Here is a 54,044-nt window from a genome sequence, read left to right as displayed (position 1 = left end):
CCGCGAGCAAGCCTGCCAAGTCCGACTCGACCTCGACCTCGTCCTCGGGCGGGGATTCCGGGTCGTCGTCCTCCGGGTCGTCCTCGTCGTCCGGCTCCTCGCCGTCGGGGTCGTCCTCGTCGTCGTCCGGCGGATCGAGCGGCGGCAAGGCGCAGACGGCCAGCTCGACCTCCTGACCCTCCGGCGCACGCCTCCGGAGGTCCGGCGGCGTGCCGCATGATCGACACCGGGTCGACGACATGGCGGTGTCCGTTCGAACGGATGCCGTCCTGTCGGCGATCCGCCGCCGGTCGTCGCGTGCGGTCCCCGCCCGAGCTCAGTCCCAGTGCGGGGGGCGTTGGGCGAGGAGCCAGTCGTCATTGCCGTCGCTGCGCTCGCCCCAGCCGTGGTCCGTGTCGTCCGAGGTCTGCTCGGGCAGCACCACGAAGTCGTCGCTCAGGTCGACGGTGCGGTCGTCATCGCCGCGTACGCTCGCCACGCCGGGGTCCTCGATGCTCACGAGCGGCAAGACTAGCGCAGGCCACACCCGCCCGGGACGCTCGCCGACGGATGGGCACACCGGTCAGAAGCGACCCGACCGCCGGCTCCGTTGGTAGCGTCGGACGGCGTGACGACCCCCAGCGCCGGCAGCAGCCCGGACGACCACTGGCGCCGACCCGAGAGCGGCGACGGCCCGGCGGCGAATCAACCCCCACCCGCCACACCACCCACCAGCGGGTACACCGGACCACCACCGAGCGTGCCGCCCCCGGCCGGGTGGCGTCCCCCCGTCCACCTGGAGCCGGCGCCGCCGCGACGGTTGCCGCCGCAGGACACGGCCGCCCTGGACGCGGCCGAACAGCGCTCGCAGCGGGTCACCTACGGCTTCGGGGCCGCCGCCGGCGTGGTGCTGGTGGCTCTCGTCTGCCTGCTGTGCTCGCGGCTCATCTTCTGACCCCGATCCGCGTTGTCGATCCCGCACCGCTCAGAGGGTGGTGCCCCAGACCGCCTCGGCACCCGAGTGCCCGGTCAGAAGGACGTAGACCAGGGCGGCGACGGACAGCACGACGAGCGCCACCGCGAGGATCGGCGTCACCAGTGCCGGCAGCCGTGGCACCCGCCGGTGTCCGCTGGTCACCACGAGAAGCGCGATGGCCACGATCCCCAGGGGCACCACGATCCGGAACAGGATGTCGCCGTAACGCGAGTGCTCGAAGATCTGGTCGAGGATCTGCCCCTGGTAGCCGCGGGCGACCAGGGCATCGGTGAACGCCTCCCCAGACTCGACGGCCACGAAGGCGGTCACCGGCGTCACCACGGCGAGGATCCCCAGCGCCCAGTCCAGTCGGTGCCGCCAGCGCGGCAGCCCCGCGTACGCGATGGCCAGCCCCGCCAGCAGTGGGACGAAGACGACCATCGCGTGCACGACGAAGACGTGTACCGGTAGACCCAGGATCTCCTCGAACATCGACACCTCCAGGCGGATCACGGTCACGGGATCGACAGCGTACGTACGGCCACCGGTCGTCCCTGGCTCTCGCCCTAGAGACACGCGGGCGGTGGTGCTCAGGTTCAGCGCCGCTGCGACGAGATCGACCGGGCGGTCGTCCGTCCGCGCCGGCCGGCACCAACGCGGTGGCCGTGGCACGCTTGGTCGGTGGACTCCGATGACCTCGGCCTCTTCGGTCCAGGTTCGGTCACGTGGAAGGTGCACGAGGAGCCGATCCTGATCGTCGCCGGCCTGCGCTCGCTCTATCTCCAGGCGTTGCACCCCCGCGCCATGGCCGGCGTCGCGCAGAACAGCAACTACCGCACCGACGCGTGGGGACGACTGGTCCGCACCGCCACCTACGTGGCGACCACCGTCTACGGCACCACCCTCGACGCGGAGCAGGCCGGAGCGCGGCTGCGTCGGCTGCACGCCCGGCTGCGGGCCGTCGACCAGGCCACCGGCGAGGAATTCCGGATCGACGACCCCGCACTGCTGCGCTGGGTGCACGTCACCGAGGTCGAATCGTTCCTCAGCACCGCCCGTCGGGCGGGTCTGCCGCTCACCGATGACGAGGTCGACGGCTACTACACCGAGCAGCGTCGGTCGGCCGCCCTCGCCGGGCTGGATCCGGCCACGGTGCCGGGCACCGCCGCCGAGGTGCGGGAGTACTACCGTGTCGTCCGGCCCGAGCTGCGGATGACCCGCGAAGCCGCCGAGACGGCGATCTTCCTCACCGCCCCGCCGCTGCCGTGGAAGCTCGGCCTGCCGGCCCGGCTGGGCCTCAACCTGGGCCCGCCGCGCTGGGCGTACCTCGGGATCGCCGGCACCGCGTTCGCGCTGCTGCCCCCGTGGGCACGGCGGATGTACGGCGGGTTGGGGCTGCCCACCACCGAGTTGTCGGCCGACCTCACCGTACGCGCGCTGCGCCTGGCACTCGGCGCGGTGCCACGCCGCTACCTGGAGGGGCCGCTCGTGCAGGCTGCCAAGGAGCGGGCCGCGCGCCGCGCCGCGACCGCGCTGGCCGGCTGACCGACCGGCGGCGTTCCGGCACCGGCGCTCCTGCTTCGGGCACCGGCCGACGGCACGAATCAGCCCTCGGCGGACCTCTCCACGGCCGCCCACGGCTCCTTGCCCGGCGTCTGCGCCCCGGTGGGGCAGTGCCGGCGATAGTCGCACCAGCCGCAGCGCGGCCCGGGCGCCACGGGGAACGCCTCGTCGGGATCACCGCCGTCGGCGACGGCCCGCTCGGCGGCCATGATGTCGCGAGCCGTGTCCTCGGCGCGGGCCAACTGGCGGGCCAGCGACTCGACGGTGTGGTCGTGCCCGGCGACCGTACCGGTCGGCAGGTGGTGCAACTCGACCCGACGACACGGCCGGCGGAACACCCGCTCGGCCGCGTACGCGTAGAGGGCCAGGGCCTGCGAGCCGCGGGCGTCGTCGGCGTCCAGCCCGGTGCGGCCCGTCTTGTAGTCGACGATGACCACCTCCGGACCCTCCGGCCCGGGGCGGGAGTCGATGCGGTCAGCGCGGCCGTTGAAGGCCAGTACGGCGGTCTTGACCGCCACCACCCGCTCGACGCCGAGCGGGTCGGCCTCCGGTTCCAACGTCTCGACGTACGCCTCGAGCCAGCTCAGCGCACGCCGGTAGGCGGCACGCTCCTGCTCGTCGTCGCGGTAGCCCTCCCGGACCCAGGTGCCCTTGAGCAGGGTGGCCAGCGCCTCGGGGCGGCGTCGGTCGACGGGCAACGCATACCAGTTCTTCAGGGCGGTGTGCACGCTCGCGCCGAGCGAGTTGTGCGCCCAGGGCGGCCCCTTCGGCGGCGCGGGCCGGTCGACGTAGGAGTAGCGGTAGCGGCGGGGGCAGTCCGCGTACGCGCCGAGCTTGCTCGGGGTGCAGACGAACAGTCGTTCCGGCATCCCCTCGAAGCCGAGCTGCTCGGCGCCACCGGGACGCTGCTGAGGGGTCCGACCGCCCGCGGCGGGTCGTCCGGCTGAAGAGGCTCGTCGCACGCCTGCGATCCTGCCATCCGCCTGCGACATTCGGCGTGTGCCGGTCAGGTCATGTTCACGTAGTGCGTGACGAAGGCGGCCACCGCGTCGGCGATGAGCTGGACGGCGATCGCGGCCAGGAGCAGGCCGGCGATCCGGGTCAGCACCTCGATCCCGCCGGGGCGCAGGATCTTGACGATGCCGCCGGAGAAACGCAGCACGATCCACACCGCGACCATGACGGCGAGGATCGCGGCGGCGATGGCGGTGAAGTCGCCGAACCCGTCGGCCTGCTGGACGAAGAGCATCGTCGCCACGATGGCGCCCGGTCCGGCCAGCAACGGGGTGCCCAGCGGCACCAGGGCGATGTTCGAGGTGACCTGCTGGCTGGGGTCGTCGGCCTTGCCGGTCAGCAGTTCCAGTGCGACAAGTACGAGCAGCAACCCACCGGCGGCCTGCAGGGCGGGCAGGTCCACGTGCAGGTAGTCGAGCAGGGTCTGCCCGGCCACCGCGAAGATCACGATGACGCCGAGGGCCAGCGCGACGGCCTGCCAGGCTGCCCGGTTGCGGTCGCGCGCGGGCAGCGGCCCGGTCAGTGCCAGGAAGATCGGCATCATGCCCGGCGGGTCGGTGATCACCAGCAGGGTCACGAAGACCTCGCCGAACAGCTTCAGATCCACGTGAGCAACCTAGCCGCGCCGTGGTGGGCGAAATACGCGGATCAGGCCGAAGCGACCTCGGTCACGCCGGCGGCGACGATCCGCTCGTACGCCTCGACGCCGGTGGTGAACGCGCCGAGCTGGACGGTCTTGTGGGTGCCGTGGAAGTCGGAGGAGCCGGTGACCAGCAGGTCCAGCTCCGCGGCGAGCGAGCGTACGTGCGCACGCTCGGCCGGGCTGTGGTCCTCGTGGTCGGCTTCCAGCCCGGCCAGCCCGGCGGCGGCCAACTCGGCGATCAACTCGTCGGGGACGACCCGGCCGCGTCGGGTGGCACGGGGATGGGCGAAGACCGGTACGCCTCCGGCCGCCCGGACCAGCCGGACCGCGCGGAAGACGTCGATGTCCTCCTTCGGCAGCCGGTACCGCTCACCGAGCCAGTCCGGGCCGAACGCCGCACGGGTGTCGGCGACCAGGCCGGCGCGGATCAGCGCCTGCGCGATGTGCGGGCGACCCACCGTCCCGCCAGCCGCGCCGGTCAGGATGTCCGGCCAGCTCACGTCGATGCCGTCGGCGCGCAGCAGGTCCACGATGCGCTCGCCGCGCTCCTCTCGGGCGGCCCGCACCCGGGCCAGCTCGGCGACCAGCTCCGGATGTTCCGGGTCGAACAGGTACGCCAGCAGGTGCAGCGGCGTCGCCGGCTGCGTGCCCGCCCAGCGGCAGGACAGTTCGGCGCCCCGGACCAGGAGCAGTCCGGGCGGCAGCGCCCGTACGGCCGGCGCCCAGCCCGCGGTGGTGTCGTGGTCGGTGATGGCGAGCACGTCCAGGCCCGCCTCGGCGCCGGCGCGGACCAGTTCGGCCGGGGTCAGCGTGCCGTCGCTGGCGGTCGAGTGGGTGTGCAGGTCGATCCGGGGCGCGGAGCCGGTACGCGAGGTCACGTCCCGACGCTACCGAGCGGACCCGAAGATGACTCGCGTAGGGCGAAGAGGTCCCGAACCGTCCGGCGGACCGGTCGGCCCGGGGAAGCGGGCCCGCGACGGGTCAGGAGCCGCTGACCAGGACCGGACGGTCACCGGGCTGGAGGCCGGCCACGGGCACCGGCTCGGCCTGTTCGCCGGCACGTACCCGCTCGACGTCGACCCGGACCAGCCGACCGGAGCTGTCGACGTAGGAGGCGTCCGAACCACTCGTCCAGGCGATGCCGCCACTCAGCGCCGGGCCGGCCGGTACGGCGTTCAGCGTCGTCCCGAGCTGCTGCAGGTCGACCAGGAAAGACCGGTCGGCCATCCCGACCTTTCCGTTGACCAGCAGCCACCGTCCGTCGTCGGACATCCCGCCCGCGCCGTCCGGGCTCAACTGGGCGCCGCAGGCGCGTACCGCTTTCCGAGCCCGCTTCGGATCGAGCAACGCCAGGCAGGTTCCGTCCGAGGAGTTCCCTGCCACCTGGCCCACCAGCCGCCCGTCGGGCAGCGCGCCGTACACGTCCAGGGTGTCCTGCTCGGGCACCGCCGTCAGCTTCTCCGCGCCGGGCCGCCACATGGCGTGACCCGGTCGGGTCGGGTCGAGCCGGACCAGCACGTTGTTGCCGACGAACCGGACGGGCTGCGCGTCCTCCGGGACCGCGATGCGCACCGTGCCGATGAGCTGGGTGCCGACGACTCCCGCCACGAACAGGTCACCGCCATCCCGCCAGGCGACCTGGGTCGCGTCCGGCGCGAGGACGATCTGGGCGGCGCCGGCCAGCAGCACCTGCACCAGGCCGTCGTCCTGGGCGACCCAGAGGGAACGCCCGGCCGTGGTGGGCGCACCGACCACCAGGAGACCGCCACCATTGGGCAACCGGTGGGCGCGTTCGGCGGAGCCGACGCCGGGCAGCGGCAGCCGTTTGCCGTCGGCGTCGATCAGGGTGCCGGCGAGGATCAGGTCGGCGGGCGCTCCCTGCGACGGTGGGGGCGGGGCGATGCTGACCGAGGGGAGCGGTCGAGCCGACAGATCCGGGTCGCCGATCACGACGATGGGCGGCCCCTCGCCGCCGGAGTTGTCGGCGAGGTGTGACATGCCGGCGCCGATCAGCACGGTGGTGACCACCCCGAGCGCGACGCCGGCTCCGGCACGCCGCCGACGGATCCGGTTGGCGCGGCGGATGGCCTGACCCGCCGGGTCGGCGGTCAGTGGACGGGTGACGGCGACCTGGTGCGAGAGGGTCTCCCGCACCGCACCTTCGAGCTGGTCACGTCGCACCTGGTTGAGACGCTGCGGACCGCCCGTCAGGTTGTCGGGTCGCCGCGGAAATGCGCTCACTGCTGATCTCCGGCGCCGGTGCCGACAGGCACGGCCGCCGAAGCGGTGGGCAGCTCGACCGCCGGGGCGATCGGACGGGGCGGGCGGGGTGCGACGGACGTGGGCTCGGCCCGACCTGTGCTGGGACGCGGCACCGCCGCGGAAAGGGACCCCGACACACCTCCGGCCGCGCCGGACCGGGCACCACCGGGCCCTCGGCCGGACCGGGCTGCATCGACACCCGGGCGGGGCCGGAGAACAGCAGCGTCCCGCCCGGGCCGGGTGCTGGCGGCGTTCCCGACAGACCGGGGCGCTGGGGCGAGATCGGGGGTGTCGGTGCCCATGCGTCGACGCAGCGTGGCCAGCGCACGGGATGCCTGGCTCTTCACCGTTCCGGGGGAAATGTCCAACAGTGCGGCTGTCTGTGCTTCCGACATGTCCTCGTAGTAGCGCAGGACGAGCACCGCCCGCTGCCGGCTGGGCAGCTCCTTGAGGTGCCGCCAGAGCAGGTCACGGTCGAGCTGCCGCTCGATCTCGTCGACGCCGGGGCGTTCGGGCAGCACTTCGGTGGGGCGCTCGCCGTGCCAGCGCCGCCGCCACCAGCTCGTCGAGGTGTTGACCATCACACGCCGGGCGTACGGCTCGACCGCCTCGATCCCGCCGAGCCGCTTCCAGGCGAGGTAGGTCTTCGTCAGCGCCGTCTGGAGCAGGTCCTCGGCCGTCGCCCAGTCCCCGGCAAGGAGATAGGCGGTGCGGAGCAGGGCGGCGGAGCGAGCCGCGACGAACTCGCGAAACTCCTCCTCCAACGGGTCCCTGCTCGCCACCACACACCTCCGCACCCAAACCGTCCTGGCAGAGTGCCACGTCAGAGGCGGTCTGGTCCATGACGAAAGGTGCGCACTTGCTCCGATGTTCGGACGAAAACTTTCACGCCCCGTCGTCGGCCTTGGCCTCGTCGGCCTCCTTGCCCAACCGCGCCTCGACGGCCTGCGGCTCGTACATCTCTTCGACGACGCGTAGATAGAGTTCGTTGGGGTTGGGCAGATTCTTGATCTCCCGCAGCGCCTGCTCCTGGCCGGCGGACTCCAGCACGAAGGTGCCGTAGTTGAGGGCCCGGCCCGTCGGGGTCTGCTCGTACTTCATGTCGGTGACCCGGACCAGCGGCATCATGGCGACCTTGCGGGTGACGATGCCGTTGACCACCATGACCCGCTTGTTGGTCAGGATGAACCGGTCATACCACCAGTCCGCGACCTTCCACGCCACCCAGCCCATGACGGCGAACCAGAGCAGCACTGCGATGGTCGTCAGCGCGCCGACGTTGTTGCCGGCGAGGAAGCCCGACAGGTAGCCGAGCACGAAGGTCGCCGCGACGCCGATCAGGAGCGGGTTGGTGAGGTGGATCCAGTGCCGCTTCCACTCGCCCCGGTAGCGCTCGGTGGGGAAGAGGTAGCGGGCGACCAGCGAGCTGGGCTCGTCCTCCAACGGAAGAACCCGTCGGGGTGTCGACCCCATGGCGTCGGCGCGCAGCCCCGCCAGCTCTTCCTCGGAGATCTGGGGCGGCTGGTTGGCCGCGTCGGGATCACGGAGCCAGGCTCGCCCGGACCGCCCTTCGCCGGCATAGCCGGGCCCGTCGCCGTAGCCGACATCGTCCGAAAGGGATGGCCCGTCGGACAGGCCGGCGCCGGCTCCGTAGCCCGGGCCGTCATCGGGCCCGATTCGCGGGATCGGCTCGGTGTCGCGCTCGCGACGCTCCCGGTCGGGGTCGTCCGGGTCGAAGGGTGGACCGGAGGGGCTTCCCATCGACGGCTAGGCGACGAGGCTTGTGAAGAAGTCGCCGAATCCCTGGGCAATGTCCATGATCCCGCCGCCCAACGACTTGAACACATCGGCCGCAGAGTTTGGCCGATAGGCGACGAAGAAGATCAAGAATGCGATTCCGGCCCAGGTGAGGACCTTCTTGACCATGGCGGGCCATCCTCTCGCGCGGCGCCGGGTCCCATTACCGCAGCGGCACCCAGAGTATCAGTGTGGTGTCGTACAGTGAATATCTGCGTCCGTTCTCCGTCAACCCGGAAGAGAAGTCAAGCTCTCCCGGACAGGTACGGGGACGGTGCGCCGTACACGAGTTCGGGCGGAGTCCACTCGGTCAGGTCGTGCAAGACGACGTCTTCCGCGAGGAGGTGACCCGCACTCGCCGGCCAGGCTATCGCATGTAGCCACATTCCCCGAGCCTCGCCGGCGTACGCGCTTCGATCCGTCGAAGAATTCACCAACCACAGTGGAGTCGGTCACCGCGACACTCACATCCCCACCGTCACCCGGCATCGCCGGCACGTCGAGCCGGAACGCCGATCGCGCCGGGGGCGACGGTCAGTCCGGGGGTGGACCGGCGTGCGTACGAATCCACGCGTGCATGGCGATGCCGCTGGCCACACCCGCGTTGATGGACCTGGTGGAGCCGTACTGGGCGATGGAGTGGAGGCGGGTGCAGGCCGCACGAGCGGGGGCGGACAGGCCCGGCCCCTCCTGACCGAACAGCAGCACGCACTCGCGCGGCAGGACGGCGGTCTCGATCGGCCGGGAGCCCGGCAGGTTGTCGATGCCGAGCACGGGCAGCCGCCGCCCGGCCGCCCAGTCGACGAACTCCTCGATCGTCTCGTGGTGCCGGACGTGCTGGTAGCGGTCGGTCACCATCGCGCCGCGTCGGTTCCACCGACGCCGACCGACGATGTGCACCTCGGCGGCGTTGAACGCGTTGGCGTTGCGGACCACCGTGCCGATGTTGAAGTCGTGCTGCCAGTTCTCGATGGCGACGTGGAAGCCGTGCCGATGCCGGTCCAGGTCGGCGACGATCGCCTCGTGCCGCCAGTAGCGGTAGCGGTCGACGACATTGCGTCGGTCGCCCTCGGCCAGCAGCTGCGGGTCGTAGCGCGGGTCCTCGGGCAGGTCCCCCGGCCAGGGGCCCACACCCACCTCAAGCTGGTCGTCGGTCACGGTCATCAGAGAGTACGGGCACCCGGACGCCCGGCGATCTCAGCCCAGGCCGAGCGCGTCACCGAGCCGGTCCAGGAAGCGCCGGTCCGCAGGGCCGACCGGACCTCCGTCGAGGCCGGGCGCCGCCCGGCAGACGCGGGCCGCAACCGACTGCACCCACTGGCGGTACGCGGCCGAGTCGGCCGGATCGGCGCGCCGACGCAGCACCCGGGCCGCCGCCCGACAGGCGGCCAGCAGGTCCACCAGGTCGGTGAGGCGCGCGGTCGGAGCGGGCGCGCCGTCGTGGCGGGCGTAGATCGCGGCGACCACGGCCCGGACCAGGTCACTGTCGAAGCCGCGGCCGGCGGCCACCGCGTCCAGGCCGGCCAAACCAGCCATCACCCCGCGCTCCGGGCGGCCGGTGCCAGGCGCGGCAGCGGCCACGAGCACCCGAGCGGGCAGGCTGGTGAGCAGGTCCCACTCGGCGGCGGAGTAGACGGCGGTGGTCAAGGGTGCGGCGCGGCGGCCGGCAGAGGGCGGCTCTCCAGCGACGGAGTGGCTCATCGGAACCTCCGGCGTCAGCATAAGCCCCGAAAACGGGACCAGGGCCGCCACCGGCGGAACCTGCTGTCCGATGGTGCCCTGCTCCGGCGTGCGGCCCGGCGGGCGCGTTCAGCGCGGCGTGGGGAAGCTGGGCCGCTCCGGGTCCACCCCGTCGGGCACCGCGCTGGCCGCGTACTCCTTCTTGGGGACCATGACCCGGCGGCGGAAGACGCAGACCATGGTCCCGTCCTGGTTGTAACCCCGGGTCTCCACCGAGACCACGCCCCGGTCGGGCTTGGAGCCGGACTCGCGCTTGTCCAGCACCGTCGTCTCGCCGTAGATGGTGTCGCCGTGGAAGGTGGGCGCCACGTGCCGCAGCGACTCGACCTCCAGGTTGGCGATGGCCTTGCCGCTGACGTCGGGCACCGACATGCCGAGCAGCAGGGAGTAGATGTAGTTGCCGACCACCACATTGCGCTTGAACTGGCTGGACGTCGCGGCGTAGTGCGCGTCCATGTGCAGCGGGTGGTGGTTCATCGTGAGCAGGCAGAAGAGGTGGTCGTCGTACTCGGTGACGGTCTTGCCCGGCCAGTGCCGGTAGACCGCGCCGACCTCGAACTCCTCGTAGTAGCGGCCGAACTGCATCCTGGTCCCCTTCGACGGGCGGCGATGGAGTTCGGCACAGCATGCCTTACCGGTGGTTAAGGCGACGGTCCGGGCGAGACCTCGGCGGAAATGTCACACCGGTCACTCACCAGGGGGGAGACGCAATGAGCGGCGGGGCCCTCCCCGGCACCCGCCGCCCACGCTCTGATGTGAGGAATTCTGCCCTACGGTGCCGTAGCTTCAACAGAGATCGCGGTCACATTTATCTTTTTGTAACAATACTCTCCGTGACGGACGCGGGGTTGATCAGCGATCTCCGCAGGCCGGATAGCTCCTCGTCAGGGCTCAAGTTACCGATTCGTAGCGCTCGACCGGGTGGATCTCCCTGGAAACGCTCCCATTACCGCAGGTCACGCAAGTGCGTCGTGCACTTGCGTTCCGCAGGACGAGATGAACTGACACAGTTCGATGGTCTGCGCGGCCTCCGAGCAGCCCCGGCCACGTTTCGTGCGCAGCCGCCCGGGAATTCGATACGGTCAGCCCTGGTTCTACGGGACGCAGACAACCCGCAGGTGATCGGAGAGTGCAATGGCAACCGTTGAGCTGACCTCGACGAACTTCGACGAGGTGACCGGCAACGACGGCATCGTCCTGGTCGACTTCTGGGCCGACTGGTGTGGTCCGTGCAAGCGGTTCGCCCCGGTCTACGAGCGCTCCTCGGAGAAGCACCAGAACATCGTCTTCGGCAAGGTCGACACCGAGGCCCAGCAGGAGCTCGGCGCGAAGTTCGACATCCGGTCGATCCCGACGATCATGGCGATCCGCGACGGCGTCATCGTCTTCGCCCAGCCGGGCGCCCTGCCCGAGTCCGCCCTCGAGAACCTGATCGAGCAGGTCGAGGCGCTGGACATGGACGACGTCCGCAAGCAGCTGGCCGAGCACAAGCACTGAGCCGTCCGCGTGACGGCACGCGAAGGCCGGGCCCGGTTCGGGTCCGGCCTTTCGTCATGCCATGCCCGGGCACTGGCCCATGATCACCGACCTGGCCAGGCGGAACTGACCGTCGGTGGGACGCGAGACGGTCGGTACATCCCGTATCGTCACGACCCGATGGAGACCCTGACCACCCGCGGGCGCGTGACCCGGCTGGGCGCGACCGCCCTCGGTCTCGTCCTGCTGCTGCTCGGCACCTTCTGGGGCAGCGACGACGACTTCCCGTTCGGCCCGTTCCGGATGTACGCCACCTCGAACCCGCCGAACGCCCCCGCCCCGGACACCCGGGTGGAAGGGGTGAGCAGCACCGGAGCCGTGGTCGACCTCGACCAGGACGCGACCGGCATCCGCCGCGCCGAGATCGAGGGCCAGCAGGCCCGCTACGCCGCCGACCCGGCGCTTCTCGCCGAGGTCGCCGACGCGTACGCCGAACGCCACCCGGACGCCGCCGCGCTGGTCGAGGTGCGCATCGTCATCCGGTGGCACGGCATCCGCGCGGGCCGGCCCACCGGGCAGCACACCGACGAGACCGTGGTCCGCTGGCAGGTCTCCGGATGACCGGCTGGCTGACCGAGGCGGTGCCACGCGGTCGGATTGCCGCGTTCCGGACCGTGATCTACCTCTTCGTCGCCGCCGACCTGGTGGTCTTCACCCCGTGGGTACGCACCAGAGCCAGCGTGCCCGGCGAGCTGTACCAGCCCCTGCTGATCGGCCGGCTGCTCCCGCTGCCGACGCCGACGCCGACAGTGGTGGCGGTGATCTTCTGGGTGCTCCTGCTCGCCGCCCTGCTCGCCGCGACCGGCCGGGCGCCCCGGCTGCTCGGCTGGACGGTCTGCACCCTGTACCTCGAGTGGATGATCATCGCGATGAGCTACGGGAAGGTCGACCACGACCGGATCGGCCTGCTCGTCGCGCTGGCCGTGCTGCCCACCGCCGGCCGGGCCCGCCACGGCGACACCACCCGCACCGAGGCCGGCGGCTGGGCCCTGCGGGTCACCCAGATCGCGGTGATCTGCACGTACTTCCTGGCCGCCTTCGCCAAGCTGCGCTTCGGCGGCCTGGACTGGCTGACCGGCTCGGTGCTGGCCCGGGCAATCATCCGACGCGGCACCGACCTGGCCGATCTCGTCGCCCAGGTGCCGTACCTGCTGATCGTCGCCCAGTTCGGCATAGTCGCCTTCGAACTGCTCAGCCCCGTGGTGTTCCTGCTGCCGGCCCGCTGGCGACTGGCGATGGTCGGCTTCTTCTACTCGTTCCACGCGGTGACCATCGCGACCATCACGATCTCGTTCGCACCACACCTGGCCGCGATGACCAGCTTCCTGCCCCTGGAACGCGTACGCCCACTGGTGTGGGCAGGCCGGCTCGCCGGCCGCGGCCCGGTGGACGTCGACACGACGTCGGCGCCGCCCGATCAGACTCCGCCCGATGATCGGGCCCGGCTCGGCGATCAGGCTCCGGCAGTCGGGCGCCCGGTCGGGCCGTAGAGCCGCTCCCTGGCCTCCTGCGGCAGGGAACACGCCGCCGTACCGCCCGGGAGGCGGTGCCTGTTCCGGGCCACCCAGCGGTACACCGGCCAGGCCACGAGGCGCACCGGTGGAAACCTCAGGCCAGCCCCGGCGACCCGCCAGAGCGGGCCACTGGCGGCGAGCAGCTTCGCGATGGCGTCCGGGCCGGCTGCGCGGGTGGCGTCCGCGCCGACCCACTGCACGGCCTCCTCGCACTCGGCCACGCTGAGGCCGAGCGCGTCCAGGTCGGCGAACTGCCAGGGCACCACCCGTGCGCTGGTGGGGATCCGGCGTTCGATGAACTCCGCGCAGGTCGTGCAGAACGCGCAGTCACCGTCGTAGACGAAGGTCGACGTCTCCATGGCGCCCATCCTCCCCCGTCGCGACGCCGATCACTCACGGGTGTCCGGCGCGTCACTTGCGTAAGCCTCGTACACGTGTTCGAATAGTGGCCATGCGCTGGGACAACCTCACCGCTCCCCCGGTCGAGGGAGACCCCGAGCGGGCAGCGCCAGCGACGCCACCCCTGCCGCTGGCGCTGCCCGGCGCCGTCGTCCGCACCTTCGACACTCCTGAGTTCGCCGGGATGACGTTCCACGAGGTGCAGGCCAAGTCGATCCTCAACCGGGTGCCCGGCGAGTCCCGCGTCCCCTTCGAGTGGACCATCAACCCGTACCGGGGATGCAGTCATGCTTGTGTCTACTGCATGGCCGGTGACACTCCGATCCTGATGGCGGACGGTCGCACGAAGCCGATCAGTGAGCTCGAGCCCGGCGACCGCATCTACGGCACCGAGCGACGCGGTGCTTACCGCCGATACGTCGTCACCACCGTTCTTGACAAGTGGTCCACCGTGAAACCCGCATACCGGGTCACCCTGACTGACGGCACCACGCTCATCGCCAGCGGAGACCACCGGTTCCTCTCCGATCGTGGCTGGAAGTACGTCACCGGGGCTATGCGGGGCACCGGCCAGCGCCCCTACCTGACCACCAACAATCGCCTCATCGGCACAGGCCGTTTCGCATCCGGGCCGAAGGAGTCACCTGACTACCGCCGGGGCTACCTCTGCGGGATGGTCCGGGGCGACGCTCACCTCGCCACCTACTCGTACCCACAGGGGGTCGTGCATCGGTTCCGTCTGGCGCTGATCGACGACGAGGCGTTGAGTCGGAGCGAGCGCTACCTCGCCCAGGAGGGCATCGAGACACAACGCTTCTCGTTCGCACCGGCCAGCGCCACCCGGCAAGCCCTGTCGGCCATCCGCACCTCGAAACAGCGGGACATCGATACGATCACCGGTCTGATCCAGTGGCCGGCTGCCCCCACCGACGAATGGCGCCTCGGCTTCCTGGCCGGCATCTTCGACGCCGAGGGCAGCTGCAGTAGAGGCGCCCTGCGCATCAGCAACAGCGACGACACGATCCTCGACCAGACGACGGCGGCGCTGCGCCGGTTCGGCTTCGCCTGCGTGCTTGAGGACCCCGGCAGACCCAACCGGGTGCGGCAGATCAGATTGACCGGAGGTCTTCCCGCTCGGCTCCGGTTCTTCCACCTCACGGACCCGGCCATCACCAGGAAGCGCTCGATCGAGGGCGCCGGGCTGAAGTGCAGGGCGGACCTCAGGGTCGTCGACGTTCAGGCTCTCGGGCTGGAGTTGCCGCTGTGGGACATCACCACCGGCACCGGCGACTTCATCGCCGACGGTGTGGTGAGCCACAACTGCTTCGCCCGAAATACCCACACCTACCTCGATCTCGACGCTGGTACGGACTTCGACCGGCAGGTGATCGTCAAGGTCAACGCCGGTGAGCTGGTGCGACGCGAGCTGGCCGCGCCGAAGTGGCGGGGCGCGCACGTGGCGATGGGCACCAACGTCGACTGCTACCAGCGGGCCGAGGGTCGCTACCGGCTGATGCCGCAGATCATCGCGGCCCTGCGGGACTTCGCCAACCCATTCTCGATCCTCACCAAGGGCACGCTGATCCTGCGCGACCTGCCCCTGCTGCGTCAGGCCGCCGACGTGACCACGGTTGGCATCTCCTTCTCGGTGGGCTTCGTCGATGACGGGCTCTGGCGTGGCGTCGAGCCGGGCACACCGCACCCGAGCCGCCGGCTCGACGCGGTCCGCCGGCTCACCGACGCCGGCTTCTCCGTCGGGGTGCTGATGGCGCCGATCCTGCCCGGCCTCAGCGACGGCGAGGAGTCGATCGACGCCACGGTCTCGGCGATCGCCGCCGCCGGTGCGACGAACGTGACCCCGCTGGCGCTGCACCTGCGACCGGGCGCCCGCGAGTGGTACGCCCAGTGGCTCGCCCGAGAGCACCCGCACCTCGTCCCCCGCTACCGCGAGCTGTACCGCTCCGGCGCGTACGCCCCGCAGGCCTACCAGCGGGAGTTGACCGCGCGAGTGCGGATCGCCGCCCGCCGCCACGGACTGCTTCGGGGCGAGGTGGGCGACAATCGCCGCCTACCCGAGCCGTCGCCTACCGCGACCGCCGAGCAGCTGACCCTGCTCTAGTCTCCGTACCGGCAGGCAAGCCCCTGACCTGCCCGAACGTTCAACAGCACAACCTCTTTCCGCACCCCTGCGACGGTGACGGACAGCCGATGGCATCACACACGCAGTGCTTGCGACGGTGCTGGGCCGGAGAGGCGGGAACCTGGCGGCGGCGGCAGACAAGAACAGGGCATGAACGCACCGTCGAACCAGGGGGCCATCGGGACATGACTGTGACCGAGCGCTCCGACGCGCTGTTGGTAACGGGAGCGCCTGAATTGTTCGGAGAGCTGTTCGAGCGGTACGGCGGGTGGCTGTACAACTTCAGCGCCCGCCGGGTCGGGCGGCAGCTCGCCGAGGATCTGGTTGCCGAGACGTTCCTGGTCGCGTTCTCGCGACGGGACCGTTACGACACGTCGATGCCCAATGCACGTCCGTGGCTTTTCGGCATCCTGAGCAACCTGCTGCGCAACTACCACCGCGCCGAGGTGCGATGGCTGCGGGCACTGGAGCAGTCAGGCATGGACCCACTCGGTGGTTCCGGTCAGCACAACTTCGCCGACCGGGCCGACGAACGACTCGACGCCGAGGCTGCCACGCGGGCACTCGCCGGCGCACTCGCCACGATGCCGCACGACCAGCGCGATCTGCTCCTGCTGCACACCTGGGCCGGCTTGGACTATCCGGAGCTGGCCGCCGCACTCGGCCTGGCACCGGGCACCGTCCGGTCCCGCCTCCATCGGGCCAAGGCACGCCTGCGCCTCGCGATGCCCGCCCACTACGCACCGTCCGCTGCTGCGAACGAAGGAAACGCATGAACGACAACGTGGAATCTGACAACGCAGACGTCGAGCTGCTGGTCGCCTTTCGCGAGGACCTGACCGGCGCCCCGACGGACGCGACCGATCGGATGCGGCACGCGATCCTCAACGGGACCGTGTACCGGCGCCCGACCCCGAAGCGCTGGTATCTGCGTCGTCCGGCGATCGCGACCGCGACCGCCTTCGCCCTGGCCGGTCTCGCCGCCGGCAGTGTCGCGCTGGGCACGGCCGACCAGCGGACCGGGCAGACGGGCGGGGCCTCCGCCAGCTCGACCGACGCCTCGCGCCCGTCGCAGTTACGCGACGTCGCCTACGTCAGCATGCAGACCCAGGCCGCGCTGGGTGCGGCGGAGGACTACGTCGTGAAGGTGCACGACGCCTACAAGGGCGGCTCGATCGACTCATGGGAGGACAAGCAGACCGGACGCCGCCGGGTCGACATCTACCGGGGCGACGGCAGCCCGGACTCCACGCTGGTGACGGTCGTCGCCGACGGGAAATCCCGTGGCACCCAGATCAGCCACCTCGAACGGACGTACTTCCAGTTCGTCGACTCGGCGGACAAGGCGACCGGCACGGTCTTCGTGCCGAACGACGCGGCGGGCATCCGGGACTGGCTCGCCCGGGGAAGCCTGGAGATCGTGGGCCAGGAGAAGGTGGACGGGCACGACACCGTGCACCTGCGGTTGAAGGCGGGGAAAGCGGCCTACACCGCGGACCTGTGGGTGGACTCGACCTCGTTCCTGCCGTACAAGACGGTCGCCGACAAGAGCGGCAAGGTGACCGACAGGGCAGAGGTCAGCACCTTCGAGTGGCTGCCCCGCTCGGAGCAGAACCTGAGCCACTTCGATCTGACGCCGCCCGCCGGCTACGAGAAGGCCGGGAGCAAGTCCACCAAGGGCGGCTCGCCGTTCACCCTTCCCGCTGGCCCCGAACGACCCGGGTCGACGACTGACTGACAGCCGTGGATGGCCGGCCTCGGATTCCGGGGCCGGCCATCCACGCCGTGTCCGGCCACCTCGCGTTCTGCGTGACCCGCCGACCGGGGCGGTCTCGGGCGGGCGGCGCTACAGTCGGCGGGTGCGTACCGCTCAGCAGATCCTCGCCGACTCCGCCGTGATCGCCGTCGTTGGCGCGTCCCGCGACCCGTTGAAGGCCGCACACCGCGTTCCGTTGCAGATGCAGCGGTATGGCTGGCGCATCATCCCGGTCAACCCGACCGTCGACGAACTCTTCGGCGAGCGGGCGTACGCGACGCTGGCGGACATCCCGCACCCGGTCGACCTGGTGGACGTGTTCCGGCCGGCCGCTGACGCCGTGCAGGTGGTCCGGGACGCGGCGGCGATCGGAGCGCCGGCGGTCTGGCTGCAACTGGGCATCGTCTCGGCCGAGGCGCGGCGAATCGCCGAGGAGGCCGGCATGGAGTACGTCGAGGACCGCTGCCTCATCGTCGAACGCGCCGCCGGAGACCTGACCCGCCTCCGCTGACCCACTCTCCCCCGCGATCTTGCACTTTCGGTCGACGTTCTGCCCCGCTATGCACTCTGTGTCGCCACAGCAACTGCAAGATCGCGGGGATTCAGCTGGGGTCAGAGCTTGTACTCCTTGAGCAGGCCTCGGCTGATGATGGTCTTCTGGATCTCCGAGGTGCCCTCGCCGATCAGCAGGAACGGGGCCTCGCGCATCAGCCGCTCGATCTCGTACTCCTTGGAGTAGCCGTAGCCGCCGTGGATGCGGAACGCCTCCTGGACGACCTCGGCGCAGTATTCCGAGGCGAGCAGCTTGGCCATCCCGGCCTCGACGTCGTTGCGCTGGCCGGCGTCCTTGAGACGCGCGGCGTTGACCATGAGGGCGTGCGCGGCCTCGATCTTCGTACCCATCTCGGCGAGCTTGAAGGCGATCACCTGGTGCTTGGCGAGCGGCTGGCCGAACGTCTTGCGCTGCTGGGCGTAGCTGACCGCCAGCTCGAAGGCGCGGATGGAGATGCCGCAGGCGCGGGCGGCCACGTTGACCCGGCCCACCTCGATGCCGTCCATCATCTGGTAGAAGCCGCGGCCGACCTGGTCGGCGCCGCCGAGGATCGCGGTGTCGGGCACGGCCACGCCGTCGAGCACCATCTCGGTGGTCTCGACGCCCTTGTAGCCCATCTTCTCGATCCGGCCGGGGATGGTGAGGCCCGGGGCGGTCTCGCCGAAGCCCGGCTCCTTCTCCAGCAGGAACGTGCTCATGTTGCCGTAGACGGACTCGGCGCCGGTGTCGGTCTTGACCAGGGTGGCGACCACCGATGAGTAGGCCCCGTTGGTCAGCCACATCTTCTGCCCGTTGAGGACATAGGTGTCGCCGTCGCGGACCGCCCTGGACTTGATGGCCGAGACGTCGGAGCCGGTCTCCGGTTCGGACATCGAGAACGCGCCGCGCACCTCGCCGGTGGCCATCTTCGGCAGCAGGCGGGCCTTCTGCTCGGCGGAGCCGTGCTGGGAGATCAGGTACGCCACGATGAAGTGGGTGTTGACGATCCCGGAGATCGACATCCAGCCTCGGGACAACTGCTCCACCACGAGGGCGTAGGTGAGCAGCGATTCGCCGAGGCCGCCGTACTCCTCGTCGATGGTGAGACCGAACAGCCCCATCTCGCGCATGCCGTCGAGGATGTCGGTGGGGTACTCGTCGGCGTGCTCGAGCCGCTGGGCGTGCGGGATGATCTCCTTGTCGGCGAACTCCCGGACGGTCTCCAGGATCGACCGCTGCACATCGGTGAGGCCGGGCGTCTGGGCGAGTCGGGCCATCTCAGCCTCCGGGGATCAGCGCACTACTCGTGGGTAACTGAACGCTCGGTCAGTATCGGCCGCCCGGCCGACCAGGCCAAGGTGACCAGTCCACACAACCGCTGTGAAAAGGTTCACCGCTGCGGGTAGCGTCCGGCAAGAGGGACTTTTCCGGCACGGCAGGAGGAGGACATTCGTGAGCCACCCGCCGCCGTCGGGCCCGCCGGGGGACGAACCGCCGCCGTCGCCGTACGAGCCGCCCCGGGACCAGTCGCCGTACGCGCCGCCGCCAGCCGGCCAGTCACCGTACGCGCCGCCGCCGGACCAGTCGTCCTTCGGACCGCCGGAACGCTCGCCGTACGGGCCGCCCGCCGACGACCCGTCACCCTACGAGCAGCAGGGACCGCACCAGCCGGCGCACTGGAGCCAGCAGCCGCCGTACCCTCCGCAGGGCCCCTACGGTCAGTACGGCCCGCCGCAGCGCGGGCCCGGCCGGCCCACCAACATCCTGGCGATCCTCTCGCTGGTGTTCGCCTTCGTGTTCCCCCCGGCCGGCGCCGTCCTCGGCCACCTGGCCAAGCGGCAGATCCGCACCAGCGGCGAGGACGGTGACCAGCTCGCCACCTGGGGCCTGATCCTCGGTTACGTGTTCACCGCGCTGACCCTGCTGGCCTGCTGCGGCTGGCTGGCGCTCGTCGTCCTCGGTAACAGCGACAGTCGCGGCTACTGATCAGCGGAACCGGGCCTCACGGACGCTGTTGCCGCCGTCCACCACGAGCATCTGACCGGTGATGTACGACGCCGCCGGCGAGCAGAGGAAGCTGATGGCGGCGGCGACCTCGTCCGGGGTGCCCGGTCGACCGACCGGCGTACCCAGACCCTGCTTGATCTCGGCCATCGTGGACGCCGCCGTGTAGATGGTGCCCGGCGCGACCGCGTTCACGGTCACGCCGTCGGCGATCATCTCCATGGCCAGCGCGCGGGTCAACCCGACGACACCGGCCTTCGCCGCGGCGTACGCGGCCTCGGTGGGCAGGGCGTTGACCGGTCCGGCGGTGGCAGCCAGGTTGACGATCCGCCCCCAGCCCCGCTCGGCCATCCCGCCGATGAACGCACGGCTGCACAGGAACGCGGTGGACAGGTTGCGGTCGATCTCGCCGCGCCACTCTTCGTAGGTCAACTGCGCGACCGGGCGCAGGACCCCCTGACTGGCTCGACTCGCCAGACCGGCGTTGTTGACCAGCACCTCGACGTCGCCCAACTGCTCGGCCACCGCGTCGGCAAGCGCACCGACCTCGGACTCGTCCGTCAGGTCCGCGACGAACCCGGTCACGCCCAGCTCACCGGCCCGCTCGTGGATGCGCCGGGTGGTCGACACGATGGCCACCCGCGCGCCCAGGTCGGCGAGCCGACGGGCGGTCGCGTACCCGATGCCGTCCACGCTGCCCGCCCCCGTCACCAGGGCGACCCGACCGTCGAGCCGCATGGTCACCGGGTCCGCGAGCGCGACCGGCTCGTCGGTGCCGGTCGCACCGGTCGACGGGGCCACCCGACCGCGTCGGGCGACACCCGGGCGGCTCACGTCCCGTCGCGGTCGGCTGCCGGAACGGTCCCCGGCACGCGCGTCAGTTGCCATGCCAGCGATCCTGCCCGTTACGACCGGCCCGGGCAATGCGGCACCCGGGAGCGGGGGCGTCGGGTTTGGTCACTGCTGGCTACTCTGGCGGCGCACCCGAGCCGACGGAGATCACGCATGACCAATCCCCCGCCCCCCGGCGACTGGAACGACCCCACCTGGTCGGCTCCGCCGTCGAGCACACCCCCGGACCCGACCCTGGTGGCCGGTCAGCCGGTACCGGCCCAGCCCGGTCCCGTGGACCCGTACGCGCCGGTGGACCCGTACGCGGGCGCTACGTTCGCACCCGGTCAGCCGACGCCCGGCTACGCGCCGCCCGGTTACCCCGCGCCCGGTTACGCCCCGGCGGGTTACCCGCCGCAGTACCCCGGTTACGGCTACCCGGCCCCGCGCAAGACCAACGGCCTGGCCATCGCGTCGCTGGTGCTGGCCCTGGTCGGTCTCACGTCCTGCGGCATCACCGCGCCGATCGGGGCGATCCTCGGTCACGTCGCGCAGAAGCAGATCCGGGCCAGCGGCGAGGACGGCGAGGGGATGGCGAAGGCCGGCATCATCGTCGGCTGGATCGTCACCGCGCTGATGGTGCTGGCGATCGCCGCGTACGCCGCTGTGATCATCTTTGCGGTAACGACGGGCGAGAGCGGCGGCAGCAGCAGCAACTACTGAGGCGGCGAGTTGGTGGCGTACCGCCGAATGCGGGACCGGGTCGACAGCCGGCGGCGGTCGCCCCGGCCCGGCCACTCAATGCGCCGGTGGGGTGAACGACGAGGTACGGCTCATGCCCGCGGCGCGGCCCTTGGCGGCGATCACCAACGCCATCTTGCGGGACGCCTCGTCGATCATCTCGTCGCCGAGCATCACCGCGCCCAGCTTGCCGCCGGCCTCCGAGGTGTAGTGCTCGTACGCGTCGAGGATCAACTCGGCGTGGTCGTAGTCGGCCTGCGCCGGCTGGTAGACCTCGTTTGCGGCGTCGATCTGGCCCGGGTGCAGCACCCACTTGCCGTCGAAGCCCAGCGCCGCCGAACGCTTCGCCACCTCACGGAACGCGTCGACGTCGCGGATCTGTAGGAACGGGCCGTCGATGGCCTGCTTGTCGTGCATCCGGGCGGCCATCAGGATCCGCATGAGGATGTAGTGGTACGGGTCGCCGGGATAGTCCGGGATCAGCCCGCCGACCACCAGCGACCTCATGTTGATCGACGCCATGAAGTCGGCCGGACCGAAGATGATGGTCTCGACCCGGGGCGAGGCGGCCGCGATGGCGTCCACGTTGACCAGACCGGCCGCGTTCTCGATCTGCGCCTCGATGCCGATCCGGCCGACCTCCAGGCCGATCGTCTTCTCGATCTGGGTGAGCGTCAGGTCCAGCCACTGCACCTGGGCGGCGTTCTGCACCTTCGGCAACATGATGCAGTCCAGGTTCGCGCCGGCGCCCTCGACCACCTCGATGACGTCCCGGTACGTCCACGGGGTGGTCAGGTCGTTGACGCGTACGACCCGGGTCTTGCCGGACCAGTCACCGTCGTTGAGGGCGGCCACGATGTTCTTGCGCGCGTCCGGCTTGGCCAGCGGCGCGACGGCGTCCTCCAGGTCGAGGAAGACCTGGTCGGCGGGGAGCCCCTGCGCCTTGCCGAGCATCTTGACACTGGAACCCGGCACGGCCAGGCACGACCGGCGGGGACGACCGACTGCGGCCATGGATGCGCTCCTTCCAGCGACCGGCGGACGCGCCGAGCCACCTGACTCCGAGAAAACTTAACGATCCCAAGGGGCGTGGTGACGTCACGGTAACCTCGCGCCATGACCGCGGTGAATGGACCTGTGGAAGATCTCACTGGGCGTCGACTGGTGGTGGTGACAGGTGCCAGCTCCGGCATCGGGTTGGCCGCCGCGGTGGCCTTCGCCTGTCGTGGTGACCAGGTGGTGCTCGTCGGGCGCGACCCGGCCCGCCTGCAGGCCGCGGCCGACCGCGTACGGGACATCTCCGGCGAACGTCCGGAGCTGTTCCGGGCCGACTTCGCGGTGCTCGACGACGTACGCGGACTGGCGGGGCGGCTGCGCGACGCGTACGACCGGATCGACGTGCTGGCCAACAACGCCGGGGCCATCGCGCTCCAACCGCTGACCACCGTCGACGGTTTCGAGCTGTCGATCCAGGCCAACCACCTGGCCCCGTTCCTGCTCACCAACCTGCTCGCCGACCGGGTGGGCCGGATGGTGGTGACCGCCTCGGGCGCGCACCGCTTCGGCGCGCTCGATCCCGACGACCTCAACAGGCCGCTGCGCGCCTACCGTCCGATGGGCGCGTACGGCACCAGCAAGCAGGCCAACATCCTGTTCGCCGCCGAGGCGACCCGGCGCTGGCCGGGCGTCCGGGCGTACAGCTTCCACCCGGGAGTGGTGCGGACCCGGTTCGCCAACGACAGCCGACTGGTCGCCTTCGGCATGCGGTTCATGCCGTTCCGCAGCCCCGCGAAGGGTGCCGAGACACTCGTCTGGCTGGCGAACCAGGACCCGGCCCGGCTCGTCGACGGTGGCTACTACTACAACCGCCGGCCGCGCCGGCCGTACCGCAAGGCGGCGGATACACGGCTCGCGGCCCGGCTCTGGGAAGCCAGCGCCACCGCCGTCGGCATCGACGGATAGCGTGGCCGCCATGCTGACGCTTGTCGCGATCGTCGAGTACGCCGCCCGGGCCGAGGCCGCCGGACAACGGTACGAGGACGCCGTGCTGGCCCTGCTCGACCGGCACGGCGGCCGGCTGGAACGGCGGCTGCGCGGCACCGACGGGCGCAGCGAGGTACACGTGATCACGTTCGCGGCCCGCAGCGGCTACGAGTCGTTCCTCGTCGACCCGGAGCGGGCCGCGCTGCGCGCCGAACTCGGCGACGCCGCCCCGACCACCCGCGTCATCGAGGCGCACGACGTCTGAAGCGATCGTCAGCTCTCCAGTGGAGCGGCGTCGGCGGGCAGCGGGGTAGGCGGCGTGGCGCGGCGGCCGGCGCGAGCGCCGCCCAGCACCACCACCGCCACTCCGACGAGCAACAAGGCCATCCCCACCAGCGCGTACGGGCGGGGCACCTGGTGCAGCCAGGCCCAACCGAGCAGCGCCGCGCCAGGCACCTCCAGCAGGATGAGCACGCTCACCGTGGTCGCCGAGATCTTGTGCAGGGCGTAGTTGAACATCGAGTGCCCGAGCAGTTGGGCGCCCGCCACCAGGGCCAGGATCGCCAGCCAGGTGCGCGGGTCGAAGCCGACGAGTCGTACGCCACCGAGGAGGCAGACCACCAGCAGGATCGCTGCGCAGATGCCGTAGCAGATGGTCGTGTAGGTGGTGGTGCTGATGCTCGCGCGGGCCCGCTCACCGAAGGCGGTGTAGACGGCCGCGAAGATGCCACCGGTGACCGCCAACAGGTCGCCGGCGACGGCCCTGCCGGACACGCCCACGTCCGCTCCGGTGGCGATCACCGCACCGCCGGCCGCCACCGCGACGCCGATCCAGACGACCAGGGGCAGCCGTCGTCCCTGGGCGCGGGCGATCAGCCCCTGCCAGATGGGCTGAGTCGCTCCCAGGGCGGTGGCCGCGGCAACCGAGGTGAGCTGCGCACTCGGCACCCAGGTGGCGAAGTGCGCGGCCAGCGCAACCCCGGACAGGACGCAGAACAGGCCTTCGCGCCGGCCGACGCCGACGGTCAGCCGACGGAACTCGGCCCGGCGTCGCGCCAGGGAGAAGGGGCTCAGGAGGGCGACCGCGAGCAGGTTGCGCCAGAACGCGATGGCCAGCGCGGGAGCGGCGGCGTACGCGATCAACGGTCCGGACGACGACACGGCGACGACGGCCAGGCCGACCGCGCCGGTGGTCAGCGGGTCCAGGGACGGACGGTCGGAAGGTGGAGACACGAGGAGTAATCCTCACACGTATGACGGACAACACGGAGGGTCAGCACTCCGTTACCATCACGCGGTCATGCCGGCGACCACGACCGCCCGGAGGCTTTCCCCCATGCCCAACTACCAGGCGGTGCTGTTCGACTTCTTCGGCACGCTGACCAGTTCGGTGCAGCGTGGCGCCGCGCACCTCGACACCGCCGAACTGCTCGGCTGCCCCAGCGAGACCCTGAGCGAGGTGCTGAACCGCACCTACTACGAGCGCGCCTCCGGCCGACGCGGCGACGCGGCGACGACCATGCGGTGGGTGTGCGCACAGGCGGGCGTACACCCGACAGACCGTGCCCTGCAGGCGGCGGTGGTGTCCCGGCACCGCGCGATCCGCGCGGACACCCGGTTGCGCGCCGACGCGGTGCCCGTGCTCGCGGCCCTGCGCGAGCGCGGCGTCCGCACCGGCGTGATCAGCGACTGTACGCACGAACTGCCGGACTTCCTGCCGCAGCTCCCCGTCGCGCCGCTGCTCGACGTGCGGGTCTTCTCCGTGCAGGTCGGGCGTTGCAAGCCGGACGCGGCGCTCTACCTGACCGCGTGCCGTCGGCTCGGGCTCGCGCCCGACGCCTGCCTGTACGTCGGTGACGGCGGCAGCCAGGAGTTGACCGGTGCCGAACAGGCCGGCATGACCGCGGTTCGGCTGGCCGCGCCCGACCTGGCCGAGCACATGGTCTTCAACGCCGACCGCCAGTGGCGCGGCCCGACGCTCGGCACACTGGGCGAGGTGCTCGACCTGGTCGACACCGACACCGAGGTCCTGGGGGTCGGCGGCCGGGCGGGGTGACGCGCCGATCAGCGGCGGCGGACCCGGTGCAGGCGGAACGGCTTACGGGTGGCGCGCACCGCCGGAGTCTCCCGCGGCGTCTCGGCCTGCGCATCGGACGGTAGGTCGGAGCCGGTCAGGGCCGCACCGGCCGGGGCGAGGCGGTTCAGGGCGCAACCCTCGGCGGCCCAGCGGGCCACCAGGTCGGCGCTCGGGCCGGGGGCGTTCAGGCGCTTGCCCGCCACCAGCGGCGCGGCGGTGTCCCACGCCTCGGTGCCCGGTGCCAGCCGGGTCACCCGGGCCGGCCAGGTGACGATTCGACCGCCGTGGTCGCCACGCAGGGAGACCTGCGCCTCGGTGGCGTCGGCGAGGCCCGGCGCCGCCTGCTCACCTGGCCCGCTCACCACGAGGAGCGCCCCCTCCAACGGCGCGCACCAGAGCGCGAGCGCCGGCCCACCGGACACGCTGACCCAGGCCACGGCGGCCTTCTTCATCGCCTCGTCGACCAGCGGCGTGCCACCGGTGGCATCCTCGTCCGTCACACCCGCATCCTCCCGCATCGGCGGCGTCGTTCAGCCCACGAACGGCGGCACGGCGATCTCGCCCCGGGCCACCGGCATCACCTGACCGGCGACTGTCGCGCCGACCGCCACTCCGTTCGCCGCGGTCACCGTGCAGGCCAGCGCGGATGGCCGGCCCATCTCCGCGCCCTGGCGCACCGAATAGCGCGACATCCCCTCCGCCGGCAGCAGCCCGCTGGCCACCAGCCAGACGCCCAGCCCGAGCGCCGCCGAACCGGTCGCCGGATCCTCCGGGACGCCGATCCCCGGCACGAAGACCCGGGCATGCGCGGTTTGCGTGGCGGCGTCCCAGGAGAAGACGCTGACGTGCGCTACCCCCAACCGTTCCGCTGCCGCCGGGTTCACCCGTGCCCGGGCCACCGCGTCCGGGTGGACCAGCAGGTACGGAAACTCCAGCCCGCAGCCGGCCACCCGGGGCGCCGGCCCGTCACGGTCGAGGTCGTCCGCGCCCAGCCCGGCGATCTCCAGCAGCAGCTCCGGGTCCAACTCGGGGCCGAGGGTGGGAAGGCCTCCGGTGAGCGTCGCCCCGGAGGCCGTCACCTCGATCGGGAGTACGCCCGCCCCGCACTCCTGGGTGACCTGCCCCACACCGAACATCCCGCGCCGACTCGCGGTGACCGCCGCGCCGACACTCGGGTGCCCGGCGAACGGAAGCTCCTCGACCGGCGTGAAGATGCGGGCCCGGTAAGTGGCGCCGACCTGCGTCGGTGGCAGCACGAACACCGTCTCGGAGAGGTTGAACTCCAGCGCGAGCGCCTGCATCTGCTCGGTGGCCAGCGCCTCCGCGCCGAACACCACGGCCAGCGGGTTGCCGGCGAACGGGCGGTCGGTGAAGACGTCCACGATCTCGTAGGCCAAGGTCGACATGTTGATAAACACTAGGCGCTTAGGCTGGTGCCCGTGAGTACGCCGACCCGGGTCTACATCGCCCGCCTCGCCGGAGTCGCCGTCTTCGATCCGAACGGTGACCAGGTGGGACGGGTCCGTGACGCCGTGGCACGGCTGCGGGCCACCGCACGTCCGCCCGAGGTGGTGGGTCTGGTCGCCGAGATGCCGATGCGTCGGCGGATCTTCCTGTCCATCAACCGCATCACGTCCATCGACGCGGACGCGGTGGTTCTCGGGTCCGGGACGCTCAACCTGCGGCGCTTCGAGAAGCGCCCGAACGAGCTGTTGGTGCTCCAGGAGCTGCTGGACCGGCGCGTACAGCTCGACCCGGGCGGCCAGCCCGGCTCGGTGGTGGACGTCGCCATGGAGTGCGCCCGCGGCGGCGAGTGGTCGCTGAGCCGGGTCGCGGTCCGCGAGCAGACCAGCCGGCTCACCCGCCGCGGCCACCTGCACCAGGTCGAGTGGGACCGGGTGCGCGGGCTCAGCGGCATCGCCGACAACCGGGGTACGGCGAACCTGCTCGCCGTCCTGGAGGACATGCGCCCGGCCGACCTGGCCAACGCGCTACAGGACCTGCCCGACGCGCGGCGCAACGAGGTCGCGGCGGCGTTGAACGACGAACGGCTGGCCGACGTCCTCAGCGAGCTGCCGGAGCACGACCAGGTCGAGATCCTCGCCGCGCTGGACCGCGAACGGGCCGCCGACGTGCTGGAGGAGATGGACCCGGACGACGCCGCGGACCTGCTCAACGAGCTGCCCCCACCGGAGCAGGACGTTCTGCTCGACCTGATGGAGCCCGACGAGGCCGACCCGGTACGCCAGCTGTTGAAGTACATGCCGGGAACAGCGGGCAGCGTGATGACCTCGGAGCCGGTCATCCTGCCGCCGGACGCCACCGTCGCCGAGGCGCTGGCGCGCATCCGGGAGCCGCAGCTGTCACCCGCCATCGCCGCCCAGGTCTTCGTGACCCGGGCGCCGCAGAACACCCCGACCGGCCGCTACCTGGGCATGGTGCACTTCCAGGCGTTGCTGCGTGAACCGCCGGCCGACCTGCTGGGCAAGGTGGTGGTCAACGACATCGACCCCCTGCGTCCCACCACCCCACTCCCGGAGATCACCCGCCGGATGGCTACCTACGACCTGGTCGCCATGCCGGTGATCGACAGGAACAACCGGCTGGTCGGCGCCGTGACGGTCGACGACGTACTGGACCACTCGCTGCCCCGGGACTGGCGCGACCGGGACGCCCTAGCCGCCCCGGGCGCCTCCGACGCGGTGCTGGACGGCGACGGTGGCTGAGCAGCGGCGCACGGAGCGGCTCGACCAGCCCCGCGAGCCCCGCGGCATCAAACTCCCCCGGTTCGACGCGGAGGCGTTCGGTCGCTGGTCGGAGGGCATCGCCCGGGGCATGGGCACCGCGAACTTCATCGTCGTCATGACTGTGGTGATCGCGATCTGGTTCGGCTGGAACATCCTCGCCCCGGCCGAGCTGCGCTTCGACCCGTACACCTTCACCTTTCTCACGCTGGTGCTGTCGTTGCAGGCCAGCTACGCCGCGCCGCTGATCCTGCTGGCCCAGAACCGGCAGGCCGACCGGGATCGGTTGGCGTTGGAGGAGGACCGGCGGCGCGCCACGGCCCAGAAGGCGGACACCGAGTACCTGGCACGGGAGATCGCCGCGCTGCGGATCGCGCTCGGCGAGGTGGCCACGCGTGACTTCCTCCGCTCCGAGCTGACCCGCCTGGCCGAGGAGCTGGACGAGGCGGGGCAGCGCCGGCAACGTCTGGAGCGCCGGCAGCAGGGGAAGGAAAGCCAGCGGTCGACCGACGGCCCCGGGCTGGACGAACCGCGCGACGAGCTGGACGGCGACTACGCCCGCGACGCCCGGCCCGAGCGCTGAGGACGGCTCATCGTTTGGCTCACACCACCCTCGGCCAGCGGTCGGCCGGGATGCCCCGCGACGTAGCATTGCGGGCATGTCAGCACCCGTGAGCACCGTCGAGGACGCGATCCAGGCCGCGCTGGCCACCGTCAACGACCCGGAGATCCGCCGGCCCATCACCGAGCTGGGCATGGTCCGCTCCGCCACGATCGGTGCGGACGGTGTCGTCCGGGTCGAGCTGCTGCTCACCGTCGCCGGCTGCCCGCTCAAGGACAAGCTGCGTACGGACATCACGGCCGCCGTGGCGGCGGTGCCGGGTGTGAACGGCGTGGAGATCGACTTCGGTGTGATGAGCCCCGAGCAGCGGCAGTCGCTCCAGGCCCAGCTACGCGGCGGCGGGGCGAGCGAGGAGCCGGTCATCCCGTTCGCCCAGCCCGGCTCACGGACCCGCGTGTACGCGGTCGCCAGCGGCAAGGGTGGGGTCGGCAAGTCCAGCGTGACGGTCAACCTGGCGGCGGCGCTCGCTGCCCGTGGGCTCTCCGTGGGCGTGGTCGACGCGGACATCTACGGTCACTCGGTGCCCCGGATGCTCGGCGCGGACGGCCGGCCGACCCGCGTCGAAGACATGATCATGCCGCCGCAGTCGCACGGCGTGAAGGTGATCTCGATCGGCATGTTCACCTCGGGCAACGCGGCCGTGGTCTGGCGTGGCCCGATGCTGCACCGGGCGTTGCAGCAGTTCCTCGCCGACGTCTACTGGGGCGACCTGGACGTGCTCCTGCTCGACCTGCCCCCGGGCACCGGCGACGTGGCCATCTCGCTGGCCCAGTTGCTGCCCAACTCGGAGATCCTGATCGTGACCACCCCGCAGACCGCCGCCGCCGAGGTGGCCGAACGAGCGGGTGCGATCGCCCTGCAGACCCACCAGCGGGTCGTCGGCGTCATCGAGAACATGTCCTGGCTGGAGCTGCCGGACGGTTCCCGCATGGAGATCTTCGGCGCCGGCGGCGGTACGGCGGTCGCCGAGTCGTTGAGCCGGACGATCGGCGCGCAGGTGCCGCTGTTGGGACAGATCCCACTGGACACCCGGGTCCGGGAGGCCGGCGACGCCGGTACCCCGATCGTGCTGGCCGAGCCGGATTCCCCGGCCGCGCAGGCGCTCGGCACGGTCGCCGACCGGCTCGCGCTGCGGCGCGAGTCGCTGCTCGGCAAGCCGCTCGGCCTCAAGCCCGCCGGGCGCTGAGCACCCCGATCGACGACGCCCCGCCGGCCACTCGGGCCTGCGGGGCGCTCTCGTTCGGGTGCCGGATCAGGTGGCGTCGTCGTAGCTGACCCGGGGCGCCGGCGTCGAGGGCGTGCCGGTGGCCGTGCTGGGTCGCGTCCCGTTCGACCGCAGGTCAGCGGCGTTGGCCACGTCCTTCAGGTCGTTGTGCACGCCGTTGACGTCCGCGCGCAGGTTGTCGTAGACGCCCTGCAACGGCTTGCGGATCGCCGCCTCGTCCTCCTCGCTGAGGAGGTGCTTGCGGATGAAGGCCTTCGGGTGCAGATCTTCGAGCTGGATGTCGGTGCCCAGCTCGCGACTGAGGTCGCCGGTGGCGTTGCGGGCCATGTTGCGCAGGTTGCGCACCAGCCGCAGGCCGTCGTTGATCACGGCAGGCAGCCGGTCACCGAAGATCAACAGCGCCAGGAGCAGCAGCGCACCGATTTCCCACCAGTTCAGGTTGTCGAGCATCCCGCGGGCCTCCTCTCGGCGTCAGCAGCAAGACTACGCACGTCGGGCGGCTTTCCGGCAGGGGGTGACCCGCTGTTCACTTCGCATCCGCCGCGAGTGTCACCGACGTGTTCCGGCGCGCGCTGCCCCGCCGGAACTCGACGGTCACCACCGACCCCGGGGCGAACTTGCGGACCAGCGCGATCAGGTCGGTCGGTTCGGTCATCGGTCGACCGTCGAGCTTCAGGATCACGTCCCCGACCTTGAGCCCGGCTCCGGCCGCCGGGCCGGAGGGCTCCACGGCAGCCAGTCGTACGCCGCCGCCGGCACCCGCGCCCGGGCCACCGACCTGGGCGCCGATGACCGTACGCCGGGCCTTGCCGGTGCCGATGATCTCCTGGGTCACCCGCTTGGCCTGGTTGATCGGGATGGCGAAGGCGAGCCCGATGTTGCCGGCCTCCTGCCCCTCGGCCACCAGCGACTTGATCGTGGAGTTGACGCCGACGACCCGCCCGGCGCCGTCGACGAGCGGGCCGCCCGAGTTGCCGTGGTTGACGGCGGCGTCGGTCTGGATCGCCGCGTAGTAGCGCACCGGACCGCCCGGCTCACCGGCCTGCATCGTCCGGTCCAGGGCGCTCACGATGCCGGCGGTGACCGTGTTGGCCAAGGACAGCGGTGAGCCCACCGCGAGGACCGGGTCACCGACGGCCAGCGCGTCGGAATCGCCGAACTCCACCGGGCGCAACCCCGTCCGGTTCACCTTGATCACCGCGATGTCGGACTCCGGGTCCTGGCCCACGACGGTCGCCGGAGCGGAGCTGCCGTCGTTGAAGACCACCGAGGCCTTGCCGCTGCTGTTGGCCACCACGTGGTCGTTGGTGATGACGTGCCCGTCCGCGCTGGCGATGAACCCCGAGCCCTCGCTGATCCCGCCGAGGCTGCTGACGCGGATGGTGACCACGCTGGGCAGGACGCGTTCGGCGACCCCGGCCAGCGACTCGGGTCTGCGCTGGGCCAGCGCCGGCGGCTCGGCGGCCTGCGCCCCGAGCACCGTGCCGGCCGCGCCGCCCCGCACCGCGAACGCGTAGCCCAACGCGCCGCCGAGGGTGCCCGCCAGCAGAGCGGTGATCACCGCAATGAGCAGGAGGTGCCGCAACGTCGGCCGGCCCGGCGCGTCCGGGTCGGTGACCGGCTCGGGCTCGGTGCCGGCGGCCACCACCTGAGGCACCACCACCGCAGCGGGTGCCGCCGGGTCACGCCACGGATCGCCGAGCGCGTCGGACCACCACGGCGACGCGTCGGCTGCGGCGGACCCACTCGCGGTCGGCCGGGGCGGGCCCGTGTACGGCACGGTGGGCGCGGGCGACGGCCCGGCCACGGTGTCGCCCGCCGAGGGCACCGGCGCGGTGCCGCTCCCCGGCGCGGCCGACGGACCCGCCGACGGGGCTCCTGCCCCCGGCGGGCGCGCCGGAGCCGGAGTCTCACCGTCCCGGCGCCATTCCCAGCCGTCGGTCACGTCGGTGCCTCCCAGTCCGTCCCCCGGATTCCGTACGGCGTCGCCCGGCCACGGTTCGGCGCGGTCGAGGCTGACGGAATACCGCTTCCAGGATTGCACGGATGCGCGCGGTGGAGTCAGCGGTTGCCTCTGGTGATCGTGGAGGGACGGAGGCGCGGCTGCGCCCCGCGCCGGTCGCCTCTACGCTCACAGTGCCAACCCGCCCCCCGCACCACGCGCCGCCCGGAGGTGCCCCATCGCCACGGTCGCCGGTTCCGGCAGTTCGACGACGCAGGCTCAGCAGTTCGCCGAGTCGTACGTGACCGAGGATCTCGTGCTCCGCACCGCCCGCAGCCTGGCCCACGAGGTGGGCCTCGAAGCGGTCACCCCCGGAGCGGGGGCGGCGCTGCGGCTGCTGGCCGCTGCCGGCAACGCCCGCGCGGTCGTGGAGATCGGCACCGGCACGGGCGTGAGCGGTGTCTGGCTGCTGCGCGGCATGCGTGTCGACGGCGTGCTCACCACCATCGACCTGGAGGTGGAGCACCAGCGGATCGCCCGCCGGATCTTCACCGAGGCGGGCTTCCCCGCCGGCCGTACGCGCATCATCACCGGCCGAGCGCTGGACGTGCTGCCCCGGCTCGCCGACGGGGCGTACGACCTCATCTTCGTCGATGCCGAGGCGACCGGGTTCCACGCCTTCGTGGAAGCGGCGCTGCGGTTGCTGCGCCCGGGTGGCGTGCTCGCGCTCAACGGGATGCTGGCCGGCGGCCGGATCGCCGACCCGGCCGCCCGGGATGCGGAGACGGTGACGGTCCGCGAAACGGTCAAGGCACTGCGGGAGTCGGAGCACTGGATTCCCGCGCTGCTCCCGGTCGGGCACGGGGTCCTCGCCGCCGTGAAGTGCTGACGGGTGCCCGCCGCCGTACGTCGCTGACGGTCAGTCGACGGCTGCCAGCCAGCGCAGCAGCGAGCGGACGCCCCAGCCCGTCGCGCCGCGGCTCAACTCCGCCTGGTCGCCGTCCGCCCAGGACGGGGCGGACATGTCCAGGTGCAGCCAGCGGTCCCGGAGGTCGCCGGTGAACTCCCGCAGGTAGAGCGCGGCCGTCACCGAGCCGGCACCCTGGGTCGGCGCGCTGTAGAGGTCGGCGATCTCGCTGCCCAGGTACTCGACGTAGTCGCTGTGCAACGGCATCCGCCAGGCCGCCTCGCCGGCCGCCTCGACCGCCGCCAGCACGTCGGCCGCGAGGTCGTCGTTCTCGCTGTAGAGGGCGGCGGTCCGCTTGCCCAGCGCAACGGCGTTGGCGCCGGTGAGGGTGGCGAGGTCGACGATCAGGTCGGGCTTGAGCTGCCGTACCGCGTAGGCCAGCGCGTCGGCGAGGACGAGGCGACCCTCGGCGTCGGAGTTGGTCGTCTCGCTGGTCGTACCGCCGTAGTGCCGGATGACGTCGCCCGGACGGAACGCCGAGCCGCTGACCATGTTCTCGGCGAGCGGGGTCAGGGTGGTGACGCGCACCGGCAGGCGCAGCGCCGCCGCGCCGAGGGTTGCGGCGACGACCGCCGCGGCACCGGCCATGTCCTTGCGCATCAGCTTCATCGCGGGCACCGGCTTGATCGAGATGCCGCCGGTGTCGAAGGTGATGCCCTTGCCGATCAGCACCACGTGGGTACGCGCGTCCGCGGGATGCCACTCCATCTCCAGCAGACGTGGACCGCTGGCCGAGCCACCGCCCACGGCGAGGATCCCGCCGAAGCCCTCGGCGGCCAGCTCGGCCGGGCCACGGACCGTCAGGCGCAGGCCCGGCAGGTCGGCGGCGACAGTGGTCACCTGGTCGGCGAACCACTGTGGGGTCTTCACCGAGGAGGGGGTGTTGGTCAGGTCGCGCGCGAGGCGGGTCATCGCCGCGGTGGTCCGCGCGGTGGCGATGGTGTCCTCGTGGGCCGCGGGGTCGGCGACCAGCAGATCGACGCTACCGAGCGCGGGCGGCCCGCCGGCGTCGGTCAGCCGGAACCGGTACGAGGCGAGCAGCAACCCCTCGGTCAGCCCGCGAATCGCGGCCGGGGGCACCTCGGCCGGCAGCGCGATAGTGATGTGCGTCTCATCTGCCGCAGAGCGGGCCAGAGCCGCGCCAGCGGCCCGCCAGGAGGATTCTCCGCCGTCGCCGATACCGAGCAGCACCAGCCGACCAGGGCTGAGGCCGGGACGCAGCTGGGTGCTGATCTCGCCGGCCCGTCCGCTCAGTCGTGCGGCCGGCACCAGCGCGGCCGCCTCCTCGGTGGTGCCGTCCGGCGGCGTCACGGCAGCGGGCACCAGCTCCGCCGAAGCGTCACCTCCCGCCGCCGGGTCGATGGGACGCACGGGCAGGACGAGGACGTCGAGCCGTTCGGGCTCGGCGAGCGGACGGATGGCGAGCACGCGGAACCGCACCTCCAGGAGATTTCACAGAGTGGATCGGGCCACTGCCCGTGCACAGATATGAAGACCCTGAGCCACCGGCGATCCCGGTGGCTCAGGGTCCAAGAAACGCTCCGACCGGCGTACGCCGTCCGGGTCGTCCCTCACTCAGCCGGCGGCTGCCTTCAACGCGTCACCGAGCGCGTTGGCCTCGTCGGGAGTCATCTCGACGACGAGCCGGCCACCGCCCTCCAGCGGGACCCGCATGACGATGCCCCGACCCTCCTTGGTGACTTCCAGCGGACCGTCGCCCGTCCGCGGCTTCATCGCCGCCATGTTGTCTCCCCTCAGACCTACACCAGGGTCGGTGGGTTGCCCCACAGCCACTTCGTCACGACCACCCGCAACGCTCGCGGGGGTGTCGACAGACGATTTTCCCTGATGAACACCGCCGGACCCAAACCGGAGCAGCATTGATGTAACAGCATCTAGCTTATCTTGAGAAGGCCTGTCACAATGTGCGGTCATGCAGGCACGGTCGGCACTCTTCGACCTGTACGGCGACCACCTCCGGCCGAGGGGTGGCCGCGCACCGGTCGCCGCCCTGGTCAAGCTACTGGCGCCGTTGGGAATCGCGCCGCCCGCCGTTCGCACCGCCGTGTCCCGGATGGTGCGTCAAGGCTGGCTCGACCCGCTCCGGCTGGCCTCCGGACCGGGATATTCGATCACACCAAAAGCCGCTCGACGACTCGACGAGGCGGCGGCCCGGATCTACCGAACCGGCCGGGTCACCTGGGACGGCCGGTTCGATCTGCTCGTACTCGACGCGCCGGGCTCCCGGCGGGACCGGCAGCGACTCGCCGCCACCCTCAGCTTCCTCGGGTACGGCACCCTCGACGAACAGACGTGGGTGGCGACCCGGCCCGGCGAGGACGTCGACCTGCTGCTGGCCGAGGCCGGCATCCGGTTCGAGCGGTTCACCGCCGCACACTTCTCCGGCACCCCCGGCGCGATGGGCGTTGTCCGCCGCGCGTGGGACCTGGCCGAGATCGGCCGGGCGTACGAGCGGTTCGTCGCCGACCAGCGCCCGCTCCTGAGCGCGGTCACCGTGCGCAGCAGCGACGAGGAGGCGTACGCGGTCCGGTTCCGGCTCGTGCACGCGTGGCGTACCTTCCTGTTCCGGGACCCGCAGCTCCCCCCGGCGCTGCTGCCCGAGCGCTGGCCCGGCACCGCCGCGGCCAGCTTCTTCGACCGGCACGCGGCCCGCCTGCGTCCGGCCGCCGACCGGTACGTCGAGCAGTGCCTCGACGCCGGCAACCGCATCGTTCGACAGAAGGGTCGTTAGACACGTGACCGAGCCGTTGCTCGTCGACCGGACCGACGCCGTCGTCACCCTCACGCTGAACCGGCCGCAGGCGATGAACGCGCTCGACGTCGCGTTGAAGGAGGCGCTGCGGGACACCCTGGCGGAGCTGGAGACGGACCGGTCGTGCCGAGCGGTCGTGCTGGCCGGGGCGGGCGGGTCGTTCAGCGCCGGCCAGGACCTGCGCGAGCACGTCTCGACGCTCGAGAACGGCTCGAACGACCCGCTGGGCACCGTCCGGGTGCACTACAACCCGATCGCCGCCCGGCTGGCCAACCTGCCCAAGCCGGTCGTGGCCGCGGTACGCGGCATGGCCGCCGGGGCGGGCGCGTCGCTGGCCTTCCTGGCCGACATCCGCATCGGCGGGCCGAGCACCAGCTTCCTGATGGCCTTCGCCAAGGTCGGCTTGGCCGCCGACACCGGCGCCTCCTGGACCCTGCCCCGGCTGGTCGGCCACGCCAAGGCGGTAGAGCTGCTGATGCTGGCCGAACCGGTCCGCGCCGAGGAGGCCTGCCGGCTGGGGCTGCTCACCCGACTGAAGGACGACGACGAGCAGGTGCTGCCGGCCGCACAGGAACTGGCTGCTCGGCTCGCCGCCGGCCCCACCATCGCGTACGGGGCGATCAAGCGGCAGCTCTCGATCGCCGACGCCGGTACGCTCGCCGACGCGCTCTCGGCCGAGGCCCAGGCCCAGGCCATCTGCGGCGCCACCGCCGACCACAAGGCGGCCACCCTCGCGTTCGTCGCCAAGCAGAAACCGGTCTTCGAGGGACACTGAACGCGATTCGCACCCCGTCCTTACCGTCCTCGTACGCGGGCCGCCTAGCGTCGACGTCCATGAGCGATCGTGAAGCGGTGGCGCACCTGCTGCGTCGGGCCACCTTCGGGCCGACCGCCGACGAGGTGGACGCGGCCGAGCGGGCCGGTGCGGCGGCGACCCTGGACACCCTGCTCGCCCCCGGGCGAGCCGACCGGGGCGCGGCGGCCACGCCACCGCCGGCCCTGCCCGCCGACCCGTACGCCGCGCTGACCAAGGAGTCCACCCGCGAGCAGCGGCAGAAGGCCAACGCCCAGCGCAAGGAGCAGCTTCAGCAGGTGACCCTGTGGTGGCTTGACCGGATGGTCGCCGCCGAGGACGGGCTCACCGAGAAGTTGCTCTTCTTCTGGCACGGGCACTGGGCGACGAGCGCCCAGAAGGTCAAGTCGGCGCGGATGATGCTGGGCCAGTTGGAGACGCTGCGCCGGCACGGACGCGGGCCGTTGGCCCCCCTGGTCGCCGCGATGGTGCGCGACCCGGCACTGATCATCTGGCTGGACGGGCAGAAGAACACCCGTAAGGCGCCGAACGAGAACCTGGCGCGCGAACTGATGGAGCTGTTCACCCTCGGCATCGGCGGTTACACCGAGGCCGACGTGAAGGCCGGCGCGCGGGCGCTGACCGGCTGGACGGTCGACCGCCGTACCGGAGCCGCCAGCTTCGAGGCCAAACGACACGACCCCGGGGAGAAGACGATCCTCGGACAGTCCGGCCGCTTCGACGCCGAGGCGTACGCCAAACTGCTGACCGCCCAGCCGGCGGCGGCGACGTTCGTGGCCCGACGGCTCTGGTTCCGGTACGCCGGCACCGACGTCCCGACGCCGGACGGCCTGGCCGGCGCGGACACCGTCGCCACGCTGCGCGCGGTGTTCTCGTCGCCGGCCTTCGCCCAGACCCGCGGCACCCTGGTCAAACAGCCCGTGGAGTGGATGATCGGCGCGCTGCGGCAGCTCGGCATCCGCCCCAAGGAGTTGCCCGAGCAGCAGCGCAAGCAACTGCTGAGCGGCCTGAACGCGCTGGACCAGGTGCCGCTGCGACCGCCGAGCGTCGGCGGCTGGCCGGCCGGCGCGGCCTGGCTGACCACCTCGTCGTTGCAGGGTCGACTGCGGCTGGCCGGGATGCTCGCCGCCGCAGCCGCCCCGGCGGTGCTGGGCCGGCTGACCGCCGCGCCCGCCGCCGGCCGGGCGGACGCCCTCGCCCGGCTGCTGGTCGTCGACGGTTGGGGCGCCCGCACCCGGGCCGCCCTCACCCCACTGGCCGGCGAACCCCGCAAGCTGCTGGCCGCCGGCCTGGTCAGCCCCGAGTACACCGTCAGCTGAGCGGAGGAGTCGCGAAGATGGACGCCCTGACCCGACGTAAGTTCCTGCTCACCAGCGGGGTGGTCGGCGCCGGCGCGCTGGCCGCCGGCGCTGGCGCGTACAGCCTGCGGGACCTGCTGGACACCGCCGGTGACCGCGATCCGCAGTCGCAGACGCTGGTCCTGGTCACGCTCTACGGCGGAAACGACGGCCTGAACACCGTCATCCCGTACGGCGACCCGGCCTACCGGGCGGCCCGCCCCGAACTGGCCTACCCCGACGGCGAGGTGCGCCGCCTCGACGACGACTTCGGCCTCAACCCGGCGATGGAGGGCCTGCACAAGCGGTGGTCCAACGGCGGACTGGCGATCGTGCGCGGGATCGGCTACCCGAAGCCGGACCGCAGCCACTTCCGGTCGATGGACATCTGGCACACGGCGCAACCGGACCGGCCGGGCACCACGGGTTGGCTCGGTCGCTGGCTGGACCGGGCGGGCGGGGACCCTCGGCTCGCGGTCTCGTTCGAGCCGGCGCTGCCGCCGCTGCTGGCCGGTGAGCGCAGCGCGGGCGCGGCCGTGCCGGTCACCGACCGCAAGGCCGCCAAGGGGCTGTCGGTGGAGACGTTGAAGGCGTTCTCCGCCGCCGAGGCTGGCGAGTCGTCGGCCCGCGCCCGTGCCGCCGCCTGCTTCGCCGACATGCGCTCGGTGGACGAGATGATCCGCGAGGTCCGCGACTCCGGCGACCCGGACACGGCGGACCCGGACGGCGAGCAGGCCCCGGCCACCGCCACGGGCGGGGCGCGTACGCCTCTCGACGCGCAACTCGACCTGGTCGCACAGTGCGTGGAGGCCGGGGTGTCGACCCGGGTCTTCTCCGTGTCCCTGGGCGGCTTCGACACCCACGCCGACGAGAAGCAGTTGCAGGCCGTGCTGCTGGGCCAGCTCGACCGGGCGTTGACCGGGTTCGCCGACCGGATGAGCCGCACCGAGGCGGGCCGCAAGGTGGTGGTGGCCGTCTACTCCGAGTTCGGCCGGCGGGTCCGGGCCAACGCCTCCGACGGCACCGACCACGGCACCGCCTCGGACATGCTGCTGCTCGGCGCAGGAGTGCGCGGCGGCTGGCACGGGGACGCGCCCAGCCTCACCGACCTCGACGACGGGGACCTGAAATTCACGACCGACTTCCGGGACGTCTACGCCACGCTGCTGGAACGTGTGCTGGGCAGCGACCCGGGCCCGGTGCTCGCCGACTGGCGGGGACGCCTCGACAAGCTGTTCTAGCTTAGTCGTCCTCTTCCGGGTCCTGGTTGGCCTCCGCGCCGAGCACGAACGCCTGCATGGCCAGCTCGTCGCCGGACGGTGCGACGAAGGCGGGCAGCTCCCGCGGCCCCAGCTCCTGCACGTACGACCAGAACAGGCGTACCGCCTCGGCCGGCGTGCCGGCCTCGATCGGCAGGTCCAGGCTGACCAGCCAGGTACGCCGGGCCGGGGGCGGGCCGAGCTGGTCGGCCAGCGCCCGGAAGGCGGCCGGGTCCAGGGCGGTGACCGGCCCGTCGAGGGTCAGCAGGTCGGCCGGCACCGGCTCGTCGAAGGCCCGCCGGGTGTACGTCACGACGAGCGTCTCCGGCTCGACCGGCGACTGCGGATCGTCCGGGTCCTCGCGGTGACGCCGGGTCGGCGCGCTGACCCGGCCGAGGGCCACCAGGCGCGGCGGCGCGTCGGCCAGCACGGCCACCCGGTCACCGGGTCCCGGCCGCCCGGTCTCGCTCAGGCCGGTCAACCTCAGCGAGTCGTGGTGCACGAGCCGCTCGGCCTCGTAACGCTCGGCGGGCAGCAGCACCGCCCAGGTGCCCGGCCCGTCTGCGTGGCCGGACCCGTCGGCCCGGTACGCGGTCTCGGTCGTCATGCCTGCCATCCCATCACGCCGTCCGTCAGCGGGTGACGTGACAGCCGACGATGTGATCGTCGACCATCCCGGTGGCCTGCATGAGGGCGTACGCCGTGGTGGGGCCGACGAAGCGGAAGCCGCGCTTCTTGAGCGCCTTGGCCATCGCCGTCGACTCGGCGGTGATCGGCGCCAGCTCGGCGAACGAGGCGGGACGGGCCGGCCGCCGCTCCGGCGCGTACGACCAGAGCAGCGCGGACAGTCCGTCGGGCAGGTCCAGGGCGGCGCGGGCGTTGGCGATCGCCGCCTCGATCTTGGCCCGGTTGCGGACGATGCCGGCGTCGGCGAGCAGCCGGACCACGTCGGTGTCGTCGTAACCGGCCACGGTGGGGATGTGGAACTCGTCGAAGGCCAGCCGGAACGCCGGTCGCTTGCGCAGGATGGTCAGCCACGACAGCCCGGACTGGAACGCCTCCAGGGTCATCCGCTCGTAGAGCGCGTCGTCGCCGTGCAGCGGCCGCCCCCACTCCGTGTCGTGGTAGACGGCGTAGTCCGGGGTGCTCGCCCCCCAGGCGCAGCGGGCCAGCCCGTCGGCGCCGATCACCAGGTCACTCACGTCGCACACGCTAGGCCATCGGACCGACAGCCGGACTCACCGGCGGCACGTGGTCAGGGCAGGCGGCCCTGCTCGACCAGCCGCGCGAACCTCTTCAGCGCCTGGGTGAGGCCGAACTTGGAGCCGGGCCAGAGCACCGGCCACGCCAGTCGACCGGCCCGACCGCCCGGCAGGTGGAACCACTCGTGCCAGACGACCTGGGTGCGGGCCTGGCCGAGCTCGGTGCAGCGCAGGACGCCGGGGCCGCGCAGTACCTGGCCGTGGTGCACCACGCCGATCTCGTACGGCTCGTCCACCCGGACCACCCGCATCTCGTCGCGGAGCGTCGCCCGGCCGAGCGCGGTCACCGCCTCGATCCGGCTGCCCTCGCGCCCGTCGCCCTCGACGACCCGGACCCGGGTGAACGGAATCCAGTCCGACTGCCGTTCCCAGGCGAGCAGCGCGGCGAAGACGCGGGGCGCCGGGGCGTTCACGATGACCGTGGCGGTCACCTCACCGGCGCCGGGTTGGGCCGCCTCCTGAAGATCATCAACGCCCTCCGGGCCGGTCACGCCGACTCCGACCGGACCACCGCGCCGTGCGGTCCGACACCCCCGGCCGGCTCGATCTCGGCCTCGGCGGCATCGGTCGACTCGTCGTCGCCGGAGGTGCGCACGCCCGCCTCGTCGTCGCCGGAGGTGCGCACACCCGCGTCGTCGGCGGCCGGCGCCACACCGTCGGCGTCCGCCGCCGAGGAGGTGGCTGACGGAGAGCCGCCCAAGCCGACCGGCGTCGCCTCGTCGTCGGCGAGTGACGCGTCCGCGTCCGGCTCGGTGGCGGCGGCGTCCGGCGTCGCGACGGCGGCCTGCTCGCGCGCCCGGCGCAGCACCTCCGCGTCGTCGGTCCGGCCCTCGCGCAGCGCGATGACCTCGGCCTCCAACACGCCGATCAGTTCGGACTTGTAGCCGATGTCGTAGGCGGCACGGCGCATCGCCTGGTCGACCTGGGACATCCGGTAGCCGCGCAACCCGGTGTCGAACCGGACCGCGCCCACGTCGGATTCGCGCAGCGGCCGGGTGCCCGGCAGCGGGACTGCCTGCGAATCCGGTTCCGTCGGAGCGAGGCCGGGATCGCGGCCACCGACCAGCACCGTCACACCGAAGACGACCGCCGCGACGGTCAACGCCACGACCAGGAGGAGCAGAAGCTGACCCATGCACTGATCGTGGCACGACAGCCGGCCGGTAGCGACCCCACCACCCCGATCACCCATCGACGCCCACGCCCGCCCCGCGCGCGCCCGGGACGGACCGGCTAGCGTCGGTGGCGGCCGGAGCAGCGGCAACGGCGCGCAAGAGGCGGGAGGCGTCATGGCCGGGGCACTTCGGCTTGGTTCGCGGACGTTCGCGCCGGGTGAGCTGGCGGTGATGGCCATCGTCAACCGCACACCGGACTCGTTCTTCGACCGGGGCGCCACCTTCGCCGCGGACAGCGCGCTGCGGGCCGTCGAGCGGGCGGTCGCCGCGGGCGCCGAGATCATCGACATCGGTGGGGTCAAGGCCGGGCCGGGCACCGAGGTGGACGTGGCCGAGGAGATCCGCCGCACGGTGGATACCATCGCCGCCGTACGGGCAGCCTTCCCGCAGGTCGTGATCTCGATCGACACCTGGCGCGCCGAGGTGGCGACGGAGGCCGTGGCGGCCGGCGCGGACCTGCTCAACGACACCTGGTCGGGCGCCGACCCGACGCTCGCCCAGGTCGCGGCGAGCACGGGCGCCGGGCTGGTCTGCTCACACGCCGGCGGGCTCGTCCCCCGGACCCGTCCGCACCGCGCCGCGTTCGACGACGTGGTCGCCGACGTGGTCACGACGGTGACCGGGCTCGCCGAGCGCGCGGTGGCGGCGGGGGTACGCCCCGACGGAATCCTCATCGACCCGGCGCACGACTTCGGCAAGAACACCCGGCACTCGTTGGAGATCACCCGCCGGCTGGACGAGCTGACCGCGACCGGGTGGCCGGTGCTGGTGGCGCTCTCCAACAAGGACTTCATCGGCGAGACGCTCGACCTGCCGGTGGCCGAACGGCTGGAGGGCACGCTCGCCGCCACGGCGGTCTCCGCCTGGCTGGGCGCCCGGGTGTTCCGGGCCCATCAGGTCGGGCCGACCCGTCGGGTGCTGGACATGGTCGCCTCGATCCGCGGCGACCGCCCACCCGTGGCCACCAGACGAGGCTTGGCCTGACCCCACCCGGGGAAATGGGTGGGAGGTCAGGTCCAGCGGAGGATGTTCCTGCGCCAGGCGTAGAGGATGCCGAGGGCGAGCACCGCGACGAACACCGCCATCTCCACCACCGTGACCAGGCCGAAGCCCGGCCGGTCGAAGACCACCGCCCAGGGGAAGAGGAACACCGCCTCGACCGCGAACAGCACGTACAGGTAGGCGTAGACGTAGTAGCGGATCTGCATCTGCGCCCAGTCCGCGCCGACCGGATCGAGCCCGCACTCGTAGCTGGTCCGCTTGCCGAACGGGTCGGCCGGACGGGCCGGACGTAACACCCGGTTGGCCGAGAACGCCGTCACAAAGAACAGGACACTGACGAGCAGCAAGAGCCCGAGCGTCGCGTACGAGCCCAGGTAACCGGTCACGTCCGCAGCCTACCGCCAGCCCCACAGGGACCGTCCCCAACACGTTACAAATTTGTTTCCGGGTGGGACTAGTGCGCCTGGGGCAACTATTAACAAAATTGGACACCTACCCATGTCACCGGAGGACAGATGGCCCGCGTGAAGGTTTCGCCCGATCGCTGGGCCACGGGGCGGCGTTCCACGCACCTGCTGGCGACGTCGCTCGTGCTCGGTTTGCTCACGGCTCTCGCCGTCGCACCGGCGCTCGCCGGCGCCGCGGCGCCGCGCACCGATCCGGTCGCCGCCGTGACGGAGTCGGCACCCGAACTCGACCCGGACCCGGAGAGCTCCGCGCCGCCGGAGCCCACCCCGACCGTGGACGACCCGGGCGATCCGGCGCCCACCGACCCGGCCCCGCCGACCACCGCGCCACCACCGGAGACGACACCGCCGGCACCCCCGCCGACGACCGTGCCGCCGCCACCGGCCACCAGCGCCGCCCCCGCCCCCGGCAATTCCAGCCGGCCCCCGACGCTCGCGCCGCCGGCACCGCCGATCCCCCCGCCCGCGCAGGGCGGCACGCAGGCGCCACCGCCGAGCCCGCTCGGCGTGCAGGTGACCACCGAGGACGTCACCCTCCCGGGGTCGTACTGGAACGCGTCCAGCACGACCACCACCCTGCGGGTCACCGTGGCGAACACCGGCACCTCGGCGCAGCGGGTCCGGCTGTCGTACACCCTGCCGGCCGGGCTGATGGACGCCGGCACGAACGGCTGCGTCGCCGAGGGCGGCGGCGCGTACGGCTGCGGAGCCTGGACGACCGAGGCGGGCACCCGGTTCAGCAGCCTGATCCGGCTGCGCGTCACCGGTGACGCCTGGAAGCGGATGCCGCTCAGCGGCTCGGTGCGGGTCGTCGCGGACGTGCCGGGGATGCCCGGCGAGGTGGCCGACGACCAGGGCTTCGCGGTGCTGTTCCCGCCCGGCCCGCCGGTGCCCGGCATCTCGCTGGCCGCCGACGAGGTCGCGTTCGACATCAGTGGCGCGCAGAGCGCCCTCGCGGTGCGGCTGGGCAACACCGGCACGGTGGACGCCGCCGGCCTGGTGGAGGTGGTCCTGCCGGCGGGAGTGAGCATGGCGACCCCTCCGCCGGGTTGCGTCGCCCTCGACACGTCCCACACCCGGTGCGACGCGGGTCTGCTGTCGGCGGGTGAGACCCGGGAGCTGCGGCTGCCGGTGGAGGCGACACCACAGGCCCAGCGGGAGGCACCCCTGTCCGGGGCGGTGGCCGGTCAGCTCGACCCACGAAACGGCGCGACGCGGCGGATGCAGATGAGTTTCCGCATCACCGCGGCGGCGGCGCTGGCCACGCCGGTCGTCTCGCCGCCCGCGCCGACCGGTTCCCAGGGCGTACTCCCGGCGGGTGCCACCACCGACGACGGCATGACCTCTGTCCAGCGCACCGCGGTCATCCTGGTCGTGGTCTCCGCGCTGCTGGTGGTGCTGGCCCTCACGCTGGCGACCACCTCGTTGCGTCGCCGGTTCGCCGGGCCGACGGCCAGGTCCACGACCCCGCCCACCGACTGACCGATCGATGATCCTGACCGCCGCCGGCCGGGTCGTCGCCGGCTCACCTACGGTGATCTGGATTACGGCGGCCGGGACGAAGCGCCGCATACCGCCGCAATTCTTGCGTTGATCGGGTCTCAGTCGGCGGACCTCCGGGGAGGGTCGGGGGTCCATTCGACGTAGGCTCTCGGTGAGGAACGACAGCGCTTGCGAGCCCGCAGTCGCGAACGAAGGTGGCACAGTGACCAAGCAGATCCGTCAACTCGACCGGGTGGTCATCCGGTTCGCCGGTGACTCCGGCGACGGCATGCAGTTGACCGGCGACCGGTTCACCTCCGAGACGGCGCAGCTCGGCAACGACATCTCCACGCTGCCGAATTTCCCCGCCGAGATCCGGGCCCCCGCCGGGACGCTGCCGGGTGTGTCGAGCTTCCAGGTGCACTTCGCCGACTACGACATCCTGACCCCGGGTGACGCGCCCAACGTGCTCGTGGCGATGAACCCGGCGGCCCTCAAGGCCAACCTGGCCGATCTGCCGCGCGGCGCGGACATCATCGTCAACACCGACGAGTTCACCAAGCGCAACCTGGCGAAGGTCGGCTACCAGAGCAGCCCGCTGGACGACGACTCGCTGGCCGGCTACGTGGTGCACCCGGTGGCGCTGACCTCGATGACGGTCGGCGCGCTGGCCGAGCACCAGGTGTCCAAGAAGGACGCCGAGCGGTCCAAGAACATGTTCGCCCTCGGTCTGCTCTCGTGGATGTACTCCCGGCCGTACGAGTCGACCCTGCGCTTCCTGGAGCGCAAGTTCGCGAAGCGACCGGAGCTGGTCGCCGCAAACGTCGCCGCGTTCAAGGCGGGTTGGAACTTCGGCGAGACAACCGAGGACTTCTCGGTCCGCTACGAGGTCAAGCCGGCCAAGATGCAGCCGGGCACCTACCGCAACATCACCGGCAACGCGGCGCTGTCGCTGGGGCTGGTCGCCGCCGGGGTCCGCTCCGGGCTGCCGGTCTTCCTCGGCGCGTACCCGATCACGCCGGCTTCGGACATCCTGCACGAGCTGAGCAAGCACAAGCGGTTCGGCGTGCTGACCATGCAGGCCGAGGACGAGATCGCCGCGGTGGGCGCGGCGCTGGGCGCCTCCTACGGCGGGTCGCTCGGCGTGACCACCACCAGCGGCCCGGGTGTGGCGCTCAAGAGCGAGACGATCTCCCTCGCGGTGGCGCTGGAGCTGCCCCTGGTGATCGTGGACGTGCAGCGGGCCGGCCCGTCGACCGGCATGCCGACCAAGACCGAGCAGGCCGACCTGAACATGGCGCTGTACGGCCGGCACGGCGAGGCGCCCGTCGCGGTGATCGCGCCCCGGTCACCGTCGGACTGCTTCTTCGCGGCGCTCGAGGCGGCCCGGATCGCGCTTACCTACCGCACGCCGGTGATCCTGCTGTCCGACAACTACGTCGCCAACGGTTCCGAGCCGTGGCTGCTGCCCGACGTGGAGTCGCTTCCCGACCTGCGGGTCGACTTCGCCACCGAGCCCAACGGCGACGACGGCACCACCTTCCTGCCCTATCTGCGTGATCCGGAGACCCTGGCCCGTCCGTGGGCCATCCCCGGCACCGCCGGGCTGGAGCACCGGATCGGCGGCCTGGAGAAGGCCGACAAGACCGGCGACATCTCGTACGACCCGGCGAACCACGACTTCATGGTCCGCACCCGGGCCGCCCGCATCGAGACGATCCCCGTTCCGGACATCGAGGTGGAGGACCCGGACGGCGACGCCCGGGTGCTGGTGCTGGGCTGGGGCTCCACGTACGGGCCGATCGGCGCGGCGTGCCGCGGGGTCCGCCAGCGCGGCCTGTCCATCGCCCAGGCGCACCTGCGGCACCTGGCCCCGATGCCGGCGAACCTCGGCGAGGTGCTGCGCTCCTACGACAAGGTGGTCATCCCGGAGATGAACCTGGGCCAGCTCGCCCACGTCATCCGGGCCCGCTACCTGGTCGACGCGATCAGCTACAACCAGGTCCGCGGTCTGCCGTTCACGGCCGCCGAGCTGGAGACGACGCTGGAAGAGGTCCTGAAGAATGTCTGAGCCCGTCGCCCTCAAGCTCACCGCCAAGGACTTCAAGTCCGACCAGGAGGTGCGCTGGTGCCCCGGCTGCGGTGACTACGCCATCCTGGCGGCCATCCAGCAGTTCATGCCGGAGCTGAACATCCCCCGCGAGCGGACCGTGTTCGTCTCCGGGATCGGCTGCTCGTCGCGGTTCCCGTACTACATGAACACGTACGGCATGCACTCGATCCACGGTCGGGCCCCGGCGATCGCGACCGGCCTCTCGGTGTCCCGGCCGGACCTGTCGGTCTGGGTGGTCACCGGCGACGGCGACGCGCTCTCCATCGGCGGCAACCACCTGATCCACGCGCTGCGGCGCAACGTCAACCTCAAGATCCTGCTGTTCAACAACCGGATCTACGGGTTGACGAAGGGGCAGTACTCGCCCACGTCCGAGGTCGGCAAGGTCACCAAGTCGACGCCGGCCGGTTCCGCGGACGCGCCGTTCAACCCGCTCTCGCTCGCCCTCGGCGCGGAGGCCAGCTTCGTCGGCCGGACCATCGACTCCGACCGCAAGCACCTCCAGTCGGTGCTGCGGGCCGCCGCCGAGCACGAGGGCTCCGCCTTCGTGGAGATCTACCAGAACTGCAACATCTTCAACGACGGGGCGTTCGACCAGCTCAAGGACCCGTCGACCCGGGACGACTACCTGATTCGCCTGGAGCACGGCCAGCCGATCACCTTCGGTGCGGACGGGCGGTTCTGCGTGGTGCACCCGCCGGGCGCGTTCGGCCTGGAGGTCCGGGAGACCAGCTCCGTACGCCCCGAGGAGATCGTCGTGCACGACGCGACGGTGGCCGACCCGGCGTACGCGTTCGCGCTGTCCCGGCTGCCCGGCCTGGACCTGCGCAACACCCCGATCGGGGTGTTCCGTTCGGTGGACCGGCCGTCCTACGACAGCGTGGTGCAGGAGCAGTTGGCGACGGCCAGGGCCACGGTCACCGAGACTCCGGAGCAGCAGCTCGCCGGCCTGCTGGGCAGCGGCGACACCTGGACGATCGTCTGACCTGTCCGACCTGAACGAAAGCGGCCGTCCCACCGGGGCGGCCGCTTCCGTCGTACGGGCGTCGTCTCAGCGCTGGGCCGAGGCCGGCGTCCACAGGTTGTCGATCTCCTTCTGCGCGGCCGCCAGGCTGGCCTCGTGCAGCGGGATCAGCTCGGCCATCGCCGGCACCGTGGGCGCCAGGGTCAGCTCCGCGCTGATGAAGCGCGGCTGCAGGCCGGTCATCGAGAGGCCGTGCGGGAGCCACTGCTCCGCGTGGTCCCAGCCGTGCCGCGGGGTGCCCTCGCCGTAGCCGCCACCCCGGGTGGCCACCACCACGAACTCACGACCGCTGAGCAGGCCCTCCTGGGTCGTCGGGTCGTAGCTGAGGCCGGCGACGATCAGGTGGTCGACCCAGGACTTGACGCTGCTGGGGGCTCCGAAGTTGTAGAGCGGCAGCCCGAGCAGGATCACGTCGGCCCGCTTCACCTCGTCGACCAGGCGCTCGCTGAGCTGCCAGGACTCGCGCTGGGCAGGGGTGTGCTGGTCCGGCGGCGTCATTCGCGCCAGCCCGCCGTCGGAGTCCAGGTGCGGCAGCGGCTCGGCGCCCAGGTCGCGGTAGGTCACCGTGCCGTCGGGGTGCGCCGCACGCCAGGTGGCGGCGGCCCGGGCGGTGAGCTGCCGGCTGACCGACCAGTCGCCCCGAATACTCGAATCGATATGCAGCAGGTTCATGATTCCTCCTCCAAGGATCGTCTGTGTTGCACAAACTATTTATAGCAGGCAGATGTTCCGACGCGTCGGTAGACTGGGTCACATGTCCGCCCTGCCGCTTGATCCCTCGGAGCACCGCTCGGGTGCCCTGCTGGACCACCTGGCGCGGCGGATGCGGCTACGGGCCGAGTCGGTGCTGGCGCCACTGGGGCTGCGACCGCGTCACCTGGTCGCGCTCACGGTGCTGCGGGCGGGCGGCGGCATCAGCCAGCAGGCCCTCGCGAGCACCCTGGAAATGGACAGCACCAACATCGTCGGGCTGCTCAACGACCTCGAAGCGAAGGACCTCGTCGAGCGCAGGCGGTCACCCCAGGACCGGCGACGGCACGTCGTCGAACTGACCGAAGGCGGCACAAAACGCCTCAAAGAGGCAGAATGTGCTCTCGCGGGTGCCGAGGACGAGGTGTTGGGAGCGTTGGAGCCGGCCGAGCGGGAGACGCTCTACGAGTTGCTACGGCGGGCCGCCACCACGACACCGATCAGCTGCACCGAGGCACTGAGCGCCCCTGATCCGGGCGCCTGCTGACGCGCGTACGTCAGACCGTGGCCGTGGACTGCGGACGGTCGTCCCGGACATGCACCAGCATGTCGCCGGTCTCGATCACCGCGCCGGCCTTGTCGGCCAGGGTGACCACCTTGCCGCGCCGCACCAGGGCGATCACCAGTGAGTCCAGCTCGCGCGGTGAGCGACCCACCTCGTCCCGCTCCGCCGAGCGCATCGCCAACGCCATGCCCTGCCCCGGCGTGAGCAGATCCTCCACCACGTCGATCAGCGGCGGCGCCGAGGTCGAGAGACCGAGCAGACGGCCGGCCGTCGCCGACGAGACGATCACGTGGTGCGCGCCGCTCTGCTTGAGCAGCGGGGCGTTCTCCGCCTCCCGCGCCGCCGCGATGATCCGCACCTGCCCGGCGGTGAGCTGCCGGACGGTCAGCGCCACCAGCACCGACGCGTCGTCGCTGTCGGTCGCGATGATCACTGCCTTGGCGTTCTTGACGTGCGCCTCGTTGAGCACCGACGACCTGGTCGCCGACCCCTCGATCGCCACCAACCCGGCCGACGTGGCCTGCCGCAGGGCGACGCTGCTGCGCTCCACCACCACGATCCGCGACCGGTCCAGACCGTTCTCCAACAGTGCGTTGACCGCGCTGCGACCCTTGGTGCCGTAGCCGCAGATGATGACGTGGTCCTTCACGACTCTCCTCCACCGCGACAGGCGACGGCCGGTCCGGTACTGCTCGGTCAGAACTTCCAGGGTGGTGCCGACCAGGATGATCAGGAAGAGCACCCGAGCCGGCGTGACGAACAGGACGTTGACCAGCCGGGCCGACTGCGCGGCCGGGGTGATGTCCCCGTAGCCGGTGGTGGAGAGCGAGACGACCGCGTAGTAGAAGCAGTCGAGCAGGGTGAGGCCGTCCTCGTTGACGTCGCGGTAGCCGTCCCGGTCCAGGTAGACCGCCGCCACCACGGCGAAGACCAGACCCAGGGCGGCCGCGAGCCGGAGGCTCAGCGCGCTCAGTGGGCCCCGGCGCTGCGCGGGAAAATGGATCACCGTCGAACCTGCTCCGCCGCCGTCGCCTGCACGCCCACAACATAGCGGGTACGTCCTACACCGCACGTCGGGGTGGCCGGCGCGCCTGGACGGGACGACCGGCACGGGTGAGAGAGGGCATGATGGGGGTGTTGCACCGGGACGACCGCGAGAGTGAGGCCCCCATGTCGTTGCTGCGACGAGTGATCGGCGGGGTGCTGCGCCGGCTGCGCCAGAGCCAGGGCAGAACGCTGCGCGAGGTGGCCGAGGCGGCCGGTGTCTCCGTGCCCTACCTGTCCGAGGTCGAGCGCGGGCGCAAAGAAGCCTCGTCGGAGATCCTGGCGGCAATCTGCCGGGCGCTCGGCATCCAACTCTCCGATCTGCTCGAAGCGGCGCGCGACGACCTGCGCCGGGTCGAGCGTCGGATCCCCGCCGCACCTCGGGCCGCTCTGGCCCGGCTGGAGCGGGTGCCCTCGCCACGCAACGAGACCGGTGCGGCGTTCCGGATCGGATTCCAGCCGGGTGGGGCGACACCACCCGTGGCCGCCGCCCCGGCCCCCGTTCGGCAGCCGGCCGGGCCGGTGCTGCACCTCGGCGGGCCGATCCTGCACCTCGGCGGGCCGATCCTGCACCTCGTCGGTCCAGCCTCGCCCGTCGGGTCGACCGTCGGAGGAGCGGGGCTGCGGGTCCGGCTGATCGCCTCCGCGCCGGCCGGGCGCCCCGGTCCGCGTACCGTGAAGATGCTGGCCTGCCGCCGGGCCCGAGCGGGCCGGCGGCAGCTGACCCTCGTGTAGGTCGGCCGGGGTTCTGCCCTGGGCGGATCTGCCGCCGGCAGAATCCCTGGTCCGCGACCGCCGCCGCGCGCACCCTTGGAGGTGCCGGTCCACCGGGCGGTCTCGCCGCCCGCCGGCACGGCGAAGGGTGGCGACAGATGATCGGGTACGGCGTACGGATGCTGGACGGCGGGCAACCGACCTTCGGTGACCAGGTGTTCGAGCGGTTGCTGCGCGAGCGGATCGTCTTCCTCGGCACCGAGGTGACCGAGGAGTCGGCCAACCAGATCTGCGCGCAGATCCTGCTGCTCGCGGCCGAGGACGCCGACCGGGACATCTACCTCTACATCAACTCGCCGGGCGGCTCGGTGAGCGCCGGAATGGCGGTCTACGACACGATGCGCTACGTCCGCAACGACGTGGCCACGCTCGCGCTCGGGTTCGCCGGGTCGATGGGGCAGTTCCTGCTCTGCGCCGGCGCTGCCGGCAAGCGGTACGCACTGCCGCACTCCCGGATCATGATGCACCAGCCGTCGGGTGGAATGGGCGGCACCGCCTCGGACATCACCATCCAGGCCGAGAACATGCTGCACGTCAAGCGCACCATGCAGGAGCTGATCGCCCAGCACAGTGGACGAACGCTCGACGAGATCCAGCGCGACTGGGACCGGGACCGCTGGTTCACCGCCGAACAGGCCAGGGAGTACGGGCTCATCGACCGGGTGCTCAGCCGCGCCGAACAACTGCCGACAGACTGACCCCCGGCGATGGCTGTCCCCCCGAGAGTGGATCTCGTTGGTTAGGGTCGCGTCTATGCGCCGACTGATCCCTGCCCTTTCGATTGCCCTCGCCGCCGCCCTCGTGGCCGGCTGCGGCACCACGTCCGGCGACAGCGGAGGGTCCGGCCCCTCCGCCGCCCCCACCACGCCCAAACTCGAACCGGTCGCCGCCGTCCGGCAGGCCATGGACCGCAGCCTGGCCGGCACGGTCACCATGGACGCCTCGGTCAAGGCCGGCACCCAGTCGATCACCCTGACCGGCAAGGTGGACCCCGCCGCCAAGGCGATCCACGTCACCGGCACCGCCCCGGAGCCGATCGAGGCCCGCCTCATCGGCGACGCCGCCTACATCAAGTCGGACGAGCTCGACGGCGACAAGCCCTGGATGAAGATCGACCTCAACAAGCTCCGTCCGGCCAGCTCGCTGCGCCAGTCGTTCGACCTCAAGGCACAGACCGGCATCATCGGCGGCATCGTGACCGCCCAGGAGGTGAGCCCCGGCCGCTACAGCGGCACCGCCGACCTGAACAAGGCCGCCTCGGCCGCCAGCAGCGACGGCGGCATGCGCGAGGGCCTCGAGTCCACCGCCAAGCTGGCGAAGGACCCGAAGACGATCCCCTTCGAGGCGACCGTCGACGCCGACGGCCGGCTCATCGCGCTGTCGTACACGGTTGCCACGAAGAGCGTCGGCGACCTCGTCACCGACATGAAGATGAGCGGCTTCGGCGAGAAGGTCACCGTGACCGCCCCGCCGGCCGCCGACACCGAGGCGGCCTCCGCCGAGATGTACAAGTTCCTCTGACCCCTGCTACAGCGCGGTGCCCTCCGGGACGACCCGGAGGGCACCGCCTTTTCTCGGCTGGCCTCTTCGGCTGGGTGTTCCGCACGCGTAACGTTTCGCGGCGCTGCCCCGTCCCTGAGGTGACAACCACAGGGAGGGTCCATGTTCGCCACATACGTGACAGTCACCATCATCGCCTCGGTGTTCACCGCCATCGCCGCAGTCATCTACCTGATCGGCCACGACTACCCGAAGGCCCAGGCCGACATGAAGCGGGTGCCACACTCCTGGCTGCCCGTGCTGGGCACGCTGCTGGCGGCCGGATCGGTGGGACTGCTGGCCGGATTCGCCGTACCGCTGCTGGGGACACTCGCGGCAGCGGGACTGGTGTTGTACTTCGTCGGGGCGCTGATCGCACACCTGCGCGTGGGGTCACGCAAGCTCGTCGGATGGACGGTCTTCTTCGTCACGGTGCTGGCCGCGCTGATCGTGAACGTGGCCTACCACTGGTGATCGTCGAGGCGCCCTCGCCCTCCTCCGCCTCCGTCACGTCAAGGTCGCCGAGGACGAGGGTGACGGCGTGAGCGTTCACGGAGCGTTCAGGCGGCGGTGCCGGGGGCGCTGCAGTAGGCCGGTGTCACTGCCCGCTATTACGCCCGCGCGATCGATTCCCGCAATGCGGAGCTGGCCGCTCACCTGGACAAGGTCGGACGGGGACGATCGGGCACGGAAGCCACGCACAGACGAGAAATGATCGGTGATCAAGGCTCTGACCTGGTGCCCCCGGCAGGATTCGAACCTGCGACACACGGTTTAGGAAGGCGACAGCGGCAGTCCCACCACTGTGACCGCCGCCTGCGCGCCTGGGATGCCTTCCGGTCCTCCGCGTCAAGATCATTGCACGCACTCTGCACGAAGCGCTGCGGACGCCCGAGGACGGCCGGAGGCCGCCCGCAGGGCGATCCGCAAGTGCGCCTACCCTGTATCGCAAAGATCATGACCAGTGTCTGCCGGCGTCGGTGGTTGCCGCCGGCCCGCTCCATCTTGTCGCCTACCGTCGACCTTGGGCTGGATCCGTCGGCAGGCTTGCCGATACGAATGGGCGCACAAGGCACGGCTTCTTCGTCCCGAACGCCGTTGCGGCGCAACGCCCGTTGCCATCGGCGGTCATCCCGTTTCGTTTGACTCAGCCGCCGCGCCACCCGCTGGCGGGATCTGTCGCTCTCAGGCGACCCGTTCGCTGCCTCCTTGCTGCCCTTGCAGTGGAAGCAGTCGTGGGCATTAGGTCGGAGCGCCTGCCTGCTCAGGGCCGGTGCCACCCTCGGTCGTCGGTCGCATCGAGCGGCCCCGGGCCGAGGGCAGCATTTTGTGGTACTCGTCGTGACGGCCCTGTTTATCTAAGACGGCCGCGAGTCCGTGGCGGGTGTTCAGGGTGTCGGGGTGCTCCGTGCCGAGGACCCGGGTTTGGGTGGCCAGCACATCGCGGTAGGCGGTCTCCGCCTCGTTGTAACGGCCCTGGTTGTCCAAGACGACCGCGAGTCCGTGGCGGGTTTTGAGGGTGTCGGGGTGCTCCGTGCCGAGGACCCGGGTCCGGGTGGCCAGCACATCGCGGTACGCCGTCTCGGCCTCGTCGTAACGGCCCTGGCTGTTCAAAATGAGCGCGAGGTTGTGGCGGGTATGCAGGGTGTCGGGGTGCTCCGTGCCGAGGACCCGGGTCCGGGTGGCCAGCACATCGCGGTACGCCGTCTCGGCCTCGTCGTAACGGCCCTGGCTGTT

At 71.6% G+C, this 54,044-nt stretch carries 64 protein-coding genes (1 of these 64 only partly in view); 31 read left to right on the top strand and 33 right to left on the bottom strand.

Annotated features, from left to right (window positions below; genetic code table 11):
- Positions 1–241 carry the 5' portion of a hypothetical protein gene (locus ABZU91_RS24095; RefSeq protein ID WP_355244622.1) on the bottom strand. Its footprint begins 50 nt before the window's first position, so 241 of the gene's 291 nt are visible here — the first part of the coding sequence; its start codon is at positions 239–241; the stop codon falls past the left edge of the window.
- A gap of 75 nt (positions 242–316) precedes the next feature.
- Positions 317–499: a hypothetical protein gene (locus ABZU91_RS24090; RefSeq protein WP_355244507.1), complete on the bottom strand. Its 183-nt coding sequence runs from the start codon at positions 497–499 to the stop codon at positions 317–319.
- Between the two features lie 108 nt (positions 500–607).
- Here ABZU91_RS24090 and ABZU91_RS24085 point away from each other — a divergent pair, with 108 nt between their 5' ends.
- The gene (locus ABZU91_RS24085; RefSeq protein WP_355244504.1) at positions 608–934 is read left to right on the top strand and encodes a hypothetical protein; all 327 of its coding nucleotides are present in this window, start codon (positions 608–610) and stop codon (positions 932–934) included.
- Between the two features lie 30 nt (positions 935–964).
- On the opposite strand, the gene ABZU91_RS24080 is transcribed toward ABZU91_RS24085, so the two are convergent.
- A complete protein-coding gene (locus ABZU91_RS24080; protein WP_355244617.1) occupies positions 965–1,447 on the bottom strand; it encodes a DUF2231 domain-containing protein in 483 nt (160 codons plus the stop codon).
- A gap of 189 nt (positions 1,448–1,636) precedes the next feature.
- Here ABZU91_RS24080 and ABZU91_RS24075 point away from each other — a divergent pair, with 189 nt between their 5' ends.
- A complete protein-coding gene (locus ABZU91_RS24075) occupies positions 1,637–2,500 on the top strand; it encodes an oxygenase MpaB family protein (RefSeq protein WP_355244501.1) in 864 nt (287 codons plus the stop codon).
- Positions 2,501–2,559: 59 nt separating this feature from the next.
- Here the strand turns inward: ABZU91_RS24075 and ABZU91_RS24070 are convergent, their stop codons facing one another.
- The 11 genes from ABZU91_RS24070 to ABZU91_RS24020 all read right to left on the bottom strand — a co-directional run bounded on the left by ABZU91_RS24070 (position 2,560) and on the right by ABZU91_RS24020 (position 10,559).
- Entirely contained in the window at positions 2,560–3,387 is an 828-nt protein-coding gene (locus tag ABZU91_RS24070; RefSeq protein WP_355244614.1) for a PD-(D/E)XK nuclease family protein, read from the bottom strand.
- A 137-nt stretch (positions 3,388–3,524) separates the two neighbouring features.
- Entirely contained in the window at positions 3,525–4,139 is a 615-nt protein-coding gene (locus ABZU91_RS24065) for a MarC family protein (protein WP_355244498.1), read from the bottom strand.
- 41 nt (positions 4,140–4,180) lie between these two features.
- Positions 4,181–5,053 carry a PHP domain-containing protein gene (locus ABZU91_RS24060; protein ID WP_355244496.1) on the bottom strand — a complete coding sequence of 291 codons (873 nt, stop codon included), beginning with the start codon at positions 5,051–5,053 and terminating at the stop codon, positions 4,181–4,183.
- A gap of 103 nt (positions 5,054–5,156) precedes the next feature.
- Positions 5,157–6,416 (bottom strand): hypothetical protein, encoded by a 1,260-nt coding sequence (locus ABZU91_RS24055; RefSeq protein ID WP_355244493.1) that lies wholly within the window; start codon positions 6,414–6,416, stop codon positions 5,157–5,159.
- Positions 6,413–7,219, bottom strand: a complete 807-nt coding sequence (locus tag ABZU91_RS24050) for a SigE family RNA polymerase sigma factor (RefSeq protein WP_355244490.1) — start codon at positions 7,217–7,219, stop codon at positions 6,413–6,415. The genes ABZU91_RS24055 and ABZU91_RS24050 overlap by 4 nt, the downstream gene beginning before the upstream one ends.
- Before the next feature lie 103 nt (positions 7,220–7,322).
- Positions 7,323–8,198 (bottom strand): PH domain-containing protein, encoded by an 876-nt coding sequence (locus tag ABZU91_RS24045; protein ID WP_355244487.1) that lies wholly within the window; start codon positions 8,196–8,198, stop codon positions 7,323–7,325.
- A 6-nt stretch (positions 8,199–8,204) separates the two neighbouring features.
- Positions 8,205–8,363 (bottom strand): hypothetical protein, encoded by a 159-nt coding sequence (locus ABZU91_RS24040; RefSeq protein WP_007455302.1) that lies wholly within the window; start codon positions 8,361–8,363, stop codon positions 8,205–8,207.
- Positions 8,364–8,479: 116 nt separating this feature from the next.
- The gene (locus tag ABZU91_RS24035) at positions 8,480–8,677 is read right to left on the bottom strand and encodes a DUF6758 family protein (RefSeq protein ID WP_355244611.1); all 198 of its coding nucleotides are present in this window, start codon (positions 8,675–8,677) and stop codon (positions 8,480–8,482) included.
- A 91-nt stretch (positions 8,678–8,768) separates the two neighbouring features.
- A complete protein-coding gene (locus tag ABZU91_RS24030) occupies positions 8,769–9,392 on the bottom strand; it encodes an RNA methyltransferase (RefSeq protein ID WP_355244484.1) in 624 nt (207 codons plus the stop codon).
- Positions 9,393–9,431: 39 nt separating this feature from the next.
- Positions 9,432–9,956, bottom strand: a complete 525-nt coding sequence (locus ABZU91_RS24025) for a hypothetical protein (RefSeq protein ID WP_355244482.1) — start codon at positions 9,954–9,956, stop codon at positions 9,432–9,434.
- Positions 9,957–10,043: 87 nt separating this feature from the next.
- On the bottom strand, positions 10,044–10,559 hold the full coding sequence (locus tag ABZU91_RS24020; protein WP_355244479.1) for a MaoC family dehydratase: 516 nt from the start codon (positions 10,557–10,559) through the stop codon (positions 10,044–10,046).
- Positions 10,560–11,108: 549 nt separating this feature from the next.
- On the opposite strand from ABZU91_RS24020, the gene trxA reads away from it, so the two are divergent.
- From trxA to ABZU91_RS24005, 3 genes are all read left to right on the top strand, one after another.
- Positions 11,109–11,471: a thioredoxin gene (trxA, locus tag ABZU91_RS24015; RefSeq protein ID WP_124771302.1), complete on the top strand. Its 363-nt coding sequence runs from the start codon at positions 11,109–11,111 to the stop codon at positions 11,469–11,471.
- Positions 11,472–11,630: 159 nt separating this feature from the next.
- A complete protein-coding gene (locus tag ABZU91_RS24010) occupies positions 11,631–12,071 on the top strand; it encodes a hypothetical protein (protein WP_355244476.1) in 441 nt (146 codons plus the stop codon).
- On the top strand, positions 12,068–13,000 hold the full coding sequence (locus tag ABZU91_RS24005) for an HTTM domain-containing protein (protein ID WP_355244474.1): 933 nt from the start codon (positions 12,068–12,070) through the stop codon (positions 12,998–13,000). Before ABZU91_RS24010 ends, ABZU91_RS24005 begins: the two co-directional genes overlap by 4 nt.
- Here ABZU91_RS24005 and ABZU91_RS24000 read toward each other — a convergent pair.
- Positions 12,964–13,383: a DUF393 domain-containing protein gene (locus ABZU91_RS24000; RefSeq protein WP_355244472.1), complete on the bottom strand. Its 420-nt coding sequence runs from the start codon at positions 13,381–13,383 to the stop codon at positions 12,964–12,966. The genes ABZU91_RS24005 and ABZU91_RS24000 overlap by 37 nt on opposite strands.
- 92 nt (positions 13,384–13,475) lie before the next feature.
- On the opposite strand from ABZU91_RS24000, the gene ABZU91_RS23995 reads away from it, so the two are divergent.
- The 4 genes from ABZU91_RS23995 (at position 13,476) to ABZU91_RS23980 (ending at position 17,830) form a co-directional block, all read left to right on the top strand.
- Positions 13,476–15,542 (top strand): intein-containing Rv2578c family radical SAM protein, encoded by a 2,067-nt coding sequence (locus ABZU91_RS23995; RefSeq protein WP_355244469.1) that lies wholly within the window; start codon positions 13,476–13,478, stop codon positions 15,540–15,542.
- A gap of 206 nt (positions 15,543–15,748) precedes the next feature.
- Positions 15,749–16,339 carry a sigma-70 family RNA polymerase sigma factor gene (locus ABZU91_RS23990; protein WP_355244466.1) on the top strand — a complete coding sequence of 197 codons (591 nt, stop codon included), beginning with the start codon at positions 15,749–15,751 and terminating at the stop codon, positions 16,337–16,339.
- Positions 16,336–17,301: a DUF2092 domain-containing protein gene (locus ABZU91_RS23985; protein WP_355244463.1), complete on the top strand. Its 966-nt coding sequence runs from the start codon at positions 16,336–16,338 to the stop codon at positions 17,299–17,301. Before ABZU91_RS23990 ends, ABZU91_RS23985 begins: the two co-directional genes overlap by 4 nt.
- Before the next feature lie 121 nt (positions 17,302–17,422).
- Positions 17,423–17,830, top strand: coding sequence for a CoA-binding protein (locus ABZU91_RS23980; protein ID WP_355244461.1), 408 nt, complete (start codon positions 17,423–17,425; stop codon positions 17,828–17,830).
- A gap of 101 nt (positions 17,831–17,931) precedes the next feature.
- Here ABZU91_RS23980 and ABZU91_RS23975 read toward each other — a convergent pair whose 3' ends face one another.
- Positions 17,932–19,128 (bottom strand): acyl-CoA dehydrogenase family protein, encoded by a 1,197-nt coding sequence (locus ABZU91_RS23975; protein ID WP_355244458.1) that lies wholly within the window; start codon positions 19,126–19,128, stop codon positions 17,932–17,934.
- A 175-nt stretch (positions 19,129–19,303) separates the two neighbouring features.
- Here ABZU91_RS23975 and ABZU91_RS23970 point away from each other — a divergent pair, with 175 nt between their 5' ends.
- Positions 19,304–19,837: a DUF4190 domain-containing protein gene (locus tag ABZU91_RS23970; protein WP_355244455.1), complete on the top strand. Its 534-nt coding sequence runs from the start codon at positions 19,304–19,306 to the stop codon at positions 19,835–19,837.
- Here the strand turns inward: ABZU91_RS23970 and ABZU91_RS23965 are convergent, their stop codons facing one another.
- Positions 19,838–20,743: an SDR family NAD(P)-dependent oxidoreductase gene (locus ABZU91_RS23965; RefSeq protein ID WP_355244452.1), complete on the bottom strand. Its 906-nt coding sequence runs from the start codon at positions 20,741–20,743 to the stop codon at positions 19,838–19,840.
- Between the two features lie 117 nt (positions 20,744–20,860).
- Here ABZU91_RS23965 and ABZU91_RS23960 point away from each other — a divergent pair, with 117 nt between their 5' ends.
- Complete coding sequence (locus ABZU91_RS23960; RefSeq protein ID WP_355244449.1) at positions 20,861–21,409, top strand: DUF4190 domain-containing protein; 549 nt, start codon at positions 20,861–20,863, stop codon at positions 21,407–21,409.
- A gap of 75 nt (positions 21,410–21,484) precedes the next feature.
- Here ABZU91_RS23960 and ABZU91_RS23955 read toward each other — a convergent pair whose 3' ends face one another.
- Positions 21,485–22,441, bottom strand: a complete 957-nt coding sequence (locus ABZU91_RS23955) for a CoA ester lyase (RefSeq protein WP_355244446.1) — start codon at positions 22,439–22,441, stop codon at positions 21,485–21,487.
- A gap of 123 nt (positions 22,442–22,564) precedes the next feature.
- Between ABZU91_RS23955 and ABZU91_RS23950 the strand changes: the two genes are divergently transcribed.
- A complete protein-coding gene (locus ABZU91_RS23950; protein ID WP_355244608.1) occupies positions 22,565–23,389 on the top strand; it encodes an SDR family NAD(P)-dependent oxidoreductase in 825 nt (274 codons plus the stop codon).
- Between the two features lie 10 nt (positions 23,390–23,399).
- Positions 23,400–23,675, top strand: a complete 276-nt coding sequence (locus tag ABZU91_RS23945; protein WP_355244443.1) for a hypothetical protein — start codon at positions 23,400–23,402, stop codon at positions 23,673–23,675.
- 8 nt (positions 23,676–23,683) lie between these two features.
- On the opposite strand, the gene ABZU91_RS23940 is transcribed toward ABZU91_RS23945, so the two are convergent.
- A complete protein-coding gene (locus tag ABZU91_RS23940; RefSeq protein WP_355244440.1) occupies positions 23,684–24,643 on the bottom strand; it encodes a DMT family transporter in 960 nt (319 codons plus the stop codon).
- A gap of 103 nt (positions 24,644–24,746) precedes the next feature.
- Between ABZU91_RS23940 and ABZU91_RS23935 the strand changes: the two genes are divergently transcribed.
- Complete coding sequence (locus ABZU91_RS23935; RefSeq protein ID WP_355244437.1) at positions 24,747–25,466, top strand: HAD-IA family hydrolase; 720 nt, start codon at positions 24,747–24,749, stop codon at positions 25,464–25,466.
- 8 nt (positions 25,467–25,474) lie between these two features.
- Here ABZU91_RS23935 and ABZU91_RS23930 read toward each other — a convergent pair whose 3' ends face one another.
- The gene (locus ABZU91_RS23930) at positions 25,475–26,005 is read right to left on the bottom strand and encodes a hypothetical protein (RefSeq protein ID WP_355244434.1); all 531 of its coding nucleotides are present in this window, start codon (positions 26,003–26,005) and stop codon (positions 25,475–25,477) included.
- Positions 26,006–26,017: 12 nt separating this feature from the next.
- A complete protein-coding gene (locus tag ABZU91_RS23925; RefSeq protein ID WP_355244431.1) occupies positions 26,018–26,893 on the bottom strand; it encodes a PhzF family phenazine biosynthesis protein in 876 nt (291 codons plus the stop codon).
- Between the two features lie 33 nt (positions 26,894–26,926).
- Between ABZU91_RS23925 and ABZU91_RS23920 the strand changes: the two genes are divergently transcribed.
- The 3 genes from ABZU91_RS23920 (at position 26,927) to ABZU91_RS23910 (ending at position 30,039) form a co-directional block, all read left to right on the top strand.
- On the top strand, positions 26,927–28,213 hold the full coding sequence (locus ABZU91_RS23920) for a CBS domain-containing protein (protein ID WP_355244428.1): 1,287 nt from the start codon (positions 26,927–26,929) through the stop codon (positions 28,211–28,213).
- Positions 28,206–28,814 carry a DUF1003 domain-containing protein gene (locus tag ABZU91_RS23915; protein WP_355244425.1) on the top strand — a complete coding sequence of 203 codons (609 nt, stop codon included), beginning with the start codon at positions 28,206–28,208 and terminating at the stop codon, positions 28,812–28,814. Before ABZU91_RS23920 ends, ABZU91_RS23915 begins: the two co-directional genes overlap by 8 nt.
- A 76-nt stretch (positions 28,815–28,890) precedes the next feature.
- Positions 28,891–30,039: an Mrp/NBP35 family ATP-binding protein gene (locus tag ABZU91_RS23910; protein ID WP_355244422.1), complete on the top strand. Its 1,149-nt coding sequence runs from the start codon at positions 28,891–28,893 to the stop codon at positions 30,037–30,039.
- A 66-nt stretch (positions 30,040–30,105) separates the two neighbouring features.
- On the opposite strand, the gene ABZU91_RS23905 is transcribed toward ABZU91_RS23910, so the two are convergent.
- On the bottom strand, positions 30,106–30,528 hold the full coding sequence (locus ABZU91_RS23905; RefSeq protein WP_355244419.1) for a preprotein translocase subunit TatB: 423 nt from the start codon (positions 30,526–30,528) through the stop codon (positions 30,106–30,108).
- 76 nt (positions 30,529–30,604) lie between these two features.
- A complete protein-coding gene (locus ABZU91_RS23900; RefSeq protein WP_355244606.1) occupies positions 30,605–31,858 on the bottom strand; it encodes a trypsin-like peptidase domain-containing protein in 1,254 nt (417 codons plus the stop codon).
- A 463-nt stretch (positions 31,859–32,321) separates the two neighbouring features.
- Between ABZU91_RS23900 and ABZU91_RS23895 the strand changes: the two genes are divergently transcribed.
- Positions 32,322–32,909: an O-methyltransferase gene (locus tag ABZU91_RS23895; RefSeq protein ID WP_355244416.1), complete on the top strand. Its 588-nt coding sequence runs from the start codon at positions 32,322–32,324 to the stop codon at positions 32,907–32,909.
- Between the two features lie 30 nt (positions 32,910–32,939).
- On the opposite strand, the gene ABZU91_RS23890 is transcribed toward ABZU91_RS23895, so the two are convergent.
- Complete coding sequence (locus tag ABZU91_RS23890) at positions 32,940–34,415, bottom strand: leucyl aminopeptidase family protein (RefSeq protein WP_355244413.1); 1,476 nt, start codon at positions 34,413–34,415, stop codon at positions 32,940–32,942.
- A 147-nt stretch (positions 34,416–34,562) separates the two neighbouring features.
- On the bottom strand, positions 34,563–34,730 hold the full coding sequence (locus tag ABZU91_RS23885; protein ID WP_007455245.1) for a DUF3117 domain-containing protein: 168 nt from the start codon (positions 34,728–34,730) through the stop codon (positions 34,563–34,565).
- A gap of 190 nt (positions 34,731–34,920) precedes the next feature.
- Here ABZU91_RS23885 and ABZU91_RS23880 point away from each other — a divergent pair, with 190 nt between their 5' ends.
- Genes ABZU91_RS23880 through ABZU91_RS23865 form a run of 4 tightly spaced genes read left to right on the top strand, consistent with a single transcriptional unit; the run spans position 34,921 to position 39,152 of the window.
- Positions 34,921–35,739 (top strand): PaaX family transcriptional regulator C-terminal domain-containing protein, encoded by an 819-nt coding sequence (locus tag ABZU91_RS23880; protein WP_355244410.1) that lies wholly within the window; start codon positions 34,921–34,923, stop codon positions 35,737–35,739.
- Between the two features lie 4 nt (positions 35,740–35,743).
- The gene (locus ABZU91_RS23875; RefSeq protein WP_355244407.1) at positions 35,744–36,535 is read left to right on the top strand and encodes an enoyl-CoA hydratase-related protein; all 792 of its coding nucleotides are present in this window, start codon (positions 35,744–35,746) and stop codon (positions 36,533–36,535) included.
- A gap of 59 nt (positions 36,536–36,594) precedes the next feature.
- The gene (locus ABZU91_RS23870) at positions 36,595–37,893 is read left to right on the top strand and encodes a DUF1800 domain-containing protein (RefSeq protein ID WP_355244404.1); all 1,299 of its coding nucleotides are present in this window, start codon (positions 36,595–36,597) and stop codon (positions 37,891–37,893) included.
- Positions 37,894–37,910: 17 nt separating this feature from the next.
- A complete protein-coding gene (locus tag ABZU91_RS23865; RefSeq protein WP_355244401.1) occupies positions 37,911–39,152 on the top strand; it encodes a DUF1501 domain-containing protein in 1,242 nt (413 codons plus the stop codon).
- 1 nt (position 39,153) lies between these two features.
- On the opposite strand, the gene ABZU91_RS23860 is transcribed toward ABZU91_RS23865, so the two are convergent.
- Genes ABZU91_RS23860 through ABZU91_RS23845 form a run of 4 tightly spaced genes read right to left on the bottom strand, consistent with a single transcriptional unit; the run spans position 39,154 to position 41,567 of the window.
- Entirely contained in the window at positions 39,154–39,777 is a 624-nt protein-coding gene (locus tag ABZU91_RS23860; RefSeq protein ID WP_355244398.1) for a hypothetical protein, read from the bottom strand.
- Between the two features lie 25 nt (positions 39,778–39,802).
- A complete protein-coding gene (locus ABZU91_RS23855) occupies positions 39,803–40,372 on the bottom strand; it encodes a DNA-3-methyladenine glycosylase I (protein WP_355244395.1) in 570 nt (189 codons plus the stop codon).
- 53 nt (positions 40,373–40,425) lie between these two features.
- Positions 40,426–40,923, bottom strand: a complete 498-nt coding sequence (locus ABZU91_RS23850) for an SRPBCC family protein (protein ID WP_355244392.1) — start codon at positions 40,921–40,923, stop codon at positions 40,426–40,428.
- Positions 40,920–41,567, bottom strand: coding sequence for a DivIVA domain-containing protein (locus tag ABZU91_RS23845; RefSeq protein WP_355244389.1), 648 nt, complete (start codon positions 41,565–41,567; stop codon positions 40,920–40,922). Before ABZU91_RS23845 ends, ABZU91_RS23850 begins: the two co-directional genes overlap by 4 nt.
- Before the next feature lie 154 nt (positions 41,568–41,721).
- Here ABZU91_RS23845 and folP point away from each other — a divergent pair, with 154 nt between their 5' ends.
- Positions 41,722–42,591, top strand: a complete 870-nt coding sequence (gene folP / locus ABZU91_RS23840; protein WP_355244386.1) for a dihydropteroate synthase — start codon at positions 41,722–41,724, stop codon at positions 42,589–42,591.
- A gap of 26 nt (positions 42,592–42,617) precedes the next feature.
- On the opposite strand, the gene ndhC is transcribed toward folP, so the two are convergent.
- Positions 42,618–42,995 carry an NADH-quinone oxidoreductase subunit A gene (ndhC, locus tag ABZU91_RS23835; RefSeq protein WP_007455225.1) on the bottom strand — a complete coding sequence of 126 codons (378 nt, stop codon included), beginning with the start codon at positions 42,993–42,995 and terminating at the stop codon, positions 42,618–42,620.
- 129 nt (positions 42,996–43,124) lie between these two features.
- Here ndhC and ABZU91_RS23830 point away from each other — a divergent pair, with 129 nt between their 5' ends.
- The 3 genes from ABZU91_RS23830 (at position 43,125) to ABZU91_RS23820 (ending at position 47,656) form a co-directional block, all read left to right on the top strand.
- On the top strand, positions 43,125–44,558 hold the full coding sequence (locus tag ABZU91_RS23830; protein ID WP_355244383.1) for a hypothetical protein: 1,434 nt from the start codon (positions 43,125–43,127) through the stop codon (positions 44,556–44,558).
- A 223-nt stretch (positions 44,559–44,781) separates the two neighbouring features.
- On the top strand, positions 44,782–46,629 hold the full coding sequence (locus ABZU91_RS23825; RefSeq protein WP_355244380.1) for a 2-oxoacid:acceptor oxidoreductase subunit alpha: 1,848 nt from the start codon (positions 44,782–44,784) through the stop codon (positions 46,627–46,629).
- Positions 46,622–47,656: a 2-oxoacid:ferredoxin oxidoreductase subunit beta gene (locus ABZU91_RS23820; protein ID WP_355244378.1), complete on the top strand. Its 1,035-nt coding sequence runs from the start codon at positions 46,622–46,624 to the stop codon at positions 47,654–47,656. The genes ABZU91_RS23825 and ABZU91_RS23820 overlap by 8 nt, the downstream gene beginning before the upstream one ends.
- Positions 47,657–47,722: 66 nt before the next feature.
- Here the strand turns inward: ABZU91_RS23820 and ABZU91_RS23815 are convergent, their stop codons facing one another.
- Positions 47,723–48,367 carry an NAD(P)H-dependent oxidoreductase gene (locus ABZU91_RS23815; RefSeq protein ID WP_355244375.1) on the bottom strand — a complete coding sequence of 215 codons (645 nt, stop codon included), beginning with the start codon at positions 48,365–48,367 and terminating at the stop codon, positions 47,723–47,725.
- A gap of 82 nt (positions 48,368–48,449) precedes the next feature.
- Here ABZU91_RS23815 and ABZU91_RS23810 point away from each other — a divergent pair, with 82 nt between their 5' ends.
- On the top strand, positions 48,450–48,932 hold the full coding sequence (locus ABZU91_RS23810; RefSeq protein WP_355244372.1) for a MarR family winged helix-turn-helix transcriptional regulator: 483 nt from the start codon (positions 48,450–48,452) through the stop codon (positions 48,930–48,932).
- Positions 48,933–48,942: 10 nt separating this feature from the next.
- Here ABZU91_RS23810 and ABZU91_RS23805 read toward each other — a convergent pair whose 3' ends face one another.
- A complete protein-coding gene (locus tag ABZU91_RS23805) occupies positions 48,943–49,956 on the bottom strand; it encodes a potassium channel family protein (protein WP_355244369.1) in 1,014 nt (337 codons plus the stop codon).
- 164 nt (positions 49,957–50,120) lie between these two features.
- Between ABZU91_RS23805 and ABZU91_RS23800 the strand changes: the two genes are divergently transcribed.
- The 4 genes from ABZU91_RS23800 to ABZU91_RS23785 all read left to right on the top strand — a co-directional run bounded on the left by ABZU91_RS23800 (position 50,121) and on the right by ABZU91_RS23785 (position 52,781).
- Entirely contained in the window at positions 50,121–50,729 is a 609-nt protein-coding gene (locus tag ABZU91_RS23800) for a helix-turn-helix transcriptional regulator (protein WP_355244366.1), read from the top strand.
- Between the two features lie 137 nt (positions 50,730–50,866).
- Positions 50,867–51,466 (top strand): ATP-dependent Clp protease proteolytic subunit, encoded by a 600-nt coding sequence (locus tag ABZU91_RS23795; RefSeq protein ID WP_355244363.1) that lies wholly within the window; start codon positions 50,867–50,869, stop codon positions 51,464–51,466.
- Between the two features lie 55 nt (positions 51,467–51,521).
- Positions 51,522–52,289, top strand: a complete 768-nt coding sequence (locus ABZU91_RS23790) for a hypothetical protein (protein WP_355244360.1) — start codon at positions 51,522–51,524, stop codon at positions 52,287–52,289.
- Between the two features lie 141 nt (positions 52,290–52,430).
- The gene (locus ABZU91_RS23785; protein ID WP_355244357.1) at positions 52,431–52,781 is read left to right on the top strand and encodes a DoxX family protein; all 351 of its coding nucleotides are present in this window, start codon (positions 52,431–52,433) and stop codon (positions 52,779–52,781) included.
- Between the two features lie 768 nt (positions 52,782–53,549).
- On the opposite strand, the gene ABZU91_RS23780 is transcribed toward ABZU91_RS23785, so the two are convergent.
- On the bottom strand, positions 53,550–54,044 hold a 495-nt coding region (locus ABZU91_RS23780; protein ID WP_355244354.1), incomplete at its 5' end, for a tetratricopeptide repeat-containing protein.

The sequence above is a fragment of the Micromonospora sp. NPDC005174 genome (genome assembly GCF_040608495.1).
GTDB lineage: Bacteria > Actinomycetota > Actinomycetes > Mycobacteriales > Micromonosporaceae > Micromonospora.
Note: the sequence above shows the minus strand (reverse complement) of the source record. Positions and strands in the feature narration are given on the sequence as shown.

Excerpts from the sequence above, each read along its gene's own strand:
- ABZU91_RS24025 (WP_355244482.1), bottom strand. The coding sequence starts at position 9,956 with ATGCTGACGCCGGAGGTTCCGATGAGCCACTCCGTCGCTGGAGAGCCG.
- ABZU91_RS23785 (WP_355244357.1), top strand. The coding sequence starts at position 52,431 with ATGTTCGCCACATACGTGACAGTCACCATCATCGCCTCGGTGTTCACC.
- ABZU91_RS23975 (WP_355244458.1), bottom strand. The coding sequence starts at position 19,128 with ATGGCCCGACTCGCCCAGACGCCCGGCCTCACCGATGTGCAGCGGTCG.
- ABZU91_RS24005 (WP_355244474.1), top strand. The coding sequence starts at position 12,068 with ATGACCGGCTGGCTGACCGAGGCGGTGCCACGCGGTCGGATTGCCGCG.
- ABZU91_RS24020 (WP_355244479.1), bottom strand. The coding sequence starts at position 10,559 with ATGCAGTTCGGCCGCTACTACGAGGAGTTCGAGGTCGGCGCGGTCTAC.
- ABZU91_RS23945 (WP_355244443.1), top strand. The coding sequence starts at position 23,400 with ATGCTGACGCTTGTCGCGATCGTCGAGTACGCCGCCCGGGCCGAGGCC.
- ABZU91_RS23985 (WP_355244463.1), top strand. The coding sequence starts at position 16,336 with ATGAACGACAACGTGGAATCTGACAACGCAGACGTCGAGCTGCTGGTC.
- ABZU91_RS23960 (WP_355244449.1), top strand. The coding sequence starts at position 20,861 with ATGACCAATCCCCCGCCCCCCGGCGACTGGAACGACCCCACCTGGTCG.
- ABZU91_RS23870 (WP_355244404.1), top strand. The coding sequence starts at position 36,595 with ATGAGCGATCGTGAAGCGGTGGCGCACCTGCTGCGTCGGGCCACCTTC.
- ABZU91_RS23865 (WP_355244401.1), top strand. The coding sequence starts at position 37,911 with ATGGACGCCCTGACCCGACGTAAGTTCCTGCTCACCAGCGGGGTGGTC.
- ABZU91_RS23995 (WP_355244469.1), top strand. The coding sequence starts at position 13,476 with ATGCGCTGGGACAACCTCACCGCTCCCCCGGTCGAGGGAGACCCCGAG.
- ABZU91_RS23965 (WP_355244452.1), bottom strand. The coding sequence starts at position 20,743 with ATGGCAACTGACGCGCGTGCCGGGGACCGTTCCGGCAGCCGACCGCGA.
- ABZU91_RS23830 (WP_355244383.1), top strand. The coding sequence starts at position 43,125 with ATGGCCCGCGTGAAGGTTTCGCCCGATCGCTGGGCCACGGGGCGGCGT.
- ABZU91_RS23795 (WP_355244363.1), top strand. The coding sequence starts at position 50,867 with ATGATCGGGTACGGCGTACGGATGCTGGACGGCGGGCAACCGACCTTC.
- ABZU91_RS23955 (WP_355244446.1), bottom strand. The coding sequence starts at position 22,441 with ATGGCCGCAGTCGGTCGTCCCCGCCGGTCGTGCCTGGCCGTGCCGGGT.
- ABZU91_RS24040 (WP_007455302.1), bottom strand. The coding sequence starts at position 8,363 with ATGGTCAAGAAGGTCCTCACCTGGGCCGGAATCGCATTCTTGATCTTC.
- ABZU91_RS23810 (WP_355244372.1), top strand. The coding sequence starts at position 48,450 with ATGTCCGCCCTGCCGCTTGATCCCTCGGAGCACCGCTCGGGTGCCCTG.
- ABZU91_RS23800 (WP_355244366.1), top strand. The coding sequence starts at position 50,121 with ATGTCGTTGCTGCGACGAGTGATCGGCGGGGTGCTGCGCCGGCTGCGC.
- ABZU91_RS23935 (WP_355244437.1), top strand. The coding sequence starts at position 24,747 with ATGCCCAACTACCAGGCGGTGCTGTTCGACTTCTTCGGCACGCTGACC.
- ABZU91_RS23990 (WP_355244466.1), top strand. The coding sequence starts at position 15,749 with ATGACTGTGACCGAGCGCTCCGACGCGCTGTTGGTAACGGGAGCGCCT.
- ABZU91_RS24070 (WP_355244614.1), bottom strand. The coding sequence starts at position 3,387 with ATGCCGGAACGACTGTTCGTCTGCACCCCGAGCAAGCTCGGCGCGTAC.
- ABZU91_RS23885 (WP_007455245.1), bottom strand. The coding sequence starts at position 34,730 with ATGGCGGCGATGAAGCCGCGGACGGGCGACGGTCCGCTGGAAGTCACC.
- ABZU91_RS23925 (WP_355244431.1), bottom strand. The coding sequence starts at position 26,893 with ATGTCGACCTTGGCCTACGAGATCGTGGACGTCTTCACCGACCGCCCG.
- ABZU91_RS23930 (WP_355244434.1), bottom strand. The coding sequence starts at position 26,005 with ATGCGGGAGGATGCGGGTGTGACGGACGAGGATGCCACCGGTGGCACG.
- ABZU91_RS23815 (WP_355244375.1), bottom strand. The coding sequence starts at position 48,367 with ATGAACCTGCTGCATATCGATTCGAGTATTCGGGGCGACTGGTCGGTC.
- ABZU91_RS24045 (WP_355244487.1), bottom strand. The coding sequence starts at position 8,198 with ATGGGAAGCCCCTCCGGTCCACCCTTCGACCCGGACGACCCCGACCGG.
- ABZU91_RS23790 (WP_355244360.1), top strand. The coding sequence starts at position 51,522 with ATGCGCCGACTGATCCCTGCCCTTTCGATTGCCCTCGCCGCCGCCCTC.
- ABZU91_RS23820 (WP_355244378.1), top strand. The coding sequence starts at position 46,622 with ATGTCTGAGCCCGTCGCCCTCAAGCTCACCGCCAAGGACTTCAAGTCC.
- ABZU91_RS23905 (WP_355244419.1), bottom strand. The coding sequence starts at position 30,528 with ATGCTCGACAACCTGAACTGGTGGGAAATCGGTGCGCTGCTGCTCCTG.
- trxA (WP_124771302.1), top strand. The coding sequence starts at position 11,109 with ATGGCAACCGTTGAGCTGACCTCGACGAACTTCGACGAGGTGACCGGC.
- ABZU91_RS23860 (WP_355244398.1), bottom strand. The coding sequence starts at position 39,777 with ATGACGACCGAGACCGCGTACCGGGCCGACGGGTCCGGCCACGCAGAC.
- ABZU91_RS24010 (WP_355244476.1), top strand. The coding sequence starts at position 11,631 with ATGGAGACCCTGACCACCCGCGGGCGCGTGACCCGGCTGGGCGCGACC.
- ABZU91_RS23845 (WP_355244389.1), bottom strand. The coding sequence starts at position 41,567 with ATGGGTCAGCTTCTGCTCCTCCTGGTCGTGGCGTTGACCGTCGCGGCG.
- folP (WP_355244386.1), top strand. The coding sequence starts at position 41,722 with ATGGCCGGGGCACTTCGGCTTGGTTCGCGGACGTTCGCGCCGGGTGAG.
- ABZU91_RS24000 (WP_355244472.1), bottom strand. The coding sequence starts at position 13,383 with ATGGAGACGTCGACCTTCGTCTACGACGGTGACTGCGCGTTCTGCACG.
- ABZU91_RS24080 (WP_355244617.1), bottom strand. The coding sequence starts at position 1,447 with ATGTTCGAGGAGATCCTGGGTCTACCGGTACACGTCTTCGTCGTGCAC.
- ABZU91_RS23910 (WP_355244422.1), top strand. The coding sequence starts at position 28,891 with ATGTCAGCACCCGTGAGCACCGTCGAGGACGCGATCCAGGCCGCGCTG.
- ABZU91_RS23880 (WP_355244410.1), top strand. The coding sequence starts at position 34,921 with ATGCAGGCACGGTCGGCACTCTTCGACCTGTACGGCGACCACCTCCGG.